This is a genomic window from Arthrobacter sp. NPDC089319 (assembly GCF_040684925.1).
Taxonomy (GTDB): Bacteria; Actinomycetota; Actinomycetes; order Actinomycetales; family Micrococcaceae; genus Crystallibacter.
Genome location: NZ_JBFBGZ010000012.1, coordinates 1 through 56,544, shown reverse-complemented (window position 1 = coordinate 56,544; position 56,544 = coordinate 1). Strand labels below are relative to the sequence as shown.

Sequence of the window (56,544 nt, the reverse complement as noted above, 5' to 3'; positions counted from 1 at the left end):
GGTCTGCGTCGGACGTGCCGGTCCCGCCGGTGGTGACCACCACGTCGCCGCCGCAGCCGGCGATGGCCTCCGCCGTGGTTGCGAAGTCGTCGGGCAGCCGCCGGCTCCCGCCGACTTCGCCGCCGAACCGGGCGATGATGGCCGGCAGGGTGGGGCCGAAAGTATCGCGGACCCGGCCCGGTACGGGGATCCCGGAGGTAACCACCTCGTCGCCGGTGAGCAGCAGCGCCACCCGCGGGACCGCTGCAACGGGAAGCGCATCATGGCCACAGACCGCGGCGACGGCCAGATGCGCCGGGGTCAGCACTGTCCCGGCGGCCACCACGACGGCGCCGGCTGCGGTCTCCTCGCCGGCCGGACGGATGTGGCGCCCGGCTGCCAATTCCCGTTCCTCGGTCCCCGGGCACAGCTCAAGCCGCTGGGCTGCCGCGGTCCCGCATTCGCTGCGCAGCACGCCGTCCGTACCGTCGGGGATCAGGCCACCGGTGACCACCGGGGCGGCCTGGCCCGGCCGCAGCGGGGTGCCGGCCGGCACCAACTGCCACGGCCCGGTACCGGCGATGGCCCAGCCGTCCATGGCGGACGAGGCGTAGTGCGGCACCGGCAGCAGCGCCGGCAGATCGGCGGCCAACGTGCGGCCTGCGCAGGCTGCCAGTTCCACCTGAGCGGCCGGCCGGAGCGCTGCCGCCTGGCCGGCGGCGTAGGCGGCAGCCCGGGCGTCTTCCCAGCGAAGACCGGAGCTCACTCCTGTACTGCGCCGTGGCGGCGCGCAACTTCGTCGGCCACGCGGGAGGCAGCGCGCATGGCCACCTCCGGTGTGGCCTGCCCGGTGGCGGCCGCGAAGCCGGCGGCGTAGCCCACCACGAAGGTGGTCAGCGGCGCGGCGGGACGAACCACGCTGTGCGCGGCCACGCCGGCCAGCCCCAGCACGGCGTCGATATCCACCGGCATGTCCTCGAGTTCCAGCGCCTTCAGCAGTTCGCTGACATACGGGGAGAGCTGTTCGGCCGCTCCGGACACAATGGCCTCCGATCCGCCCGGCACGCGGGCAACTACGACGTTTGTTTCAGGCTACGGCGCGGGCGGGGCAATGCCAAAGCGGTCCGCGTCCTGCCAGGTGTCGACGTCCGAGGTGTGCAGCCCGGCCCGCTCCAACTGGAGTTCTACCGCCGGCAGGCCGGCGAGCAGCCGCCGGACAGGCTGGCCGGCCAGCCCGGGCGCTCCCCCGGCCTGCTGCACCGCCGCCGCCAGGGCCGCGCTGTCCGCACAGCACGCCAGCTGTTGCCGTTTGCCGTCCGCGTCCACCGGGATCCAGAGCTTGGCCTCCGGTGCGCGGGCGGCGCCGCGCAGCAGCAGTTCGGGGAGCCCGGCCAGCAGCGGCATGTCGCAGGCAAAGAGCAGGGTGTACGGCGCCCGGCGCGGGGCACCGCCGTCGTCATCGGCCGCCAGGGCGTGGATCCCGGCCGCGATGCCCGCGGCCGGACCGGAGAACGGCGGGTTTTCCCGGGTCAGCAGAAGGCGGGGCGCTCCGCCGACCGCCGACCGGCGGAAAGCGTCCACTTCCGCCAGCAGCTCATCCGGCCCGACGACGGCGATTCGCCGGGAGCCGCGGACTGCCTCCAGCGTGCGGCGCAGCAGCGTGGACCCGTCGAGTTGCAGCAAGGCCTTGGGACTCCCGCCCAACCGCGAGGAGCGGCCGCCGGCCAGCACGACGGCGTCGACATCGGCAGCCGTCACGCGGCGGTATGGGTGTCGAGGAACTGACTCCAGGCCGGGGCGGGCCGGTCCAGGTCGCGGATGCGCCAGCGGGCGCCGCTGGGCGGACGGGGCGTGAACCGCAGGCTCCAGCCCATGTGGGCGAGGGTGCGGTCGCCCTTGGCGTTGTTGCAGCGCAGGCAGCAAGCCACCAGATTCTCCCAACTGTCCTCGCCTCCGCGCGACCTCGGCCTGACGTGGTCCACTGTGGTGGCCGTCTTGCCGCAATACGCGCAGAGGTGGTTGTCGCGGCGCAGCACCCCGCGGCGGGTCACGGCGGTGTCCTGGTTGTACGGGATCTTAATGTACCGGTTAAGCAGGATCACCGAGGGACGGCCCAGGATATCGTTCGGCCCGACGACGGGATCGCCGTCCTCGGCGATCACGCTGGCCTTGCCGGTGAGCACAAGCAGCAGCGCCCGGCGGAAGGTAACGACCGCCAGCGGTTCGTATCCGGCATTCAGAACGAGTGTGCGCATGCACATTCCTCTAGGAGTGGCCTACCCGACCGGCGCCTCAGTTCCGGTCATGGGACTGGATTTTCTGCACTAACAGTCAAAGAGTATGACGGCCGGTACGTTCTGCGCTAACTTTTTTCGCGGCCGGTGGGCCGCATGGGAGCAGAGCGCCGGATGTTCACCGGCTGTTACCCGGCCGCCGGTAGAGTCGGCCGGAAGTCTACCGTTCGGTGCGAAAACGCCGCCGGCCCCGGTGCACGCTGGGCGTGGACCGGGGCCGGCGGACGGTCCAGTGGACCGGAAAGGACGAAGCCTAGTTGACGCGGATGGCTACGTAGCCCGATCCGACGTCGGCGCTGGCCAGCGCGGTGGTGTAACCGGTCCAGCCGCCGTGGACGGCCTGGCCGTTGCCCACGTAGATGGCGATGTGCGCAACGCCGGCGCCACCGTCGGAGTAGTAAAGCAGGTCACCCGGCTGCGGGGTGGAAACCTGTGTGCCGTAGCTGAGGAACTGCGCCGGGGCGAGGTCGCCCACCGACTTGCCGGCGGCGCGCAGGGCCTTCTCCACCATGGCGGTGCAGTCCTGCGAAATGCCGATCTGGCCGTAGGCGGAAGAGACCAGGGTGGAGGCCACGCCGCTGGCGGAGGCCGGGGCGGCTTCCTTGGCGGGGGCTGCCGCGGGCTTGGCAGCGGCGGCCGGGGCGGCCTTCTGGACGGCGCCCTGTGCTGCGTCGGCAGCCTCCTCGGCAACCGGTGCCACTTCCTGGGCCACGGTTTCGACGACGGGCTCCGGCTTGGGCGCCGGAGTGGACTTGATGTCGGGGCGCGAGAAGGTCAACTGCACGGCGTTGGAAGCCTGCACAGTGTCCACCTGCACGCGGCTGGGGACGGACACGGTGGATGCGGTGCGTTCGATGGTGGCTGACTGCGCGGGGATGCCTGCGGTCAGTGCCAATCCGGAGGCAGCAGCGATAACGGCTGCAGAGCGCCCCATGGATCCGGCATTGGATGAGACGGCTTTGGAAATCGTCTCCAGCGGGTTATTGCGGACGGAAACGGCGCGGTGGCGCCCCGTAGCGGTGTTATTGAACACGTTAAAGGCCTCTCCCAATGCCTGCGAGGTGAGCTGTCGGATTCGGATGGGAGTGCACCCGGCCGTAGTCCTCCTCGGCAAAAGCCTGAGAGTCCTGACGACTTAACCCCAAGGGTTCCTGTACGGAACCCGAATTTGGTTCCCCCGCCTCTGCCCGCGAAGTTTTGCGAACGAACTCCGGCTGGTGGCAGAGCTCGGCAATCCACCCGGAGGTGCCAGCCGTCTGACAGCTGGCACGCGTTAGAGCGTATACGATCCGAGGAGCATTGTCACGTTCTGATCACGGAACGGTGATCTTTAGGTTACGGAGGTTGCCCGGCGCGCACCGAAACGGGCCCACCAACGCCGAATTCCGCCGTCGTGCTGGGCCCTTAATGACCGACGGCGCGCCCCGAAAGGCGCGCCGCGATACAACCCCTAGAGAATAGGGAAAGCGTCAGGAAGGCTCTAGCCGGCCGGACGGATGAACACCGGGCCGGAGCCGATGTAGGCGCTGCCCAGCACGGTGCTGTAGCCGGCCCAACCACCGTGGACCGCCTGTCCGTTGCCAACGTAGATGGCCACGTGGGCCACGCCGGCGCCGCCGTTGGCGTAGTAGATGATGTCGCCCGGCTGCGGCGTGGAAACCTGTGTGCCGTAAGCAAAGAACTGTGCCGGGGCGAGGTCGCCGACCGCGTAGCCGGCTGCGCGCAGTGCGTTCTCGACCAGCGCAGTGCAGTCTTGGGCCACACCGATCTGGCCGTAGGCTGCGGCGACGATGGCCGCGGCGGCTCCGCTGGCGGAGGCTTCGCCCGACTTCTTGGTGGACTTACCCTTGTCCGACGCGGCGTCGTCGCCGGCGGTCGGGTTGATCTCGTTAGATACAGCCTGGACCACTGTCTCCGGTGCCGGCGTGGAAGTGACCCCGGCGCGTTCGAAGGTCAGCTTCACGGCCGCGGAAGCCTGCACGGCTTCCACCTGCACGCGGGCCGGAGCATCGACGCTACGTTCGGCACTGACGGCCTGTGCCGGAATGGCAGCGGTCAGGACCAGGCCGGTAGCGGCGGCGATCACGGCACCTTGGCGTCCAACAGTTCCGGCGTTTGCGGAAACAGCCTTGGAAATAGTCTCAAGCGGGCTGGTGCGGACAGGGGTCGCACGGTGGCGGCCGGCAGTAATGCTCTTGGACACGGTTGTACCTCTCCCAAATGCCTGCGAGGTGAGCTGTCGGGTTCGGATGGGAGTTCATCCGGCCGGTCGGTTTCCGGGCTGGTGGCCCGGTCCTGATCGGCTTTACCCCAAGGACATCCTGCGATGTCCGGGAAGTGGTTCCCCCGCTTCTGCCATGCGATTCGGTGCGAACGAACTTTGGGCGACGGCAGAATTCGGCATTCCGCCCAAAGGTGCCTGGCAGTTGATGCCAGGCACAGGTGAAACCTTATAACAGTTTGGCGTCTGAGTCACATTCCGGTCACGGCGTGTCAGTCAGAGCCAGCCGGTGGGGTCCACCAGCTTGCCGTTGACCATGACTTCGAAGTGTAGGTGGCAGCCGGTTGACGCTCCGGTGGTGCCGCTTTCGCCCAATACCTCGCCGCGGGCCACGGCTGCGCCAACCGCCGTGTCGATGGTGCTCAGGTGGTTGTATGTGGTCTCCAGGCCGTTGCCGTGGTCCACCACAATCCGGTTACCGCCGCCGCCAACCTGGAACCCGGCCTCGACGACGGTGCCGCCGGCCGCGGCTGCGACGGGCGTGCCGCAGGGGGCTCCGTAATCCTGGCCGGTGTGCAGTTCTCCGGCGTAACCGGTGATGGGGCTGACCCGGTAACCGAACGGCGAGGTCTTGATCAGCTCGTCCATCGGCTGCGAGAGGGATCCCTCGCTGCCGATCGCCTTGGCCTTACCGCCGGAGGCGACCATGACCTGCTTCAGCTTGGTGTCCGGGTCGAACTTGCTGGTCAGCCCGGCCCGTTCGAATGTCAAGCGCGCTTCCGTGGCCGCAGAGATGCTGCTGGTTGCCACTGCTTCCTGCGGGGCGTCGGCCGTGGCGCCGGCCGTCGTTGGAAGCATTACGGTCAGCACCATGCCGGAGGCGGCGGCGACAATCGCTGTTTTATGGCCGACGTCGCGGGCGGCCGCTGCTACCGGCGACGGTGCCGGCTGGGCACGACGGCGGCCGGCTGTTGCTGCTGCGCGCGGGCGTGAGTACTCGACCGGGGCGGTTGAACGGCGCCGTCCCGAGGCTTTGTGTCCTGCCAAAATCTATACCTCTCCCAAAGCGCCTGCGAAGTTAGCTGTCGGATTCGAGTCAAGAGAAAACTCGGCCGCACCGCACAGAGCAACAGTGGAACGATTCACCGAGGCTTTGCCCGCTGCGGCTTCACCCCAAGGCAGCGAACAAAACTGCCGCTTGGTGGGTCCTCCGCCCCTGTCTCACGGATGCACTCCCCCGCCGACAGGGTTCGGCTTGCGGAGGGTGCGGGACCGATGTCTCGGTGCCCGGGACAACTATACGGAAAATTACCCCGAAGTAATAAATCCGTTATCTGCGCCGCGTGATTCCGCGGCGCAACGTTTCATTCCATCGAAACAAAGATGTGGGCGGCCACTTCCGGAGGCAGTTCCAGCGCGCCCTCGATGCCCGGGACGCGCACCGAAATGTACTCACCCGCGGTCTCCAACTGCAGTGTGGCACCGGGCTTCAGCCCGCCCTCTTCGAGCTGGATCAGCAGTTCCGGCTCCACTTGGATCGGCTCCGCCAGCCGGACGATGCTGACCTGTTTGTCCGGCGTATAGCTGCCCATGGCCTGCGCCAGGTTGAGCAGGCCGTAGTTGGTTTCCTCGGCCGGCTGGCCGCCGAGCGCTTCCAGCCCCGGAATCGGGTTGCCATACGGGGACACCGTCGGCTTGCCCAGCAGATCGTAGAGCCGCTGTTCCACCCGCTCGCTCATCACGTGTTCCCAGCGGCAGGCCTCGTCATGGACATAGGCCCAGTCCAGGCCGATGACGTCGGAGAGCAAGCGCTCGGCCAACCGGTGCTTGCGCATGACCTCGGTCGCCTTGCGCCGGCCCAGTTCGGTCAGTTCCAGATGCCTGTCGCCGGTGACCACCACTAGTCCGTCCCGCTCCATCCGGCCGATCGTCTGGGAGACGGTGGGGCCGGAATGACGCAACCGCTCGGCAATCCGGGCGCGCAGCGCGACGATATTCTCTTCTTCGAGCTCGAGGATGGTGCGCAGGTACATCTCGGTGGTGTCGATGAGATCAGTCAATTGGTTCTTGCTCCTCGGCGCGCGGTGAAAAGGGCTGCTCCAGCAGCAGGCATGAGGGTGGGGCCCCTCTCCAGCCTAGCTTGTTTTCCCTACACGACCGGCAGTTCCGCCGCCGGTAGACGCGCCGGGGTGCCGCGCAACATTGCCGGTTCCGACTAACGGCGCCTGCCGGCGTTGGGGCAGAATGATACGGGCGTTCAACGGTGAACTGCCATCGAGATCACTGCCACCACGCCAGGAAAGGTATTCATGAGCGATACCCAGTCCATCAGCATTCCCGCCGACCTGCTTCCGAAGGACGGGCGTTTTGGCGCCGGCCCATCCAAGGTCCGCCCGGAACAGGTCGACGCGCTGGTCGCTGCCGGCCGCAACCTGCTGGGAACGTCGCACCGCCAGGCTCCGGTCAAAAACCTGGTGGGCAGCGTCCGAGAGGGACTCCAGGAGTTCTTCAAGGCTCCCGCGGGCTACGAGATCATCATGGGCGTCGGCGGCTCGACGGCATTTTGGGATGTCGCCTCATTCGGCCTGGTCGAGCAGAAGGCACAGCACCTCTCCTTCGGCGAGTTCAGCTCCAAGTTCGCCGCGGCCACCAACAAGGCTCCGTTCCTGGCCGAATCCAGCATCATCACCGCGGAGCCCGGTTCCCGGCCGGAGCCGCGTGCAGAGGCCGGCGTGGACGTGTACGCCTGGGCGCAGAATGAAACGTCCACCGGTGTGGCCGCCCCGGTGCAGCGAGTGGAAGGTGCCGACGACGGCGCCCTGGTTCTCATTGACGCCACCTCCGCTGCCGGTGGGCTGGCCGTAGACGTCACCCAGAGCGACGTCTACTACTTCGCACCGCAGAAGAACTTCGCGTCCGACGGCGGCCTGTGGCTGGGTGTCTTCTCCCCCGCCGCGCTGGAACGCGCGGCCAAGATCGGTGCCACCGGCCGTTGGATTCCGGACTTCCTCAACTTGGAAACCGCGATCGACAATTCGTTGAAGAACCAGACCTACAACACGCCCGCACTGGCCACCCTGGTGACGCTCAATGCGCAGATTCAGTGGCTGAACGGCAACGGCGGCCTGGACTTCGCTTCCGGCCGTACCGCCGATTCGGCCGGGCGGGTGTACCAGTGGGCCGAGGCCTCCGCGCTGGCGACGCCGTATGTGGTCAACCCGGAACACCGCTCGAACGTCATCGCGACCGTCGACTTCGACGAGTCAGTTGATGCCGCAGCGGTGGCCAAGGTGCTGCGCGCCAACGGCGTGGTGGATGTGGAGCCCTACCGCAAGCTTGGCCGCAACCAGCTGCGCATTGCCACCTTCGTCGCCGTCGATCCGGAAGACGTCAGCGCCCTGCTCGCCTGCATCGACTACGTGGTGGAGCGCCTGCAGGACTAGGTCCCGCACCGTAGATCAATAAGGTCCGGCTTCCCGATCGCGGGGAGCCGGACCTTATTCTTTGGATCCGATTCTTTGGTCCGAATTCTTTCGGTCCGAACCTTCTTTTGGTCCGGACCGGCCCCGGCTCAGACCTGCCGGTCCGGCACACCATAGGTGATGCTTAGCTTCCGCCGGGCCGAACGGTCGAAGCGCAGCCGCATGTGGTGCGCGCGCCAGGCCCACAAAATCCCGACGGCGGCGGCGGCCACCCCGGACAGCGCTGCCACCCCGAGGCCCCAGCGCGGGCCGAAGCTGTTGGACACCAAGCCGACCAGCGGAGCGCCGATGGGGGTTCCGCCCATCAGGATGGCCATATACAAGGACATCACGCGTCCGCGCATCATCGGCTCGGTGGTGGTCTGCACATACGCGTTGGCGCTGGTCATGATGGTGATGGCCGCAGCCCCCACCGGCACCAGAGCCAGCCCGAAGAGCCAGACCGTCGGGGCCAGGCCCGCCGCCGTGCAGGCAACACCGAAGGCCACCGAGGCACCGAAAATATAGCGCAACCGAGGCCTGTCCCGGCGCGCGCTGAGCAGCGCCCCGGTGACCGAACCGACTGCCATCACTGAGGAGAGCACGCCGAAGTCACCGGCATGGCCGCCGAATTCGGTGCGCGCCATGGACGCCACGAAAACGGAGAAATTCAGCCCGAATGTACCGATGATGAAAATGGCGGCCAGTACTACCACCAGGTCCGGCCGGTCCTTTACATACCGGAAGCCCTCGATGATCTGGCCACGGCCCTTGGCCACCTTCTGCCGTGGGTGGAGTTCCTGCCTACGGATGGCCAGCAGCGCCGCGATCATTGCCGCGAAGGTGGCGGAGTTGATCAAGAACACCGGGCCGGGGCCGATGGCTACGGTCAGCACGCCCGCAATGGCCGGACCGATCATCCGGGCCAGGTTGAACGAGGTGCTGTTCAGCGCCACCGCGTTGGGCAGGTAGTCGTCGCGGACCAGGTCCGAGACGAACGTCTGCCGCGCCGGCGCATCCACCGCCGTCACCATGCCCAGCGCCAGCGCGAAGGCGTACACATGCCACAGCTGTGCCACGTCGGCCATCACCATCAGGCCCAGCGCCAGGCCCAGCACGGCCATCGAGATCTGGGTGGCCATCAGCAGCTTTTGCCGGTCGAACCGGTCGGCGACCAGCCCGGCCCAGGGTGCCATCAGCAGCTGCGGTCCCATCTGCAGCGCCATCACTATGCCCATGGCGGCGGCGTCCTGCTCGGTGAGGATGTCGTAAACCAGCCAGTCCTGGGCGGTTCGCTGCATCCATGTGCCGACGTTGGAGATCAGCGCGCCGATAAACCAGATCCGGTAATTGAACAGCCGCAGCGAACGAAACATGCTTTACCGCCCCTTCCGGCTGCAGAACCTGCCTCGTCGATCGGATGTTAGGACGTGGCTTGGGTGAAATCCTCGGTCGCGTTGGTTTCGGCTGCGTCTGTCTGGCCTTCGCCAGCCGAAGCATCGGCGGCCGCGCTGGCCGGGGCCGCCTCGTCCGCTGCATTTTCGTCCACGGCTGCACCGACTTCAGCGGTCTCGTCCTGGCTCTCAGCCGCAGGAACTTCTCCCGCGTCCGGTGTAGGAGCCTCCTCGGCGTCGTCCTGCGCCTCGGTTGCCGCAGCCGCCTCAGCCGCCTCAGCCGCTTCTGCTTCGGCCGCAGCCGCCACTTCTTCAGGGCGCACCCGGTCCGCCCACGGCACCCATTCGGGAGCCAGCAGCGAACCCTCGGACGGGAGGAGGCCCACTTCGCAAACCGTAGCCTCCTTGCCGCGCGGGACTCGAGCCAACGTGGAGTACCACTGCCAGCCCGCGTAGCCCGCCAGCTTCGCCTCGAACCGGTGGGTGACCAAGCGGTCGCCGTCGGCGTAGCTGCCGGCGTGTTCACCGATTTGTTCGGCCGGGGCGATCTCCAGCACGCCCTCCCGGGCGCGGTCCACCGCGGCGGCCAGGACTAGGTCAAGCTTGGCGGTGCGGCGCGCAGCCCGCCGCCGGGGCGCGGCCGCAGCCTCGGGCCCACCGGCGACGGGCTGCTCCACGGGCGCAGTTTCAGCGCCGGAGTCGATCAGGTTTTCAGTCATCAAGTCCGCTTAGGCATCCAGGTCGTCGGCCACACGGCGGAGCACCGCAGCAACCTTGGAGGCGTGGGAGCGTTCCGGGTAGCGGCCCTTGCGCAGCCCGTTGGAGATGCCATCCAGCAGCTTGATCAGGTCTTCGGTGATGACGGCCATGTCCTCGGCCGGCTTACGCGTTGCGCGCACCACCGAGGGAGCCGCGTCGAGGATGCGGGCAGACAGCGCGGATGGGCCGCGGCGCCCGTCGGCGATGCCGTACTCCATCCGGGTACCCGCCTTCACGTCCTTGACGCCGGCCGGCAGCGCCGAAGCATGCAAGAACACTTCCTGGCCGTCTTCGCTGGCTAGGAAACCGAAGCCTTTTTCCGTGTCGAACCACTTGACTTTGCCGATGGGCACTTTGCTTACCTCGTTCTGCTTAAATGTCGCGGCGGTACCGCCCGCTGCTGCGTTCTTACCATGTGCCCCGCCAGCAGTACACCGGCCACAGGCGCGGCCGCGGCGTGGCGGGGAAAGTCTGTCTCTAGATTAGCTTGTTCCGCCGCCGGCGGAGTCCGGCGCGCGGCCGTTTCCGCTCCCGGCATGCGGGCGGGATTGGGCCGCGGCACGGCCGGGAGTTAATCTGGTGCCATGTCCGGAACAGTCCCCGCCCAGAATGCGCCCCGCCCCGCCGAGTCGGGTGCACTGCACCGCGTGCTGGTCCTTTCAGCCGTCGTCCTCCTGCTGGCAGGGCTGGGCAGCCTCGGCGTGATTCTGGCCGCCGCCATGACCGGCACCCCGGTGTGGACCGGTTTCATGGGCCTGGCATGGTTCTGCTTCCCTATCGCCTTCGTGCTGATGGTGCTGCTGATGGCCGGCAGCATCCGGCGTCGCCGCAGCAGCTAGCGGCACCACCGCTGCCGGCGAAGGGCGTGTCGGCCGGGCGGCGTCGGCCGCAGCGGTGCGGGGTAACGTTAATCCGGTGTCATCCATCCGCGCCCTGGCCGGCCAGTTGGCCGCCCGCAGCGACGCCGAATTGTGCCGGCTGTTCAGCGCCCGGCCGGACCTCTGCCTGCCGCCCGTACCGGACTTTTCCGCGCTAGCCGCCCGGGCCTGCACCCGGATCAGCCTCCAGCGGGTGCTGGAGAACCTCTCCCGGCCCGAGCTGGAAGTGCTTGAGGCAGTGGTGCTGAGCACCGATGTTGATGCCGGCCGCGCCGCCGACGCCCGCTCCCTGCGTGCCCTGCTGCTGCAGCCGGCGGGCACAGCCGGCCGGCAGGACCTGGACTCTTACCTGGACCGCCTGCGGGGCCTCGCCCTGCTGGTGCGCGTGGAACTTCCCTCATCTGACGCAGGCGCCTCTACAGCCGACGACGGCGGGGACCTCCTGCTGCCCCCGGCCTACCTTCCAGTGGCCAGCCTGGCCGAAGCGCTCGGGCCGTACCCGGCCGGCCTGGGGCGCAGTTATGCCGCCTTGGCCGCCGCCAGCACGGTGGCCGCGGAGCATCTGGTTCACACGGTGCGGCTGCTGCGCGAGTCCGGCTACGAGCTGCCGGCTGAGCTCCCTCTTCTTGAGGGGGACGAAGACGCCGGCACGGCGGCCGCCGCCCTCGACTGCTGGCTGGCCGACCCGCTGACCTGGCCGGCGCTGATGGCGCGGGCACCGGAGCACACCGACGAACTGCTCGGAAAGTTCCGCCGTTCCCCGCTCGGCGCGCTGCCGCACCTGCTGGCCGGCACCGGCCCCCGCGAAGCCACGTCACCGATCGACTGGCTGGCGGCGCACGGACTGCTGGTGCCCATCGACGCGTCGCACGTGGAGCTCCCCTGGCCGGTCGGCCTGGCGGTCCGCGGCGGCGCAGTGGCCGACCCGTGGCACACCCTGCCGCCCGCAACAGCTGCCGCGCAGGTCCGGAATTCACTGCGCGACAATGCGGCCTACTCCGCCGTGGCCGAGACGCTGCGGCTGGTGTCCGAGCTGCTGGACCAGGTCCACCGCGGCCCGGTTGCCACGCTGCGCGCAGGCGGTGTGGGCGTCCGCGAGGTCCGGCGGCTGGCGGATGCCCTGCGGATCGACGCGGACGAAACCAGTTGGCTGCTGGAGCTGGCAGCCGCCGCCGGACTGCTCGTGCTGGACGTCGATACTTCCCGCTGGGTGGTCCACGCCGACGCCATGTTCGCCTCCTTGGCGCGCCAAGACCAGTGGCTGCTGCTCGCATCGGCCTGGCTGCAGCTGGACCGCGCGCCCTCGCTGGTGGGCGGCAGGACGCCGTCGGACACCGCCATTAATGCCCTGGCCGCCGAAGCGTCCCGGCCCGATGCGCCGGCCGTCCGGCGCCGAGTGCTGGAGGCGCTGGAAGAACTGTGCCTGCCGCCGGCTTCCGCAGGCCGGCCCGGCGGACCGGACGTTGAAACGGACCTCATACCGGATGCCAACGCCACCGGCAGCACCCCGGCTCCCTCCCCGGAAGCGGTCACCGGCTACTTGGTCTGGCGCCGGCCGCGGCAGCAGCGCCGGTTTGAACGGCTGGTGCCGGGCATCCTCGCCGAGGCGGCACGCTTGGGCCTGGTGGGGTCCGGCGCGCTGACCGGACTGGGACGCGCACTGGCGCAGGACAGGCTTGCCGACGCCGCCGAGCTGCTGGCCGATCAGCTGCCGGAGCCCCTGGTCGAATTCGTGCTGCAGGCGGACCTGACCGCGGTGGCTCCCGGCTATCTGGCGCCGGACATCGCCGCCGAGCTGTCCCTCCTGTCCACCGCCGAAGGCCAGGGTCCGGCCGCCATCTACCGGTTCTCGGCGGACAGCATCAGGCGTGCGCTGGACGCCGGGCGCGACGCGGCCGGGATCCTCGGCTTCCTGACCCGCCACTCGGCCACCGACGTGCCGCAGCCGCTGCAGTACCTAGTGGAGGACACCGCATCCCGGCACGGTGCGCTGCGGCTCGGTGCGGCCGCCAGCTTCCTGCGCAGCGATGACGAGAACACGCTGACCGACCTGCTCGCCGACCCGCGCACCGGCCGCCTGGGCCTGCGCCGGCTGGCCCCCACGGTGGCGGTTTCGCGCACTGCGGCCCGCGATCTGCTCGCCGCGCTGCGCCAGTATGGCTATGCGCCGGCGCCGGAGGCCGACGACGGCGTGGCGCTGGGCGGTGTGGCCGGCATCGGCGGCGGGCGCGGCAGCGGCGGCGGTTTCGCTGCGGACGGCACCCCGGCGGACGGTGCCGCGACGGCGAAAGCCGGCCCGGCGCCGTCGTCGTTCCCGGTGAAAACCCATCCATGGGAACTCAGCGCCGAGGCGACCGACGCGCAACTCGCCGCGCTGCGGAGCACCGGGATCCCGGCCCGTCCGGCCGTTGAGGCGGGGCCGCTGCTGACGCTGGAGACGCTGCGGACCGCCATCCGGTTGAAGCAGCGGGTGCGGATCGGGATTGTGGATCCGGACGGCAACCACCGGCGGCAGGTCATGCTGCCGCTGTCCGTCAGCGGCGGCAGGCTTCGGGTGTTCGATCCGGACCGCGACAGCGAGCGCACCGTCTCCATCCACCGGGTGATGGACATTGAACTACTGGAGGGCAGCTGAATGGCCGACGGACCCTTGATCGTCCAGAGCGACAAGACCATCCTGCTGGAGGTGGACCATGAGCAGGCGAACGAGGCCCGGCATGCCATCGCAGCGTTCGCGGAGCTGGAGCGGGCGCCGGAGCATATGCATTCCTACCGGATCACGCCGCTGGGACTCTGGAACGCCCGCGCCGCCGGGCTGGATGCCGAACAGGTGCTGGACACGCTGCTGAACTACTCGCGCTTTCCGGTGCCGCACGCGCTGTTGGTGGACATTGAGGAAACCATGTCCCGGTACGGGCGGCTGCGGCTGGAGAAGGACCCGCAGCATGGCCTGGTGCTGCGCACCACCGACTACCCGGTGCTCGAAGAAGTCATGCACGCCAAGAAGATCCAGCCGCTGCTGGGACCGCGGATCGACGGTGAGACCACGGTGGTGCACTCCTCGCAGCGCGGGCAGCTCAAGCAGTTGCTGCTCAAGCTCGGCTGGCCTGCGGAGGACCTGGCCGGCTACGTCGACGGCAGGCCGCATCCGATCGCGCTGGCCGAATCTGCGAAACCGGGCGGCTGGCAGTTGCGGCCGTACCAGCGGCTGGCCGTGGAGAACTTCTGGGCCGGCGGTTCCGGCGTGGTGGTGCTGCCCTGCGGTGCCGGCAAGACGCTGGTGGGCGCGGCTGCCATGGCCACCAGTTCCACCACCACGCTGATCCTGGTCACCAACACCGTCTCCGCGCGGCAGTGGAAAGACGAGCTGGTCCGGCGGACCTCGCTGACCGCCGAGGAGGTAGGTGAATACTCCGGCTCGGTCAAGGAAATCCGGCCGGTCACCATCGCCACCTACCAGGTGCTGACCATGCGCCGCGGAGGACTGTACCCACACCTTGAGCTGCTGGATGCCAACGACTGGGGCCTGATCATTTACGACGAGGTGCACCTTCTGCCGGCCCCGATGTTCCGGATGACGGCGGACCTGCAGGCGCGGCGGCGGCTGGGGCTGACCGCCACCTTGGTGCGCGAGGACGGCCGCGAGGGCGAAGTGTTCTCGCTGATCGGGCCCAAACGCTACGACGCCCCGTGGAAGGACATCGAAGCGCAGGGTTACATCGCTCCGGCCGACTGCGTGGAAGTCCGGGTGGATCTGCCGCGGGACGAGCGGGTGGCGTACGCCATGGCCGACGACGGCGACAAGTACCGGCTGTGCGCGACCTCGCCGACCAAGACACCGGTGGTGGATGCGCTGGTGAAGGCGCACGAGGGCGAACAGCTGCTGGTGATCGGGCAGTACATCGACCAACTGGACGAGATCGCCGAGCACCTGGATGCGCCGGTGATCAAGGGCGGCACCTCGGTCAAGGAACGGCAGCGGCTGTTCGACGCGTTCCGCCGCGGGGAGCTGCAGACGCTGGTTGTCTCCAAGGTGGCCAATTTCTCCATCGACCTGCCCGAAGCCACCGTGGCCATCCAGGTTTCCGGATCGTTCGGTTCCCGGCAGGAGGAAGCCCAGCGGCTGGGCCGGTTGTTGCGGCCCAAGGCGGACGGCCGGTCCGCGCGGTTCTACACCGTGGTGGCGCGGGACACGCTGGACCAGGACTTCGCCGCCAAGCGGCAGCGTTTCCTGGCCGAACAGGGCTACGCCTACACCATCAAGGACGCCAAGGACGTGGTGCAGGGGTAACCACCTCCGCCCTGTCTTCCCCGCGGAGTGCCGGTGTCCCAGCTTGCCGCGGGCGGAAGGACGGCGTCAGTGCGGGCGTACACTCGTGGCATCCTGACCCGTTGGAGGCTGCCATGGACATCGAAGACGACGTCGCCGCCCACTATGACCACCCCGGCCTGGAGGCACTCATCCTGGACGGATTGGCTGCGCTTGGCCATGATCCGGACAACATCGACCCGGACGTGCTGGCGGCGGCGGACCAATTGCACATCGGCGGCACCGACGCCACGCAGTCGGTGGCGGAAGGGGCGGGCCTGCGGGCTGGCATGCGGGTGCTGGACGTCGGCAGCGGGATTGGCGGGCCCGCCCGCTATCTGGCCCACCATCTGGGAGTCACAGTCCACGGTGTGGATCTGACACCCGGGTCAGTGCGGACGGCCGAATCACTCACCCGGCGCTCCGGGTTGGAGGCGCTGGTTCAGTTCAGCGTGGCCAGCGCCCTGGAGCTGCCGTTCGAGGACGGCAGTTTCGATGCGGCGACCATGCTGCACGTAGGCATGAACCTTCCCGACAAGGCGGGCGCCTTCCGCGAGATATACCGTGTGCTGAAGCCGGGCGGCATCTTTGCTCTCTACGACATCATGTCCATGTCCGCGAACGCTCCGCAGTACCCGCTGCCCTGGGCATCGACGCCCGCTTCGTCCTTCCTGGAAGACCGGACCGGATATCTTGCGGCCCTGACGGCGGCCGGCTTCCGGCTGGAGGGCGAACGCAACCGGCACGGTTTCGCCGTCGAGTTCCTGCAGCGGACCCAGGACAAGATGTCCGATTCCGGCGCTCCACCGCTGGGCATGCACCTGCATATGGGCACCGACGCCAAGCTAAAGATCGGGAACCTGGCGGCGGGAGTCCGGCAGGGCGTGCTTGCCCCGGTGGAACTGTTCAGCCGCCGCAGCTGACCGCTGCGCCGTCCCCAGCACAGGTCATGATTGCCTGCAGCATCCATTCAGCAAACTCCCAGAAACCCGGAGCACACTGGGAACGTGAAAAAGTCTGAGCCGGAAGCCAAACTGCTGGTCGTCGACGACGAGCCGAACATCCGTGAACTGCTGTCGACTTCACTTCGGTTCGCCGGCTTCGAGGTAGTTGCTGCCGCCAATGGCCGCGAGGCTTTGGACGCTGCCGAAGAGCATATGCCCGATCTGGCTGTGCTTGACGTCATGCTCCCGGACATGGACGGGTTCACCGTAACCCGTAAGCTCAGGGCCTCCGGCCGGCATTTTCCGGTGGTCTTCCTGACCGCCCGGGACGAGACCGAAGACAAAGTCACCGGCCTGACCGTGGGCGGCGACGACTACGTGACCAAGCCGTTCAGCCTGGACGAAGTGGTGGCCCGGATCCGGGCCGTGCTCCGCCGCACCCGGCCTCTGCTGGAGGACGACGCGGTCATCTCGGTGGATGATTTGGAGCTCGACGACGACGCGCATGAAGTCCGCCGCGGCGGCGAAGTCATCGACCTCTCCCCCACCGAGTTCAAGTTGCTGCGCTACCTGATGCTGAACCCCAACCGGGTGCTGTCCAAGGCGCAGATCCTGGACCATGTCTGGGAGTACGACTTCAACGGCGACGCCTCCATCGTCGAGTCCTACATCTCCTACCTGCGGCGGAAAATCGACACGAATCCGGATACGCCGCCGCTGATCCAGACCAAGCGCGGCGTGGGCTACCTGCTGCGTACGGCCGACCGCCGCTGATCGATGGTCGAACGCTGGAGGTCAGCATCCCTACGGTCGCAACTTGTCCTGATTATGGGTGTGCTCATGGTGGCCACCCTGACGGTCATTTCGGTGCTCACCCTGACCCTGCTGCATGACACGCTGGTGAAACAGCTCGACGCTGACCTGATTAAGAACCGCCAGGCTATCTCCTCCTTCCTGGTCCGCGAGGCGACCAACCCCACCCAAAACCCCTACCCGTCAGAGCGGTACTACGGCGCTTTGCTGTCACGCGACGGCCAGATCAGCATCGATACCAACAACCCCGAGGACCGCCCGGACCTGCCGGCCATTTCACCGGACGAGGCGGCCACCGTTGAAGGCAAAGGTTTCTTCGTTCCGGGGATCGAGCGGGACAGCGACGGCTGGCGGGTGTGGGTGACGCCGCTGCAAAATGGTGCCGGCTCCGTAGCAGTTGCGGTGAGCTACAACGAGGTGAACGAGACCTTCAACAAGGTTTCGGTGAGCACGCTTCTGATCGGTGTCTCGTCGACGGTCGCGGCCATCGGCATCGCCTGGCTGGCGGTGACCCGGTCCTTCCAGCCCCTGAGCCGGGTGGACAGAACAGCCGCAGCCATTGCCGCCGGCGACCTCTCACGCCGCGTCGAGGTGGTCAATCCCGCGTCCGAGGTCGGCCGGCTCGCCAGTTCGTTGAATGCCATGCTCGCCCACATCGAAACGGCCTTCGCCTCCCGTACCGCTTCCGAACAGCGGATGCGCCGTTTCGTCCAGGATGCCTCGCATGAGCTGCGCACCCCGCTGGTCACCATCCGGGGCTTTTCCGAGCTGTACCGGCACGGCGCGCTGCAGTCGCCGGAAGACGTCGGCGCCGCGATGGGCCGAATCGAAAGCGAAGCCAAGCGCATGGGCCAACTGGTGGATGACCTGCTGACGCTGGCCCGGGTGGACGAACAGCGTCCCCTCGAAGCCAAGCAGCTGGACCTCCTTTTGCTCGGCAACGATGCCGCTTTGGACGCGCGGGCCAGCGCGCCGGACCGCGCAATCACCGTGGTGGGGCTCGACGGCGGCTCGCCGCGTCCGGCCCCCATCCTCGGCGACGAGGCCCGGCTGCGCCAGGTAGTGGCCAACCTGGTCACCAACGCCCTGCGCTACACTCCCGAGGGCTCGCCGCTGGAGATCGCCGTCGGCGTCCAGCCGGTGATCGATGACCGGCTGGATTCCGTCCTCGAGATCCGCGACCACGGACCGGGCATCTCCGAGGACGAGGCTGCACGGGTGTTCGAACGCTTCTACCGGGCGGACACCTCACGCCATCGCGAAACCGGCGGGACAGGCTTGGGCCTGGCCATCGTTGCGGCCCTGGTGGCCCAGCACGACGGCACGGTCCGGCTGACGGAAACCCCGGGCGGTGGCGCCACCATGTCCATCCGGATCCCCTACCATCCGCAGGCGGACGAGGACGAGCCCTTCGACCTGGGCTAATCCACAACGCTCCCGACGCGTCGGGTTATCCACATCCGGCGGCCGGAGCCTCGCGGCTGCTTCCGCCGCTGCCTAACCTGAACGGTGTCGGATAGGTACACCAGCAGCGGAGGACACCATGGCCGTATTCCAAGTAGACAGCGAGGCTCTCGCCGCCAAGAGCATGGCGGTGCAGGGCACCATCGGGCGGCTGCAGGCGGAGGTGAACACCATGCAGTCCGGACTGCGCGAGTTGGAGTCGCTCTGGACGGGCGCGGCGGCTGCGAACTTCCAGCAGCTCGTGACGGACTGGCGGGGCACCCAGCTGAAGGTGGAGGAATCCCTGGCCAGCATCAACGCTGCACTGTCCCACGCCTCGCAGCAGTACCTGCAGGCGGAGGAAGCCAACGCCAGGATGTTCCTGGCCTGAACACTGTCCGGCCGGGTCCGGGCGCCGCCGCTCAGCCCTGTTCGGGCGTGCCCTGGTGGAAGCGCAGGCGCCACTGCTGGCCGTCCCGGAGCCAGAGCGAACTGCGCAGGGCGGATCCCTCGCGGCGGACACTGCGGTAGGTCAGCAGGATGCTGTCTTCGCCGAGCCGTTCGACGGCGAAGACCTCCAGCGAGGCATCCAGCTCCGGACTTTCCTGGAGTTCGCTGATCATCGCGTCCCGCGTCCACATCCGGCCGGCTTCGCCGATCTCGGCAAAGTCAGGGTGCAGCAGCACAGCCAGCCGGCCGAAGTCCGCGCGGACCGCGGGGCTGAGCAGTTGCTGTTCCAACCGCACCACCAGCTCTTCCGGCGAGTCCTCGGCCGCCTCGTCGCCGGCGAAGTCTTCCAGTTCGGAGAACAGATCCGGTTCAGGGGTCATTGCCACCGGGTGACGTGTCCCGTTGCGGGCAGCAAGGGGCTCCGCCGCCGGGCGTCCCGCAGGGCTTGTTGCGGCACGGGCTGCGCCGGCCGACCCAGCGCCCAGGACCGCACTGCCCGAGGTGCCCGGTCCGCCCGGGAAGCCCGGACCCGCCGGTGCGCCGGTTCCGTTCTGGAAGGCCACCGCCACGGCGCGGGCCCGTTCGTCGGCGGCCTCATTCAGCGGGTGTCCGGCGTGGCCCTTGACCCATTCGAACTCGTAGCTGCGCCCCTTGATCACGGCGTCGATGTCCTTGAGCAGGTCAACGTTCAGCACCGGTTTCCCGTCGGCCTTTTTCCAGCCGCGCCGTTTCCAGCCCGGCATCCACTTGGTCACGCAGTTGATCACGTACTGGCTGTCGCACAGCACGCGCAAGTGCTCCTGGGACACGTGCGCGGTTGCCCGGAACAGATCCAGCACGGCCATCAGCTCGCCTTGGTTGTTGGTGCCCTGCGGCCAGCCGCCGGCGGCCCAGGCAGTGTCGTCGATGTACCAAGCCCAGCCGGCCGGTCCGGGGTTGCCGAGGGCGGAGCCGTCGGCGGCAGCAGTGATAGTCATGATTTCCATCTTTTCAGATCCGGCCGACAATCCTGGCCCTAGGCTGGGCAGGTGGCAATACTTATCGATCCTCCGCTCTGGCCGGCCCACGGCACGCACTTCTCACACCTCGTCTCGGACAGCTCGCTGGCCGAGCTGCACCGCTTCGCCGCGGCCGCCGGGATCCGCGAGCGGGCCTTCGACCGGGACCATTACGACGTACCGGTCAGCCGCTACCGCGAGCTGGTCGAGTTGGGAGCAGTGGAGGTCAGCGGCGGCGAACTGACCCGCCGGCTGCAGGCCAGCGGGCTGCGGGTTCCCGCCCGGCAGCGCCCGGAAAAACTTCGCCGCGTACTGCTGCGGCGGTGGAACGAATTGCTGCCCGGGCAGGAGGATCTGGGCCGCGACCTGCTGGAGCGCTGGACGGAGCCGCACCGTCACTATCACGGCCCCGGCCATCTGCTGGCGGTCTTGGAAGCGCTGGGTCAACTCGCGCCGCCCGTTGGCGCCGGGCCCCGGCAGCGCACCGTGTGGCTGGCAGCCTGGTTCCACGATGCGGTCTACAACGGCCAAGCCGGCCAGGACGAACAGGAGTCCGCCGAACTGGCCGCAGCCAGCCTGCCGGCCGCGGGCATCAGTGCTGGCGAGACTGCCGAGGTGGTCCGGCTGGTCCTGCTCACGGCGGACCACTCCCCCGACCCGCAGGACGAATCCGGGGCGCTGTTGTGCGATGCCGATCTGGCCGTACTCGGCGGAACGCCGGCGGAGTACCGCAGCTATGTCCGGGCCGTCCGCCAAGACTATGCCGACGTGGCCGACGCCGACTTCGCCGCCGGACGCACCGCCGTCGTCCGCCGACTGCTGGACCTGGACCCGCTGTACCGGACACCTGCGGCGCGGGAAAAGTGGCTGGAGAGTGCCCGGCGCAATCTCACCGCCGAGCTGGACGTCTGGCAGCTTGAGGGCCCGGACTGGCTGCGCGGGAACCGGGGTTAAAGCCGCAAGGCGCGGCTCCCGTGCTGGGAACCGCGCCTCGCGTAAACCGTGGCCTGTTGACCAGGCCGAGGTAGTGGCTGGGAAGCTTAGAAGCCGCCCATGCCGCCCATCTCGTCGCCGCCCGGCATGGCCGGAGCGGCCTTCTCCGGCTTGTCGGCGACAACGGCTTCGGTGGTCAGGAACAGACCGGCGATGGAGGCCGCGTTCTGCAGGGCAGAGCGGGTCACCTTGACCGGGTCGTTGACACCGGCAGCCAGCAGGTCCTCGTACACGCCGGTGGCAGCGTTCAGGCCGTGGCCGTCACCCAGCCCACGGACCTTGTCCGCCACAACGCCCGGCTCCAGGCCGGCGTTGAGGGCGATCTGCTTCAGCGGAGCGTCGATGGCAACCTTGACGATGTTGGCGCCGGTTGCTTCGTCGCCCTCGAGGCTGAGGTTGGCGAATGCCTTGGCGCCGGCCTGGATCAGGGCCACGCCGCCACCGGCGACGATGCCTTCCTCAACGGCAGCCTTCGCGTTGCGGACGGCGTCCTCAATGCGGTGCTTGCGTTCCTTGAGCTCAACCTCGGTTGCGGCACCGGCCTTGATGACTGCCACGCCGCCGGCCAGCTTGGCCAGGCGCTCCTGCAGCTTCTCGCGGTCGTAGTCGGAATCGGAGTTGTCGATCTCGGCACGGATCTGGTTGACGCGGCCGGCGATGGCGTCGGCTTCGCCGGCACCTTCGACGATGGTGGTCTCGTCCTTGGTGACAACCACCTTGCGGGCCTGGCCCAGCAGGTCCAGGGTGGCGTTCTCCAGCTTCAGGCCGACCTCTTCGGCGATGACCTGGCCGCCGGTAAGGATGGCGATGTCGGCCAACATGGCCTTGCGGCGGTCGCCGAAGCCCGGAGCCTTCACAGCCACGGACTTGAAGGTGCCGCGCATCTTGTTCACGATCAGGGTGGCCAGGGCCTCAGCCTCGACGTCCTCGGCGATGATCAGCAGCGGCTTGCCGGACTGCATGACCTTCTCCAGGATGCCAACCAGGTCCTTCACGTTGGAGATCTTGGAGTTGACGATCAGAATGTAGGCATCCTCGAGGACCGTTTCCTGGCGCTCGGCGTCGGTGACGAAATAAGCCGACAGGTAGCCCTTGTCGAAGCGCATGCCCTCGGTGAGCTCCAGCTCCAGGCCGAAGGTGTTGGACTCCTCGACGGTGACGACGCCTTCCTTGCCGACCTTGTCCAGGGCCTCGGCGATCAGCTCACCGATCTGCGGATCTCCGGCGGAGATGGACGCGGTGGCGGCGATCTGTTCCTTGGTCTCGATTTCCTTGGCGGAAGCGATCAGCTCGGCGGTGACGGCGTCAACAGCCTTCTCGATGCCGCGCTTGAGGCTCAGCGGGTCGGCGCCGGCAGCAACGTTGCGCAGGCCTTCCTTGACCAGGGCCTGGGCCAGAACGGTCGCGGTGGTGGTACCGTCACCGGCGACGTCGTCAGTCTTCTTGGCAACTTCCTTGACCAGCTCTGCGCCGATCTTCTCGTACGGGTCGTCCAGTTCGATCTCCTTGGCGATGGAAACACCATCGTTGGTGATCGTGGGAGCGCCCCACTTCTTCTCGAGTACGACGTTGCGGCCACGCGGGCCGAGGGTTACCTTTACGGCGTCGGCGAGGATGTTCAGTCCACGCTCGAGGCCGCGGCGGGCCTCTTCGTCAAATGCAATGATCTTTGCCATAGCGGCTTACGTCCCTTCTGGACAATAGACACTGGACGCAGCTTTTGACGGCTGCTGGCCACCTGCGGTGCCCGCGACGGACGGCTTACGACGACGGCGATTTCGGTACGCCGCGCCGCTCACCTCACATCAGGTGGCGGGTTTCACCCCCCACGGAGACTTCTTAGCAGTCGGCCCGCGAGAGTGCTAAGTCAATAATTAGCACTCGACGGTGTCGAGTGCAACCTGTTGGGCGGCCCGATCGGTCCACTTCGCGGAGGGCGAATCACCCTGACCGACCCCGGGCAAACAATCAGGGTGGACCCCCATGGATACGGCCGGGGCCTCCCGCGTAGATTGGCTGGTAAGAGAAACCATCTGTGAGCAGCCCGGCGACGGGCAAGGTCGGAGAAACCATGACTGAATCAGGCGACGAGAAGAACGCCAGCAACCCCACCGAACCGTTGGGAACGGGAGCCAACCCGACGAGGCCGATCGGCCAGCCGCCGTACGGCGGCCCCGCCGGACAGCCCATTGGCCAGCCGCCGTTCGGTGCCTCGGAACAACGCGCCCCGGGTCAACAGCAAGGCACTCCCGGCCAGCCGCACTTTGGCGCTTCCGGACAGCCATACGCGCAGCAGCCGGGTCAGCCGGGTCAGCCGGGCCAGCCGGGCCAATACGGCCAGCCCGGCCCGCAGTACGGCCGGCCGGGCCAGCCGGGTCAATACGGCCAACCTGGTCAGCCCTACGGCCAGCAGCAGTATTACGGAGCTCCGCAGGGATACTACTACCCGGAGCAGAAGTCGCGGCTGATCGGCGGCCTGCTGGGCATCCTGCTGGGCGGCCTGGGCATCCACCGGTTCTACCTCGGCTACGTCGGCATTGGCGTGCTGCAGATCGTGGTCACTTTCCTGACCTTCGGCGTCGGCGCCGTGTGGGGCTTCATCGAAGGCATCATGATCCTGGTCGGGGCGGAACCGTTCAAGCGCGACGCCCGCGGCGTGCCGCTGAAAGAGTAGCCCGTCCGCGAACGTAACAATGCCACGGCGCAGCGCGACCACTACATGGCGCGGTGGGGCCCACCGCGGCGCGCAGCTGCGGGGTGGGCCCGGCCGGGGCGCAGCATGTTCCGTTCGCCGAGCAGCACGACCATCCGCCGCTCAGCCAGCCGGCGAAAAAGGCGGTGGAGGCACCCAGCCTCCACCGCCGTCGTCGTTAATGTCCTGCTAAGGAGCGACCCGGACCTCTTCGGCCTGCGGACCCTTCTGGCCCTGACCGATCTGGAACTCCACGCGCTGCCCTTCATCCAGGGAACGGTACCCATCCATTTGGATTGCGGACCAGTGGACAAATACGTCGGAATTTTCTTCGTCCACGGTGATGAAGCCGTAGCCCTTTTCCGCATTGAACCATTTGACGGTTCCCAGCGCCATAGTGTTCTCCATACTCAGTAGTTCCGCCTCTGCCACAGACGGTTCAGCGGCAGGGTGGTTTCACCCTATCTACGCATGGAGTAGAAAGTGACCTAAGGCACACTTAATGTTATTGAGGCGTAACCGAAATCCTCAAAACCAGGTGCGGCCGCCTAGCGGTAGCCGGGGCCGAGCGCCACGGTGACGTATTGCGAGACGTCACCGTTTTCCTGCAGGTCGGTAATGCCGAGCAGTTCCCCGAGGGCCTGGGCGTTGGCCTCCTGGCCCGGGTTGTAGAAGATCACCGATCCGGCCAGCGGTGCGCCGCCCCAGTTGTCCACCACGGCGATCGTCCAGCCGTCGTTCTGCACGGTCTGCGAGACCGTGCCGGCCAGCCCTGACACGCCCGCACCGTTGAGGATCATCACCGGATCCTGCTTGTTGACCGCCGTGGCCTCTTCGGTGGGCTCGTCGATTGCTTCTTCGGTGGGCTCCGGCGTGGCCTCGTCAGTCGGCTCCGTGGTGTCTTCCGCCGTGGCGCTTTCGCTTTCCTCCGCCGTTGCCGATGGCGATGCCGAGGCTGTTGCGGCAGGGGTGCTGGTTGCGCCGGCGACCGGGGTGAAGGGCCCTCCGGTCCCCAGCAGCGGCAGCACGAAGAAGGACAAGGCTCCGACCGCCAGCGCCAAGACGGCAGCCAGGATGATCAGGCCCAGGCCGTTGGACTTCGGCGTCGCCATGCGGGCGCGATGCACACCGTGGCGGTCTGAAGTTTCAGGGACCTGGTCGAACTCATCCCGGGGGTACTTGGTCATCGCGGTGCTGCATCCTTGGTGGTGGAGTGTCGGGATCCGGCCTCCCGGGCGGTCCCGGAATCAGGCGTCGGTGCCCAGCCGGCGAGCAGTGCGCGCGCGCTGGCGGGACGTACGTAGTCTACGCAATCTCTTCACCAGCATCGGATCGTGCGCCAGCGCATCCTCGGTGTCGATCAGCGCATTGAGGATCTGGTAGTAGTGCGTGGCGGACATGTCGAACAGTTCGCGGATGGCCTGTTCCTTGGCCCCGGCATACTTCCACCACTGCCGCTCCAGCGCCAGCATCCGCTGGTCGCGCTCGCTCAGCGGGCTGGCGTCGTCAACCTCGGCCTCGAGTGAAAACGCACTGGCCTCGGCCGAACCTGCCACAACACACCTGCTCTTCCTAGTACTTGCCGGCGGCAATCAATACCTCCTCCATGATAAGGGCGAATCACAGGCCTGTCATTCGATCCCCTGCGACTGTCGCTGACTCCCCTTTGGGCGGCCTGATTGCCGGCCGGCGGCCGATATCCGCAAAGATAGAACGGTGAACTACGACGACGGTGCCCTCTTTCCGCTGCCCGCCCACCCGCCTGCCGCGGACTTTGGTGCCCCGTATCCGTTCGCCGCACCGCAGGAACTTGCCGGCGTGATCCACCCCGAGTGGGCCGAGGTGCTGGCGCCGGCCGAACCGATGCTCTGGGACCTTGCCTCCTACCTGGACGGCGAGCGAGCCGCCGGCAAAACCCTGTTGCCCGCGCCGGGGAACGTGTTGCGGGCGTTCCAGCGGCCGCTGTCCAAGGTCAAGGTGCTGATCGTCGGCCAGGACCCCTACCCCACACCGGGGCATTCCATCGGGTTGTCGTTCGCTGTGGAACGGCACGTCCGGCCGCTGCCGCGAAGCCTGGCCAACATCTACAAGGAACTGCAGATGGACCTGGGTTTCCGGCCGCCTCAGCACGGGGACCTGAGCGCCTGGAGCGACCAAGGCGTGCTGCTGCTCAACCGCTGCCTGACCGTTGAAGCAGGCAAGGCCGGCTCGCACCGGAACAAGGGCTGGGAGCAAATCACCGAACTGGCGGTTCGGGCACTGGCCCAGCGCGGCGGCCCGCTGGTGGCACTGCTCTGGGGCCGGGAAGCCCAGCAACTGGCACCCGTGCTGGAACACGTGCCGCGGATCGAGACCGCTCACCCCAGCCCTTTGTCCGCATCCCGCGGGTTCTTCGGCTCAAGGCCTTTCAGCCGGGTCAACGAACTGCTGGCCGCCCAGCACGCCGACCCGGTAGCGTGGGCGCTGCGCTGAGCCCGAGCGGCCCAGCTGGTTGGTCGCGGAGTCCGGGGCGGCGTGGCAGCCTGCCCTGCACTGCTCCCCCGGCGGACTAACTGATACTCGCTCCCACGTTTCGGCGAGGGCATTTGCATCGTCGCAGGTCAGGGGCTTGGAGCGGGCCCAAAACATGGGACGTTAGTCCGATACATGGGAGCGAAGTTAGCCGAGTGGTCGCCAGCGGGCCACCACACGAACGTCCGCCCTCCCTGGAGCTGCAGCGCGCACCGCGCGAATGCCGCCCCTCCTTCTCTGGAACGCCGCCTGCCCGGCCGGATCTTGAAGGTGTGTTTTGCGGGCCGTTCGGCGTTGCCGCAGGTCAGGAGCTTGCGTCACGCCAAAACATGGACAGTTCCTGCTGAACATGGACAGCGCATGCCGAGCGCTGAAGCCAGGCCGCGGAAGGACAGCAGAGGCCAAGCCTTGGTAGACAGCAAAAGCCCCGCCGCCAGCGGGCGGTAGAAGCCCCGCCGCCAGCCGACGGTAGAAGCCCAGCCCCATGAAGAGCGGCCGTTACGCCGCCAAGATGACCTTTACTCATAAATTGGGAATCACTCGGACGTGGGTTAGGTTTCCCTAAGTAGCAGTTTCCCTTTGTCAGGAGTAGTACCCCTATGCAGACGCAACCGGCAGCAGCCCCCGCCCGCCCCGGACGGAGCGGCCGGCCCCCGCGCGTGCAGACCAACCTCCAGGTGACGCGCACTGAGTGGCTTTCGAAGCACATGGTCCGCGTGTATGCCAGCGGAGAGGCCTTCGAATCGTTTGCCGAGAGGTATGCAGCGAAGGCAGCGACAGACCCCTACATCAAGATCTTCTTCCTGGATCCGTCGCTCGACGTGGAACTCCCGGTCAACGTGGCCGAGCTCAAGGAAACGCTGCCGGCCGATAAGCTCCCCGTCACCCGCACCTACACCGTGCGGCGAGTTGACCGCGAGACGCGCGAAGTCGTCGTCGATTTTGTAGTCCATGGCGACGAAGGCTTGGCCGGGCCTTGGGCCGCGCAGGCCAAGCCGGGCGACTGGCTGATGTTCAACGGCCCCGGCGGCGCCTACCGCCCCGATCCCGAGGCCGACTGGTACCTGCTTGCCGGCGACGATTCGGCCCTTCCCGCCATTGCGGCCGCCGTCGAAGCCTTGACTCCGGACGCCCGTGGCCATGCCTTCCTGGAAGTGGACTCCGAGGACGACGTGCAGGAACTGGACGCCCCGGCCGGCTTGCAGATCCACTGGCTGTTCCGCCGCGGACAGACACCCGGGACCGCAACCATGCTGCGTGACGCTATCTCCGCCCTGGAATGGCCCGAGGGCCGGGTGGATGCCTTCGTCCACGGCGAGCGCGGCGAGGTGAAGTCGCTGCGCGACGTCCTGTTCAAGGACCACGGACTGTCCCGCGAGCAGGTCTCGATCTCCGGCTACTGGGCCTACGGCCGGGCCGAAGACGCTTTCCAGGCGGAGAAGCGCACCCCGGAGGGACAGATCTTCCCGGAGAACGAACCAGCCTGATCCGGCGCGCGTCGGGCCAGCGGGCCCGGCTTGGTCCGGCGGCTCCGACCTGCCGGCGTCCGGCACGGCGGCATAAGCATGCGCCGGTTTCGAGAGCGCCCAGACCGGCGTCCTTCCGGCGGCTCCGACCCGCGCTTCCCCCAGCGCCCTACCGGCGCCGGGCCCGCCGGCTTTCGTTCGATCCCAGTCCCTTGGTGAACGGGCGGGCCAAGTTGTCGCCCAGCACCGCGCCGCCGGCGATCGCCAGGATCACCGTCAACGCACCGAACAGCCCCAGAATGCCGTTGAACGGCGCCTCCGAGTTGACGGTCAGTTCGAAGATGGACCGGAACACAGACAGTCCGGGCAGCAGGAAGAGCACCGCAGGGACGGCCACCACCAACTGCGGCGAGCCCATCCGCAGGCCGACAATGCGGCCTAGGAAACCAATCACCACGGCACCGACGGCCGGCGCGATCCGGTCCCCGATTCCTGCCCACAAGACGAAGTCGTAGATCAGCAGACCCACCAGGCCCACGGCGGCGGTGGGCAGCAGCATGTTCAGTTTGGTCTGCTCGGTCATGCAGATGGCCATCGTCGCCACCATGAGCAGGAGCGCCCGCACCACATAGGGGTAGTTCCCCTCGCCTTGCACGAAGACTTCGGGGAGGCTGATGCCGGTCATGGTGCCTCCCACCAGCCCCACCGCGACGCCCGCGGCTATGGCCGCAAAGGTGAAGAAGGCGGAGAGGTAACGCCCGGAAGCGGTGACCGGGAAGCCGTTGATGGCGTCCTGTGTGGCTGAGACCAAGCGTCCGGTGGGCAGCAGGAACAGGATCCCGCCCGCGATCACCAGCGCCGGGCTCAACGGCACGTGCAGTGCCCAGAACACCAGTGCAATCACGGTGGCCAGGCAAGCGCCGATGCCGGTGATGAAGAAGTCCGGCATCCGCCACTTGCTCAGCTTCTTCCCCACCAACCCCATCAACAGGGTGGAGATACTGCCCACCAGGGCTGCGAAAATGCTGCCGCCCAGGAACGCAACGATCGCTCCGGCAAAAACGCCGCCGGCGCCGATGGCCATCCAGCGAGGGAAGGGCTTGGGGCGGGAGGTGATTTCCTGCAGCCGCTCCTTGGCTTCGCTGCGGCCCACTCCGCCGTTGACAATGTCGGTGACCAGTTCGTGCACCAGGGACAGTCCGGCGTAGTTGTTGGTCCAGGAACGCACCACGCGCATCACGGTGATCGGCACAGTGTCCGGTTTGGCGTAGTTGATCAGCACGGACTGGTTCGTGATGTCCACGTCGATGTCGCTGAGGCCGAACGCCGCCGTGACGGCAATGATGCTGGTCTCCACCTCCAGCGCGCCGGCTCCATAGCGGAACATGGTTTCCGCCACATCCAGGGCAAAGTCCAACGTGATCCGCGCGGAGGCATCGATTCCGGCTGCCTGGATCATCGGGTTCGCGTACGGGCTGCCGGCCAGCCGCTCCACAATGCTCATCGGTGCGGTGGGAGGCGCCTCGCCCTGCACCAGCTTGCGCAGCATCCGGCGGGCCGCCGCGTTGGAGCGTGATGCAGCCGCCGAAGCACGCAGCGGCGTGGTTCCGGTCGGAACGGGCTTGACCTGCTTGGCCACCGGCCGGTCCGTCGGGCGCGGCACGGGAGGATGGGTGGGCTGCGGTCCGGCGGCGGAGCCGGTGCGTGCCGGGGCCGTGGAACGGCCGGAACCGGCGTCGGGAACAGGAACGTTTTTCGGCTTGATGATCGGCAGCATTCCCGCCTGCGGAGTCATGGGCGACATGGATTCCTGGTCTGGGTCCTTGTCTTGCACTCCCACTCCGTTCTGCGTCTTCGCTACCGTAACGGCGGCGTTGTTGATCCCGGTTAAATCCTTGCACACTGCTACCGGGAGAACACTCCCGAGGAGGCAGAGAGCCGCGTCACCCCTCGCCGATTTCTCCGCTCACGACGTCGAGGCTGAACTCCCGCGTTCGGCCCACCACCGCGGCACTTCCGGAAGCGGTGTCTACCGGGGCTGCAGTGCAGGTAAAGACCACGGTGAAACGGCCGGCAGCGACGTCGGCGGCGCTCACCGTGTGGACGGGATGGAAGTAGTGTGCCTCCCCACCCGGCCCGAGTTGCTGCGGCGGAAAATCCCCGAGGTTGTCGAACGCGCCGGAAAGTTGAACGCTCAGGTACTCCGGCCCCAAAACCCGCGCCCGTCCGGCGAAAACGAGCATGTCCCCGGCCCGATAGCCCGGCTCCGGCCGTCCTTCGTCCGCACCGACAATCGCCTGCAGCACCATGTCGAAGCGCAACGGATAGTCCCTTGCCACCGGAAGTGGGCCTGTCTCTGGCCGCGACCCACCGGTGCCTTCGTCGGCCTTCCGCGTCACCGCCCCGCGGGGCCAGGCCGCCCGCAGCATCCCCGGATCAGCAGTGGCGAAGGCCAGTTCGCGGCCGCCCTGGCGCTCGTACAGCACGCCAATCCGGCCGTCGGCCAGCCGCACCACGGCCGGACCGCTGGCTCCACTGCCCCAGATAGTGAGTTTGTGCGGCCAGGACTCCCCGTCGTCGCGCGACAGGCTGAGCACCACATTCCGGTTCAGCACGGCATCCTGGCAGTTGGCGGCCAGGATCCAGTGGCTGCTTACCGGTGCGGCCAGTCCGCCCAAGGCTGGCAGCCCGTCGAACCGGATCAGTGAGCCGGCGCTGCCGGGATCGGGCAGTTCCTCGATCGGCTGCAGCGGTCCGTAGCTGTGCCCGCCGTCATCGGATACGGCCGCCCACCGGATGGGCGCGGCGCCAACCTGCAGCACCACTCGGCCGTCGGACAAGCAGGCCACAGCGCCCGGGTCGGGTTCCGACATGACCAGAACCGGGGAGACCGGCGGCGCCTCGAGGGACTCCGTGGCCCCCGGTACCTCCGAGACCGCTGGACCGAGGGCAGACGCATCCAGCGGCTCGCCGACAGTCCAGCTGTCACCGTGGTCGTCGCTGTAACCGGACGCTGCCCTTGGCCCGCCCCCGGCCGTCACGGCGAACTGCACCAGCAGCCGTCCGGCGAAGGGACCGGCATGCAGCCCGGTCCCCGAGCCGGCACCTGCCAGTCCGGTCACGGCATCCGAGGCCAATCGCGGGGTGACTGTCCGATGCTGCCAGGTGGCGCCGTCGTCGTCGGATGACATCAGTTCAAAGCGTCGGTCCTCGGCGGCGGGAGCAAGCCTGTCATCGCTGCCGCCTTTGTCCCGGGCCACGAAAGCCATCAGGATCCGCCCGGTTTGGGCGTCGGACAGCAGCCCGGGCCGGCCGGGCGCCTGCCCGGCTTGGCCCGCCCAGACCACTTGTTGCGGCTCCCAGCTGGCTCCGCCGTCGAAACTGCGGCGCAGCAGCAGGTCGCCGGAGCGACGTGGTCCGGCCTGCCCGTCCAAGCCTGCAAAGGCGGCCATCACGCTGCCGGATGGGGCGACGGCGAGCGCCGGAGCCCGATAGCGGCGGTAGCCCCCCACGCCCCGAACGGCGAGGACCTGTTCCATTCCTCCACCGTACCGGCCATGGTGCCCCGGAGGGCAGAGGCTTCAGGAATCGCCCGGTAACAGCGTGGTTCCGCGACACGCCGGGCTAATCCGGTTGCCCAGCCTAACTATCGGTCAGGATGTGAACTGAAACACATGTTGCAGTTTTGCCTCGCACCCCGTCTCTGAAAGGACGCCCAACGATGAGTTGGTTGGATCGATCGCGTACGATCGCCCCTCCGGGCTTCAACCGCTGGCTGATTCCGCCCGCGGCCCTGGCCGTGCACCTGTGCATTGGACAGGCCTACGCCACCAGCGTGTACAAGAACGCCCTGGTGGCGCACTTCGATGTGAGCTTGACCGAGATCGGCATCATCTTCTCCATTGCCATGGTGATGCTTGGACTGTCCGCCGCCGTCATGGGCACCTGGGTGGACCGCAACGGTCCTCGCATGGCCATGTTCACGTCGGCGCTCTTCTGGAGTTCCGGCTTCCTGGTCGGTTCACTGGGTATCTTCACCGGCCAGCTCTGGCTGGTTTACTTGGGCTACGGCGTGATCGGCGGCATCGGCCTGGGCATCGGCTACATCTCCCCCGTATCCACGCTGATCAAATGGTTCCCCGACCGCCCCGGCCTGGCCACAGGGATGGCGATCATGGGCTTCGGCGGCGGCGCGCTGATCGCCAGCCCGGTCTCCACAGCGCTGCTGCAGTTCTATGACCCCAGCTTCGACGGCACGCCGGGCTGGGTGGCCAGCGGCGACGCGGTCGGCAAGCTCTTCCTGACCCTGGCCGTGGTCTATCTGGCCTACATGCTGTTCGGCGCCTTCACCATCAAGGTTCCGGCAGCCGACTGGAAGCCGGAAGGCTTCGACCCCGCCAAGGTCAAGGCCAAGGCGATGGTCACCACGGCGAACGTCTCGGCGAAGAACGCCATCAAGACCCGTCAGTTCTGGCTGGTGTGGATCGCCCTGTTCTGCAACGTCACGGCGGGCATCGGCATCCTGGAACAGGCCTCACCGATGATCCAGGACTTCTTCCGCCAGTCCGACGGCGTCTCGCTGGTGACGGCGGGCGTTGCCGCCGGATTCGTGGGACTGCTCTCGATTGCGAACATGGGCGGCCGGTTCGTCTGGTCCACCACGTCCGACTATCTGGGCCGCAAGAACAACTACATGCTGTACCTGGGCGTCGGCGCCGTGCTGTACGTGGTGCTGGCCCTGTTCGGCTACTCGTCCACCGGGCTGTACGTGCTGCTGGCGGCCGTCATCATCAGCTTCTACGGCGGCGGCTTCTCCACGGTTCCGGCCTATCTGCGCGACCTGTTCGGCACCTTCCAGGTGGGCGCCATTCACGGCCGGCTGCTCACCGCGTGGTCCGCCGCGGGCATAGCCGGACCGCTGATCGTCAATGCCTTCCTGGACGCCCAGGGCAAGCCTGGCGAACTTACGGCGCAGGCCTACCAGCCGGCGCTGCTGACCATGGTGGGGCTGCTGGTCATCGGTTTCATTGCCAACCTGATGGTCAAGCCGGTGGACAGCAAGTTCCATGAGGCACCGGCCAGAGAAGCTGGCGAAGCCGCGATGGCCGGAAGGGAGGCCTGACATGAAGAAAGCACAAGTAGCCCTCGGCTGGGTACTGGTCGGCATACCGCTGCTCTACGGAATCACCCAGACCCTGATGAAGGTCCCGGCGCTCTTCGGCTGATCCTTCGAACCGCCTGGCCGGCAGCCCCGGTGAAGCGAGACGCAGCTGCAGGCCCGGCTCTCTGGAGCCGGGCCTGCAGCGTTGAGCAGGGCCTGCAACCTTGACACCCGACCGGTCCGCCGTAGCGTTGGAGGTGCCATGGAGTGGTTCAGCGCCGAGGGGTTCGAGCTGGCGCGGCAAGTGCTGCAGCGCGGCATCGCCGCGGTGTTCCTGATTGCCTTCGCCTCCGCGCTGGCCCAGTTTCCCGCCCTGTTGGGCGAACACGGACTCCTCCCGGTTCCACAGCTGCTGGAACGGCGCACGCCGCGCGGCTTCACCCTCTTCCGCTGGGGCTACACCGACGCAAGGCTGCGCGCCGTGGCGGGCACCGGCGTCGTTATTTCAGCACTGCTGGTGGCCGGGCTGCCGCAGTGGGGACCGCCTTGGCTGCCGCTGGCGGCGTTCCTGGCCCTGTGGTTCCTCTACATGTCCATTGTGAACGTGGGCCAGACGTTCTACGGCTTCGGCTGGGAGACGCTGCTGCTGGAGGCGGGTTTTCTTGCCGCCTTCCTGGGCTCGGACCGGGTGGCACCGCCGGCCCCGGTGCTGTGGCTGTTCATCTGGCTGGTATTCCGGCTGGAGTTCGGTGCGGGCATGATCAAGATGCGGGGCGATACCGTCTGGCGCGATCTGACTGCCCTGTACTACCACCACGAGACCCAACCGATGCCGAATCCGGCCAGCTGGTTCTTCCACCACCTGCCCAAACCGCTGCACAAAGTGGAGGTGGCCGGCAACCATTTTGCCCAGCTGGTGGTGCCCTTCTTCCTGTTCTTTCCGCAGCCAGTGGGCAGCATCGCCGCCGCGGTGGTGATCTTCACGCAGCTGTGGCTGGTGGCCTCCGGCAATTTCGCCTGGCTGAACACCCTGACCATCCTGCTGGCCTTCTCCGCGGTGTCCGACAGCGCGGTGCGGGCCATCCTGCCGGTCGGCGACTTCACCCCTCAGTACCAGCCGGAGCCGGTGTGGTTCACCGTGCTGGTGCTCGCGGTCAGCGCCCTGCTGGTGTACCTGAGCTACTGGCCGTTGAAGAACCTGTTCGCCAAGCGCCAGCTGATGAACGCCAGCTTCAATAACTGGCATCTGGCCAATGCGTACGGCGCGTTCGGTTCCATCACCCGGCAACGGTACGAAGTGGTGGTGGAAGGGTCGGCGGACGGCGTCAACTGGCAAGAGTACGGTTTCAAGGGCAAACCCGGAGACCCGCAGCGGATGCCGCGGCAATTCGCGCCGTACCACTTGAGGCTGGACTGGCTGATGTGGTTCCTGGCCTTGGGCTCTCCCGGCGCAAGCTGGTTCATCCCGCTGCTGCGGCGGCTGCTGGAGGCGGACAAGGCCACGCTGAAACTGCTGCGGCACGACCCATTTAACGGAGAACCGCCGCTCCTGGTGCGGGCAACGCTGTACCACTACCGGTTTTCCACCTGGGCGGAAAGGCGGCGGACCGGGCAGTGGTGGATCCGGAACGAGTCGGGCCAGCTGGTGCCCCCGCTCTCCCGGCCGCGCACGGCGGAATAACCGCTGCCTCCCCGCGGTTGCCGCCAGTAACCACAAGATGCATATGCATGCACCATCAACGCAGACGAAAGGCGGCCACAGCGTGGCGCAAACTATCGAACTCGGGCTGGACACCTTCGGGGACGTCACCACCGGGGCGGATGGAACACTCCTGCCGCACGAGCAGGTAATCCGGAACGTCATCGCCGAAGCCAAACTGGCCGACGAGGTGGGCCTGGACTTCATCGGCATCGGCGAACACCACCGCGAGGACTTCGCCGTGTCCGCACCGGACGTGGTGCTCGCCGCGATCGCCGGCCAGACCAGCCGGATCAGGCTCGGCTCCGCCGTCACCGTGCTCAGCTCGGACGATCCGGTCCGCGTCTTCCAGCGCTTCTCCACCCTGGACGCCGCCTCCAACGGCCGTGCCGAAGTCATCCTGGGCCGCGGCTCCTTCACCGAGTCCTTCCCACTGTTCGGCCTGGACCTGGCCGACTACGACGTCCTCTTCGACGAGAAGCTCCAGCTCTTCACCGAACTGCTGAAGGAAGAACCGGTCACCTGGGCCGGCCGCACCCGGCCCCGGCTGGACAACAAGCGGATCTACCCGCCCACGGCCTCCGGCAGCCTGAAGACCTGGATCGCCGTCGGCGGCACGCCGCAGTCGGTGGTCCGCGCCGCCCATTATGGGCTGCCGCTGATGCTGGCCATCATCGGCGGCGCACCGATGAACTTCGCACCCTTCACCGACCTCTACCAGCGCGCGCTGGACCAGTTCGAAAAGCCGGCGCTGCCCATCGGCGCGCATTCGCCCGGCTACGTCGCAGACACGGACGAAGAGGCCCGCGAGGAGATGTGGGTGCCGTATGCCGACATGCAGGAGCGGATCGGCCGCGAGCGCGGCTGGAGCCGGATGACCCGCGGCCAGTTCGAAGCCGAGGCGGGCCCGGACGGCGCCTTGTTCGTCGGCTCGCCGGAGACCGTGGCCACCAAGATCGTCAAGGTGGCCAAGGGCTTGGGCCTCACCCGTTGGGACATGAAATACAGTCTGGGATCCCTCCCGCACGAGAAGCTGATGAAGTCCATCGAGCTCTACGGCACCAAGGTGGCCCCGCTGGTCCGGGAGCAGCTGGCGCAGTAGCGCACGGCAGCTTCGCATAAAGCACGACGCCGGCGGGAGACTTTCGCTAGAAAGCCTCCCGCCGGCGTCGTACGCGTCTGTGTGTTGGGTCAGACCTTTGCGGTCCGGGGCAGGCCGAGTTCCTCCGTGGGCACCTTGTAGGTCTCGCGGGCGGTCAGCGCCGAGACCGAGGCGATGACGGCGATCACGGCGGTGAAGATGCTGGTGGCAACCCAGCCGCCCTCCTGGATTCCGCCGATCGCGGCCACGATGGACGGCGCGAAACCGGCCATCAGGAAGCCGATCTGGGTGCCGATGGCCAAGCCGGAGAACCGGACCCTGGCACTGAACATCTCGGCGTAGAAGGACGGCCAGACGGCGTTGGCCGCGGCATAGGCGCAGGAGAAGACCAGCACGGACAGGGTGAACTGCAGGAGGGTGTTGCCCGATTCCATCGAGAGCAAATAGAACGGCATGATCGCAGCGCTGCCCAGCGCGCCGTAGATGAACACCGGCTTGCGGCCGATCCGGTCGGCGAGCTTCCCGAAGAGCGGCTGGGTAAAGAGAGCGCCGATGTTGCCCGCGACCACCAGCCACAGGGTGATGCCCTCGTCGACGCTGCCTACTTCGGCGCCGTACTTGATCGCCAGGGTGCCGTAGACCGTCGAGACGGCGGCGATGAAGGCGCAGCAGATCACTCGGAGCACGTCGCGCCAGTGGTTCCGGAGCAGGACGCCCACCGGCAGCTTGGCCAGTTCATTGTTCGCCTTGGCTGCTTCGAAAGTCGGGGTTTCGTGCAGCGAGCGGCGGATGAAATAGGTGACAATCACGACGACGGCGGAGAGCCAGAAGGGAATCCTCCAGCCGATGCCGTACTTGATCTCGTCCGGCAGGGCGACCACCGGGATGAAGACCAGGGCGGCAAGGATCTGGCCACCCTGGGTGCCGGTCAGGGTCCAGGAAGTGAAGAAGGAGCGGCGGTTGTCCGGCGCATGCTCCAGTGTGAGCGAACTGGCGCCGGCCTGCTCGCCCGCGGCGGAGAGGCCCTGCATCAGGCGGCAGAAGACCAGGATCGCCGGAGCCCACCAACCGATGGTGTCGAAGTCGGGGATACAGCCGATGATGAAGGTCGCGGCCCCCATCAGGACCAGCGTAAACATCAGCACCTTCTGGCGGCCGATGCGGTCGCCGAAGTGGCCCACGAAGACCGCACCCACCGGGCGGGCGATATACGCGAAGCCGAAGGTCGCCAGCGACATGATTCCGGCCTGGGCGCTTTCATCCGGGAAGAAGACATGCGGGAAGATCAGCGCGGCGGCAGAGCCGAAAATGAAGAAGTCGTAGTACTCGACGGCGCTGCCCATGAAACTAGCGAGCGCCGCCCGCTTTGGCGTCTTGCCGTGATGGGCGAAGGCCTCATCCTCTTGGTGGACGGTGGTCATTGTTGCTCCTTACAACTGCTGTGAGCAACCCCGCCCACATTCTTGTGCGTTATGCGCACGGTTGTGCACTCATCGAACGCAATACAACGTAGCGCACCTCACAGCGGGAGCACAAGATGTACTGACGCCGGGCTTTGCCCAGTGGGCCCTTGTCACCCTGTGCGATATGCGTACAATTGTGCAGTAATCGAACGAAGGGTTTCTTCATGAGCACCGTAGCGGAGTCCTATCTGGTCGGCCTGATCGGTGAAGGCATTACAGCCTCCCTCACTCCCCCGATGCACGAACGCGAGGCGGACCAGCACGGGATCCGTTACCTGTACCGGCCCATTGACCTCTCCGTCATCAACCGGCCGGGCGACCAGGTGGGCCAACTGCTGCACCAGGGCCGCGACCTGGGTTATAACGCATTCAACATCACCCACCCGTGCAAGCAACTGGTGCTGGAGCATCTGGATGACGTCTCCGACGACGCCCGGCGCTTGGGCGCCGTCAACACCGTGGTGATCCGGGACGGAAAGTTCATCGGCCACAACACGGACTTCTCGGGCTTCAGCAGGGGGATGGAACAGGGCCTGCCGGACGCGGAGCTCGGCGCGGTCGTACAGCTGGGCACCGGCGGGGCCGGTTCCGCCGTCGCCTATGCCCTGCTAAAGAAGGGGCTGCAGCGGCTGACGCTGATCGATCTCGACCCCCGCCGGGCCGCAGAACGCCGGGACGCCCTGGCCGCGCTCTTCCCGGAACAGGAAGTGGCGGTCGCGCCCATGGACCAGCTGCCGGACGTGCTCGCGGCCGCCGACGGGGTCCTCAACGCCACCCCGGTCGGCATGCACAGCCACCCGGGCCTGCCGCTGGACCCCGCCCTGCTCCAGCCCCGCCACTGGGTGTCGGACGTGATCTACCGCCCGGTGGAGACCGAGCTGATCGCCGCCGCCACGGCCAGGGGCTGCCGGGTGCTTGACGGCGGCCACATGGCCGTGGGCCAGGCCGTCGATGCCTTCCGCTTCATCACCGGACTGGAACCGGATCCTGCCCGGATGCGCGCACATTTCCTCGAACTCCTCGCCCAAGGCCGGTAACGGCTGCCTTAGCTGCAGGAAAGGTCATTCCTTGCGAACCTCCATCGCCACCGTCTGCCTCAGCGGAACGCTGGAAGAAAAGATGCATGCCTGCGCCAACGCGGGTTTCGACGGCATCGAGATCTTCGAACAGGACCTGCTGGTCTCCCCCTACAGCCCCGGCGAGATCCGTTCGCTGGCGGCCGAGCTGGGCCTCACCCTCGATCTCTACCAGCCGTTCCGGGACTTCGAAGGAGTGCCCGAGGAGCTGCTGGCCGACAACCTCTACCGTGCCGAGGCGAAGTTCCGCCTGATGAACGAACTGGGCATGGACCTGATGCTGCTGTGCAGCAACGTGGCCACCGCCTTCCACAACGACGACGAGCTGGCCGCCGCCCAGCTGCGCCAGCTCGGCGACCTGGCCGCACGCTACGGGATCCGGATTGCCTATGAGGCCCTTGCATGGGGGAAATTCGTCAACGACTTCGAACATGCCATGCGCATTGTTGAGTTGGCTGCCCATCCAAACATCGGCACCTGCCTGGACAGCTTCCATATCCTGTCCCGCGGCTGGGACCCGGCCGGGATCGAGAAAATCCCGGCCGAGAAAATCTTCTTCGTCCAACTGGCCGACGCACCCGAGCTGAGCATGGATATCTTGTCCTGGAGCCGGCATTACCGGGTCTTCCCGGGCGAGGGCGCTTGGGAACTCGACAAGTTCATGGGCCATCTGGTGCGCAGTGGCTACAACGGCCCGGTCTCGCTGGAGATCTTCAACGACGTCTTCCGCCAGGCCGACGAGGAACGCACCGCGGTCGACGCCATGCGTTCGCTGATTTGGCTTGAAGAGCAGACCTCCGTGCATCTGCAGGAGACCGACGGGCCGGACGCGAAGTTCCCGATGGAGCTGGCAACACTGCCCCGGGTCGCCGAGCCGACGGGCTTCAACTTCGCCGAGGTGAAGGCGGAAGACACCGATCAGGTCCAGCAGCTGCTGCGGCAACTGGGTTTCGCCTTTCGTGGCCGGCACCGCACCAAGCCGGTGCAGCTATGGACCCAGGGCCGGGCCCGGATCATCGTCAACGAGCAGCAGGCGCGCGGACTGGAGCCGACCATCGCCGCGCTGGCGTTCGACGTCGAAGACCCGTTGATTGCCGCTTCCCGTGCCCTCCAGCTCAAGGCGGAAGCGGTTCCACGGCAGAGCCAGGCCAACGAAGCCGTGCTGCAGGCCGTCAAGGCCCCCGACTCCACCGAGATCTTCTTGTGTGAGGCAACCGAGGACGGCACCTCAGCCTGGACGGAGGAATTCGTCGGCGACGGTGCCGCGGGGCCGGGGCCGGAGTTGATCACGGGCATTGACCACGTCAACTTGGCGCAGCCATGGCAGCACTTCGACGAGAGCGTGCTGTTCTACGAGAGCACCCTCTCGCTCGCTCCGCGGCCCTCTACCGAAGTGCCCAGTCCCGTCGGCCTGGTGCGCAGCCAAGTCATGCGTACGGACGACGGCAAGGTCCGGCTCGCGCTGAACATCGCGCCGCTGGTGATGGAGCAGCCCGGCCCATCGGCGGCGTCGGCGTACCCGCAGCACATCGCCTTCGCCTGCACGGACGTGGTCACGCTGGCCCGCAATGCCGTGGCCAGCGGGCTGGAGTTCCTGAAGATTCCGGCGAATTACTACGCCGATCTGCAGGCTCGCTTCCGTCTGGATCCGAAGTACTTGGCCACGCTGCAGCAACTGAACCTGCTCTACGACCGCGATCAGGCAGGCGAGTTCGTCCACTTCTACACGGCAACCGCCGGGAGCGTCTTCTTCGAGGTCGTCGAACGCCGTCATGGCTATGACGGCTACGGTGCACCGAATGCACCGGTTCGCCTCTCCGCCCAGTATCGTCTGAGCAAGAACGGCTAGAATCACTGGCATTGCCCGCCGCCGTGGACAATGCCGTCCACGCAAGTCAAGGGGAAAGGAATGGTCATGGAGTTGCAGGAAGACACTGCACCGGCCTACTGGGTCAAGTCTGCCGAAAAGACCCTGGGCGTGCTGTTGGCTTTCAGCTCCGACGAACCGCGCCTGACCATCACCCGCGCCGCGGCCAAGGCCGACCTGAGCCGTGCCGCTGCCCGGCGGTTCCTGCTCACGCTGACCGATCTGGGTTATCTGCGGTCGGACGGGAACACCTTCGAATTGACGCCACGCGCGCTGGATATCGGGGCCTCCTTCCTGTCCAGCCTGACGCTTCCGCAGATTGCGGAACCGCACTTGAAGCAATTGGCGGTAGATCTCGACGAGACCACGTCCTTATGCATTCTGGACGGCACGGACGTGGTCTATATTTCACGTGTGCTGGCACCGCGGATGCTCCGTGTCTCGGTCAACGTCGGGACCCGCTTCCCTGCTTGGGCCACGTCCATGGGCCGCGTGCTGGTGGCGGGGCTGCCGGAAGCGAGCCGCGATGCCTTCTTCGACCGCATCGAAATCACCCAGTTCACCGAGCACACCGTCAGCAGCATCGAGGCGCTGCGCACCGAGGTCGAGCGCACGGCCGAACGCGGCTGGTCCTTGGTCTCCCGTGAGCTGGACGACGGGCTACGTGGGCTTGCCGTCCCGGTCCGGCGCGGCGGCGACCTCATAGCCGCCCTCAATGTATCGCTGCAGACGCACCGCGGACCGGAGGACACGATCACGCAGGCTGTCCTGCCCCGCCTGCAGCAGGCGGCCGAACGGATAGCCGACGATTTCGGCGGCCGCCGGGCTTGAGCCGGGGGCTGTTGTTGCCGACTCCGAGCCCACCTCGGAGCTAATCTTCCCCTGACCGAACCACGTAGCCGCCGCAGGGGTGCCGCGGGGTCCGGTGAACGGTTTACCCTGAATGGGTGCGCGCCTCCATAAAACCATTCATCGCTGTAGTCCTGCTGCTGGCCCTGGCCTTTAGCGGGCTTTCACCGGCCTCGGCCGAAACCCGGACCGCCAAGGATCCGTTCGTGGCCGAAGTGCTCCGGTTGACTAACCTGTACCGCGCGCAGAACGGGTTGTCGCCGGTGGTCTGGAACCAGAATGCAGGCAATGTTGCACAGCAGTGGTCCGAGGAACTAAACACCCGGATCAACAAGAACAAGCTGGACATGGAGAAGATCCACCGGTCCGGTTACGGCAGCAAGGAAATCCCCCGCGGCTTCGACTGGTATACCGAGAACATCGCCATCAATCACTCCGCCCGAAACGTTGTGGACTGGTGGATGGACTCCCCCGCCCACCGCGCCGGCCTGCTCAGTCCCAACGCAACGGACATCGGCATCGGCTACATCAAGACCACGCACAAGGATTGGTACGGGATGACGGTGGCGGTGGCGAACATCGCCGGCTACGCATCCACGAGGGCCAAACTGCCGCCGCACCCGGGCATGGTCAGGGCCAGCTTCCAGCACGGGGACATCGCCGCCGTTGATTCCGGCGGAAACCTTTACGTCTACGACTCGGCCAAGGGCCATGACCTCTACAAGCGCCGTTACGTCGCGAACGGGTTCAAGGGTGTGGCCCAAGTTGAGGTAGCCGATTGGAACGCGGACGGTGTACTGGATGTGGTTGTCCGGTGGAAGTCCGGAAAGCTCACCGCCCACTTCGGGAAGGCGACCGGCGGCCTGCAGAAAGCTGCCACCATCGGCTCCTCCGGCTGGGGCAATTACGACGTCACCGTCACCGCCTGGAAACAGGCCGACACGTATCCAACGCTACTGGCCCGCAACACGGTTAACGGCAAGTTGTACCACTACTCGAACCCCGCTGGGCTCAAGCACGGCAGCCGTAAGTACTTGGGGTCCGGTTGGAAGTCTTTGTCGATCTTCTCCGCCGACGTCGACGGCGACGCGAAGATGGACGTGGTCGCCAAGACGACCAAGGGCCAGCTCAAGCTGTACCGCTCCAATGGCGCCGGGAAGTTTGTCTCCGAGTCCCGGCGGATCATCAGCACCTCAGGCTGGACCGCGATGAAGCACTTGTCGATGATCCAGAACCATCTCGGCGACGGCAAAACCGGGCTGCTGGCCCGGGATAGCCGGGGCAACCTGTATCACTACCCGATCCTGGCCAACAAGCTAGGCAAGCGTGCGGTCATTGGGCTCGGCGGCTGGGAGACCTTGACCATCGGGAGTTGACGCCCGCACGAGGTCCGGGACACCTCGATTAGCCGTGGGCATGCCTGCTCTCATCCGGCGCGTGCACATGGGTATCGCCGACCAGTTCCACCAGCCCTTCGACCGCTGCGGACAAAGACAGATCGGGAGTCCGGGCGATGAAGGGCAGCAGCACGCGGTTCTCCTTCTCGATGTGCAGGGCGAACACACGGGACAACGACGACGCAACGGTGGCAGCCTCGATTCCGGCGGCTCCCCGAAGCTCGTCCAACAGCGCGGCCAACTCCTGGTGGTCGGCGGTCAGCGCATCCACCAGCAGTCGGGCTTCCACCCTTGCTCCGGCCGGACCGTATAGCTGGGCCTCTTCCGCCGCAGCATGCGGCAGCATTTCCCGTTCTCCCCACTCCAGCAGGATGCCGTGCGCGTTGTAGGCGGTATCCTCGTCACCGATGTCGATGGCCCGCGTGAGCTCCGCCGTCGTCGCCTGCACCCGCGCCACCAGTTCGGTGTGATGGCCCACCATCGCCGCCATGGCCGCGTTCTCTGCCTCAACATTGGTCTCGATCACCATCTGCTCCTCGGGTTGAGGTGGCCCGCAGCTCGAAAGGCTGGGTTCGTCCATTGTCGACGTCGACCACGAGCCTGTCGAGGGCCGGTTGCATGCAATGGCCGTGCCCGGATCCATCGGCGCGTTCTCCCTGGACAGTCTGCCGGGCTAGCTAGGAACCCGCCGAACAACCCCAGCCGGGCGATGCCGTCACGTGCCAAAAGGAAACCGACGATGTCCAGCAGGGTGCCTTTCTGCTGAAACAAAAGGAGCGGTCGAACAGACCGCACACACCTAACCTGGTTGACTCAGCCGACGATAGCTAAAGGCAGCGGGGAATGGATGCCCTGCTTCCTGGTCCGATCACGGATTGTTCCCAAAGTGGCGAAAAGTCCGTGGAGGATCATTCCGGCCAACGCACACTGAAATCCGTCCGGAGTCCCGCCGGACATCTGGGGGAATGATGAATACGTTGACTAACCGTCTGGGCCGGCCGCTGGCCGCCATCGCGACAGCCGGGGCCCTCGTATTCGGGGGCTTCTCCGCCGCGACTCCGGTCGAGGCCGCGAGCCCGAAGGCCACGGTGAGCGCTTCCTCGGTGTTGAACACCCTCCCGGTCAAGGGCAAGGCCGCCAAGACCGGTTACTCTCGGGCCAAGTTCGGCAACGGCTGGAAGGACCCCGACCGTAACGGCTGCGACGCGCGCAATGACATCCTCAAGCGCGACCTCACCAAGGACCGTTTCAAGCCCGGCACCCGCAATTGCGTCATCGCTTCCGGGACGCTGAAAGACCCCTACACGGGCAAGACCATCAGACACGTCCGCGGCGGCAACAAGGTGGACATCGACCACGTCGTCGCCCTCGGCCAGGGATGGGTGTCCGGTGCACAGAAGCTCTCCACCACCCAGCGCACCGCGTTCGCCAACGACCCGCTGAACCTGCGCGCCGTGGATGCCTCCGCCAACCGTGCCAAGGGCGACCGGGAGGCCAGCGCCTGGCTACCCAAAAACAAGGCCTTCAGGTGCACTTACGTAGCCACCCAGATCGCGGTAAAGAAAAAATACGCGCTGTCGGTAACCTCTGCCGAAAAAGCTGCGATGAAGCGGGTCCTCGCCTCGTGCCCCGGCCAGAAGGTCGTGAAGGTCACCACCATCAAGCCCGCAGGCAAAGCCTCGACGCCCAAGTCTCCAACCAAGAGCAACACCCCGGCCAAGACTCTCAAGAACGTGACACCGGGCGCCTACTGCGCCACATCGGTCAAGGGACACAAGGGCGTCAGCGCCAAAGGCAAGACCTACACCTGCAAGACTTCGTCCACGGACAGCCGACTGCGCTGGCGGGTCTGACGGCCTGTAAGGGGGTCCCACCGGCCCAGTCCGGAGGGACCTCCTCTTTCAAGAGTCAACGGTCCAGCCTCACCCGCTCCGGGTGGTCTTGTGGGCTGCCCCTTGCCACTTCGGCTCCGTGCGGCGCTTAATGAACCTGTTCTCACCGACCTGTCGATGGAGGCAGCCGTGGCTGAGCAGAGCAGCACTGCTGAACCGGTCCCATTCACCGCCGATGACTTCGCCACGCGGCAGCAACGAGCAGCCCGGGCCGCGCAGGACGCCGGGCTCGCAGGCCTGCTGCTGACGCCGGGGCCGGACCTCCTCTACTTGACCGGCTACGCTCCGGTAGCGATCACCGAGCGCATCACCATGCTGGTCATACCCGCGCACGGTGAGCCGGCCATGATCGTTCCGAAGCTGGAACGGCCCGATGCGGAGAACGCACCCGGCGCGTCCACTTTCCAGCTGCTCGATTGGACTGACGGAAGCGATCCCTACGAGGCGACGGCGAAGCTCCTCGACGCTGCCGGGAGGTACGCTGTATCGGATTCGGCATGGGCCATGCACCTGCTCGGCTTACAGGACCAACTGGCGTCGTCGTACGTGTCGATGACTACAGCGCTCCCCATGCTGCGAGCAATCAAGGACGCCGACGAGGTGCGCCGGCTGGCCGCTGCCGGCGCGGCCGCTGACCGAACATACGAGGAGATCCTCAAAGTCCGGTTCGCTGGCCGGAGTGAGACGGACTTGGGCGCGGACCTGGCCGAGCTACTGCGGCAGTTCGGACATTCGCAGGTCGACTTCACGGTTGTGGGCTCGGGCCCGAACGGAGCAAACCCCCACCATGAGATCGGTGACCGGGTCATTGAGAACGGCGACATGGTGGTCCTCGACTTCGGCGGCCTCAAGCAGGGCTATGGGTCGGACACCACCCGGACCGTTCACGTCGGCGAGCCCACCGAGGAGGAACGCGAGGTGCACGACGTCGTTCGCCGAGCACAACAGGCAGGCTTTGAGGCGGTGCAGCCCGGCATCGAGTGCCAGGAGATCGACCGCGTCCCCCGAGCCGTGATTACCGAAGCCGGTTACGGCGAGTACTTCATCCACCGCACAGGTCACGGCATCGGTCTCACCACGCACGAACCGCCGTACATGGTGGAAGGCGAAACCCACCTCCTCCAGCCCGGCATGTGCTTCTCGATTGAGCCAGGCATCTACCTCCCCGGCCGATTCGGAGTCCGCATCGAGGACATCGTCACGGTCACTCAGGATGGCGGGCGCAGGCTCAACCAGACCCCGCACGAGATGGCGATCGTTTCGTAGCCGTACTCCGTCAGGCTGCATGGCCTCAAGGTTTCCTCGGAGCGCGTTAAGTTCTTGTTGTCATACCTCCCCCTGGAGAATAGATTCTCCGCATGGAGCAACGTCAGCCGCACGCGACGGTGCCGGTGTTCGCACTCGCGCTGGCTGCCGGCGCCGCGGCCTGTTTCGGCGTAGGCGATGCCGTCGGATTCCACAGCCAAGCCGCGGAAGACGTGTTCGTCGTCGGCTGGCTGATGGGCTGGGTGCTTCTCGCCTGGTCCGCGATCGTCGGCGGAGGATATGCCGTTCTGCTCGCCCGGCGGGTACTGTCTCGGCGTGCGGTGTCCAGGGCAGAAGTTGCGCTTGCCGCCGCGTCACTGGCGCTTATCGCGACGGTGCTGGCGACTTACCCGCTGTGGGGAACTGGTTCGGCCGTCGGCGGCTGACTCACTGTCACGGTCAATGAGGATGGCGGGCGCCGACTCGACGAGGCCCCATGTGAGATGGCGATCGTCTCCTAGCGTTAGCTGCGCTGCAGCGTGCACTCCAGCGGTCAAAATCTCGATCACCCCGGTCTTTGGCGATGCCGTCTCTGGGTGCAGGAACGACGAGTAGACGTCAGTTCGACTAGTTCCAGCCCGAAAATTTGTCCGGCCGGCTCAGGGTCGTCGCACGTGGAACGGCGATAAAATAGAGGCACGGTGATGGATCCCGCCGGAGCTTGCAGCTCAAACCGCCGTCTGGCTGATGATTCCTACCTTTCGAGAAAGGTAGGTGAATCATGTCAGAGGCTCCCAGAATCCAGAGTTTCACCTCTCCTTCGGCGTACCGCTCGCTGCCCACATACCGTAGGGTGGCCTTGGCCTGTCTCCGCTCCCTGTTCCCGCAGCAACGGAACTCCTCCGCCCAACAATCCACTATCCGGCGGTCACCCGAGCAGCACTCAGGGGCGCTGTCGGGCGGCGGGACTACCGTAACTGTGCGCAAGCCGGAGGCAGGAATGGCTGTTGAAAATAGTTCAGACGCCCCGCGGCCTGTCACGGGCCCCGTCTTGGTCGGGGTCATACCGGGGCAACGGGCGGCCGTGGTGCAGCGGGCAGCGGTCCTGGCCGCCGAACTTGGAGTGGATTTGGCGTGCGTGCACGTAGACGTCTCCACCTATGAGGAGACCCTGCCGGACGGGTCCCGGGTTCTATTGCCGATCGATCCCGACGGTGACTTCAGCTACGTGGAACGAACCGCCGAAGAGATCCAGGCCAGTGTGTCCGAGGCTCTAACAGACCGCCGGGTGACATGGTCATTCCGAACCTTTGCTGGTGACCCCGCGCGCGCCTTGGCTGATGCCGCAGATGCAATTGGCGCATCAATGATCGTCGTGGGAACGCGCGAACCGGGAATTGTGCACGCCATCGAGGAAGTACTTGTCGGGTCCGTCGCCGTTCATCTGGCCCACCATCAGCACCGGCCTGTGCTGATTGTCCCGCTCGATCCCCGCCCCTTTGAGTAGCGAGTGGAGAAACCTAAGAAACCGCGGCCGCCAATGTGCTTGCTACTCACCGGGGCACGGCAGGACCTGCGGGACTCCACGGCCTTTCCCGCCCCTGTCAGTAGAGTTTCGGCGGGCGTAAACTCAGCCTGTGCCGGCCCTGTCCGCGGGATCCATCCGCCCGGCCTGCAGCCGCATATGGAGGAGCCCGCCATGGTCGTCCTGACCAAAAGCCACGTGACCGATTTGACCCGGGAGCAATATGAAGGACTCGCCGCCGTTCTCACCGACAAGCTCAAGGCTGCTCCCGGATTCATCGCTCACTATGCTTGGGAGCATGAAGACGGAATGAGCGTTGTGGAGATTTGGGATAGCGACGAACAACACGATGCGTGGTTCGAAAACAACGTCAAGCCAAACCTGCCGGTGCAAGTCATCCCGGAGAAGCACGAACTGGTAAACAAGGTGACGGCCTAGGCAGAGTCGTCCCCACCCTGTTTCCCAAAACGGCGCTTGACCGCGGCTATTTCAGCAAGCACGTGCCGCTCATGCCGCCCCGAGCGTGAGAAAACCCCTCCCGACTGGCTGTGCCAAGTCAGAAGGGGCAGCGGAGCCCCCTGCCGGATTCGAACCGGCGACCCCCTGTTTACAAGACAGGTGCTCTGGCCAACTGAGCTAAGGAGGCGAGCTGGCCCGCGGACCAGCGTGCCGGACAAAACCGGCTAGATAAGGTTAGCCCAGGCGGCGGCTCCGCGTGAAACTCGGGAGCCGCCGCCTGCCGCGCCGGGCACCGGCGCGGCGAATGGATTAGGCGCGGGCGTCGATGACGCCCTGGGCGAACTGCTGGAAGTCGTTGTCAGTGTTCGGGTCCCACTTCTTCCCGTCCACGTAGACCGTCGGCGTGCCGCCCACCTGATACTCGGAGAAGGTCTGGTTCACGAACTTGGCCCAGGGACGGAATTCGCCGTCGTCAATGCAGGAGGATACATCGGTGGCTCCGGCGGTTTCGGCAATGCTGGCCAGGGTGGCGTTGTCCAGTCCGGCCCCACCTTCGGCGGGCTGCTGGGCGAACAGCTGCGTCACGTAGTCGTTGAAGACCTCGGGGTTGGAGTCGGCAACACAGGCCACGGCATTGGCAGCACGGGACGAGTAGTTGGTGGTGGACACCCGGTCAAGGAAGGTCGCCACCCGGTACTCGACGGTTGCGTCGCCGGAGGAGGTGAGGTCGGTGAGATACCCGCCGTACTGGCCTTCAAAGCTCTTGCAGACGGGGCAGCCCATGTCCACGTACATCACGATGCTGGCGGGCTCGCCCTTGGGCGCGGCGGCCACACCGCCCGGCACAATCACGTCGCCCTCGGCAGAGGCGGGCGCGGGGATGTTCGCCACATCCACCTGGACGGGATCGGTGTCCGCCAGCCCGTCCTGAGTGACGGTGATGCCGCCGAAGGCGTTGCCGTGAGCCGGCGCAGCACCGGCGTCGGCAATCTGACCGCGCTGGTTGGTGATCACCACCGCGGCAATCACACCAATAATCACCAGTACGGCGACCACCACCCCGCCCTTGACCAGCAGCGAATTGCGCTTTTCCCGCTTCTGCTGTGCCTCGCGCATCTGGCGGGCCTTGTCGCGGGCCGCTGCGGTGCGCTCGGCCTTGGTCGGCTTAGGGCTGTTTTGGTGAGCCATGAATCCTCGCGTCTTGTCAGTCTGCTTCGCCCGGGGCAGGGCACATCAGCACCAGTTTAGTTGCAACTTCAACGTTCGGGCGGCATCAGTGGCCGCGTTCACGTTTGTACTTGTGGGAACGATCCGGGGAAGCCACAGGTTTCCATTCCTTATAAGGTCATCTTCAGGACGACTTCACACAAAGGAGAGTCAATTGGCGAATTCCGCTCAGAACGGCAAGGACGCAGAAGGACGCCAGTATGGTGAGTACGACCTGATCGTCGTCTCCAATCGGCTGCCGGTGGACCACACCATCGACGAGGACGGGCAGGGCGAGTGGCGCCGGTCGCCCGGCGGACTGGTTACGGCGTTGGCGCCGGTGATGGCCAAGACCGAGGGTGCCTGGGTGGGCTGGCCAGGTGTCCCGGACCAGGAAGTAGAGCCGTTCGACCACGACAATATGCATCTGGTGCCGGTGGCCCTCAGCGCCGACGACGTTGAGCTGTATTACGAGGGCTTTTCCAACGCCACGCTCTGGCCGCTCTATCACGACGTGACCGCCGCACCGGAATTCCACCGCACGTGGTGGGAGTGCTACAAGACGGTCAACCGGCGCTTTGCCGAGGCCACGGCAGCAATCGCCGCCGAGGGCGCCACCATCTGGGTGCAGGACTACCAGCTGCAACTGGTTCCCAAGCTGCTGCGCGAGGCAAGGCCGGACCTGCGGATCGGCTTCTTCAACCATATTCCGTTCCCGCCGCTGGAGATCTTCGCCCAGCTCCCGTGGCGCCGGCAGGTGATCGACGGACTGCTCGGCGCCGATCTGCTGGGTTTCCAACGGCCCAGCGACACCAGCAACTTCCTGCGCTGTGTGCGCCGCTTCAGCGGTTTCAATGTGCGTCAGCAGCAGGTGCAAGTGGAAAACAACGACGGCGGTGTCCGCCTCTGCAGGGCCGGCGCCTTCCCGATTTCCATCGACGTGGAGCACATCAGCGAACTGGCCCACCGGCCGGACGTGATTGCCCGGTCGGAACAGATCCGGCACGAACTGGGCGACCCGGACACCGTGCTGCTCGGCGTGGATCGGCTGGACTACACCAAGGGCATCGGGCACCGGATCAAGGCCTACGGCGAGCTGCTCGAGGACGGCAAGGTGGACGTGGAGAACGCGGTGCTGATCCAGGTAGCCTCGCCCAGCCGCGAACGGGTGGAATCCTACCGGCTGCTCCGGGAGGAAATCGAAGGGGCCGTCGGCCGGATCAACGGAACGTTCGACACGCTGGAGAACACCGCCATCCGCTACCTGCACCACAGCTATCCGGTGGAGGAGATGGTGGCGCTCTATCTGGCGGCCGACGTGATGCTGGTGACGGCGTTGCGCGACGGGATGAACCTGGTGGCCAAGGAATACGTTGCCTCCCGCAAGGAAACGGACGGGGCACTGGTCCTCAGCGAGTTCGCCGGTGCCGCCGACCAGCTCAAGCAGGCGATTCTGGTCAACCCGCACGACATCGACGGGCTCAAGGAAGCCATTGTCCGGGCGGTCAACATGCCGCCCGCCGAGGCAAGCCGCCGGATGCGGGCCATGCGCCGGCAGATCCTGCAGAACGACGTGGAGCATTGGTCGCGCTCGTTCCTGAAGGCGCTGGAGAACGCGGGCACCCGTGACTGAGCAGGGCCCCGGCGCCGTCCCGGCGGAACTGCGCGCCGCACTGGAGAATCTGGCCGGAGCGGAGATACTTCTCGTCGCCTTGGATTTCGACGGCGTGCTGGCACCGATCGTGCCGCGGGCCGAGGATGCCCGGCCGCTGCCGGACTCGGCCGCTGCCGTCGCCGCGTTGGCTGACCTGCCGCGGACGTCCACCGCCTTCATCTCCGGCCGGGCGCTGGCCAGCCTGCGCACCGTGGCCGGCCCCGACGCCCGGACCCTGCTGATCGGCTCCCACGGCGGCGAAGTCTTCACCGGCCCGGACAGCCCGCCGCTGGTGTTGGACGAGCCCCAGCAGCAAGCGCTGGCAGCCGCCACCGCCGTCGTTGAAAAGGTTGTGGCCGCCCACCCGGGCACGCGGCTGGAAGCCAAGCCGGCCGGCGTCGTGCTCCATACCCGTACCGCCGCCGATGAAGTTGCGGCGGCAGCCACCGAGCAGGCTAGGACCGCGCTGCAGGAGATCCCCGGGCTGCAGGTCAGCGACGGCAAGCGCGTGCTGGAGACGTCGGTGCTCAGTGCGGACAAGGGCCAGGGCATCGGCCTGCTGCGCACTTTCACCGGCGCCACCGCCGTTTTCTTCGCCGGCGACGACGTCACCGACGAGCACGCCTTCGCCGTCCTTCGGGATACCGACGTCGGCGTCAAGGTGGGGCCGGGCGCCACGGCGGCGCAATACCGGGTGGAGTCGCCGCAGGCGTTCGCCGCCGCGCTGGCTCAACTGGCCGATCTCCGCGCGGCTGCGCTGCGGGTGTAGCGCCGGGCAACTGTACTCCGGGCAGCCGTAGCTCCGCGCCCCGGTGTCGGCTTGAACCGGCAAGCTGGGCAGGCGATGCGGCGACACCGGCTCTCCAGCGGTGCTTCGCTGGGTGCTTTGACAGCCGTGGCATACTAAGGGGCGTGAGCCGCCTCACTCTGTGGGCGCGGCGAGCCGCTTGGAAACTGAATATTCACCCATCACTACGGATCGTCGGGCACGTACCTGCCCGTGAAGGGAAAATCATTATGGCAACGGTAACGTTCGATCATGCCACTCGGCTGTACCCGGGCACCGAGAAGCCCGCGGTGGACAGCCTCAATCTGGAGATTGCCGACGGCGAGTTCCTGGTTCTGGTCGGCCCGTCCGGCTGCGGCAAGTCCACTTCGCTGCGGATGCTGGCCGGCCTCGAAGACGTCAATGCCGGGCGGATCCTGATTGGCGACCGGGACGTGACCGACGTACCGCCCAAGGACCGCGACATCGCGATGGTGTTCCAGAACTACGCGCTCTACCCGCACATGTCCGTGGCCGACAACATGGGCTTCGCCCTGAAGATCGCCGGCGTGTCCAAGGAAGAACGTGCCGAGCGGGTCCGCGAGGCCGCCAAGCTGCTGGATCTGGAAGAGTATCTGGACCGCAAGCCCAAGGCCCTCTCCGGCGGCCAGCGCCAGCGTGTGGCCATGGGCCGGGCGATCGTGCGCAACCCGCAGGTGTTCCTGATGGACGAACCGCTCTCCAACCTTGACGCCAAGCTGCGTGTGCAGACCCGCACCCAGATCGCCTCGCTGACCCGCCGGCTGGGCGTCACCACCGTCTACGTCACCCATGACCAGGTGGAAGCCATGACCATGGGCGACCGCGTTGCCGTGCTCAAGGACGGCGTCCTGCAGCAGGTGGATACCCCGCGCGCCCTCTACGACCGGCCGGCGAACGTATTCGTGGCCGGCTTCATCGGCTCCCCCGCCATGAACCTGCTGGAACTGCCAGTGACCGACGGCGGTGTCCAGTTCGGCGGCATGACCTATCCGGTGCCGCGGGACCTGCTCGGCGAAGCGCACGGCAGCACGGTGACGCTGGGCGTCCGTCCGGAGGACCTGGAGCGGGCCCCGGACAACCACGGCCTTGCGGTGTTCGTGGACGTGGTCGAAGAGCTCGGCGCCGATGCCTACGTTTACGGACACACCGAACTGGACGGCAAGCGTTACGAGATCACCGGTCGCGTCGATGGACGGACGCCGCCGGTAGCCGGCAGCACCGTCTACGTGCGCCCCAAGGAGGGCCACGTGCATCTGTTCGACACACAGACCGGGCTGCGGCTGGGCGAGCATGCACCCGGAACTCCGGAAGCTTCAGTGCAGGACCTCAACGCCCCGGTGGAGGCCGGAAAGACAGCCGACTAGATCCACGCCTAGGATGTAGTCACTATGGCTGCTCACTCCGCCACCGGCGGCCCCGTCCGGGGCACCGCCGACACTGCTCTGTCCGGTGGGGCCGCGGCGATCGCTTCTTTGAGCATCACCGCGGCCACCACCGACGAGCGGCTTCTTGACCTGCCATGGCATTTGGCCCTGGAAGACTGGCCGGCTGAAAATCTGGCGGCGTTGCCGCGAGGCCTGTCCCGGCACGTGGTCCGGTTCGCTCCGCTGGGTGCAGGCGTGGTGGCCATCAAGGAGACCGCCGAAGAGCCGGCGCGGCACGAATACCAGATGCTGCGCAAACTGCAGCGGCTGGGCATTCCTTGTGTGGAACCGGTAGCCGTGATGACCGGGCGAATGCGCACCGATGGATCGGCCCTGCAACCGGTGCTGGTCACCCGGCACCTTCGCTTTTCGCTCCCCTACCGGGCCCTGTTTTCCCAGACCCTGCGCCGGGAGACCCTGACCCGCTTGATCGATGCACAGGCGCTGCTGATGGTCCGCCTGCATCTGGTCGGTTTCTATTGGGGCGACGTCTCACTGTCCAACACGCTCTTCCGCAGGGACGCCGGCGCATTCGCGGCGTACTTGGTGGACGCCGAAACCGGTGAATTGCACCCGCAGCTCTCCGACGGCCAGCGGGAACATGACCTTGAGATAGCCCGGGTGAATATCGCCGGCGAGATGATGGATTTGGTCGAGGGCGGCCTGCTGGAAGACAAAGTGGACCCGGTGGCTACCAGTGAGCGGATCATGGACAGCTACCGAAAGCTCTGGGCGGAGCTGACGGCCGAGGAGTCGTTCGACCTTGGCGAGCGGTGGCGGGTCAACGCCCGCATCCGGCGGCTGAACGATCTCGGGTTCGACGTTGAAGAGTTCTCCATCAAGAGCACAGCCGACGGAACCAGCATCCGTCTCCAGCCCAAAGTGGTGGACGCCGGGCACCACCAGCGCCGTCTGCTCCGGCTCACCGGCCTGGACGTCCAGGAAAACCAGGCCCGGCGGCTGCTCAACGATCTGGATGCCTACCGCGCGGACCATTATTCGGAGCAGAGCGAGGAGGTCAGCGCCCACAGCTGGGTCCGCCACGTCTTTGAACCGATCGTCAAGGCCATCCCGCGCGAGCTGGCGGGAAAGCTGGAACCGGCCGAAGTGGTCCACGAGGTGCTCGAGCATCGTTGGTACGTCTCGGAAGACCAGGACCGGAACGTGCCGCTGGCGGAGGCCGTGCAATCCTATGTCGACTCAGTGTTGCGCCACCGGCGGGACGAGGCGGCCATCATGCTGAATCCGGACGAGCGGACCGCTGCGGCCTTGGACGCAGCCGAAACCGACGAGGGCTGACTCGCCTCAGGCTTGCTGCACCGCCATCTTGCTGAACACCGCCACCAGAAAGTCCGACGACGGCGTGAAGGGCCTCAGGTCCCAGGTGGACAGCCGCAGGTCCGCTGCCAATCCGGCGGCGGAAGCGTCGGAGAAGAACTCGTCGAAGTCGTAGCCCCGGCCGGCCCCGAACCCGGTCACGAGCCGGCCGCCAGGAGCCAGATGGCGGGACAATTTCCGCAACACTTCACCCGCGGTGCCCGGGGCGAGGAACGTCAGCACGTTTCCGGCACTGACGATCACGTCGAACGGCTCGGCGATGCCTTGGGCGGGCAGATCCAGTTCGGCCAGGTCGCCCACCAGCCAGGTGCAGTCCGGATGGTCCTTGCGGGCAGCTTCGATCAACTCGGGATCCACATCGACGCCCACCACGGTGTGACCGCGACGGGCCAGCTCGCCGCCCAGCCGCCCCGGGCCGCATCCGGCGTCGAGGATACGGCTGCCGCGGGGCACCATCGCATCAATCAGCCGGGCTTCACCGTGCAGGTCGGTGCCGGCGGCCCGCATCTGTTCGAAGCGCTGGATGTACCAGGCCGAATGGCCCGGGTTCTGGCGCTTCATTTCTTCCCACAGCGTCTCTTTCCTCATGGCACTAGCCTACGCGCGGGCCAACCGCCTGCCGCCGGCCACAACCCGCAGCCGACCGTCTGGCAATCCAGTGCCTGGTTGCGTCAGCGGCAGCGACTCCGCGGCCGCTCAAGACGTGATCTGCTCCACCACGCTCTCGGGCAAGGCCTTGCCCGGGTTGAGCAGCCGCTGCGGGTCAAACACTTCCTTCAGCCGGCGCTGCAGCTCCAGTACCTCTTCGCTCTGCTCGCGGCCGAGCCACCGCACCTTGAATTGCCCCACCCCGTGCTCGCCAGTGATCGTGCCGCCCAAGGCCAAGGCTACATCGATGGACTCGTCCTGCGCCGCGTTGAGCGCCGGCACCTTCGCCACCTCTCCGGGGCCCACCCAGAAAGTGGGATGCAGGTTGCCGTCCCCGGCGTGGGCCACCACCTTGAGTCCGACGCCGTATCGTTCGGCGATTTCCTGCAATTTGTGGATGTAGTGCACCAGTTGGGATCGGGGCACTGCCACGTCCTCGCCGACCCGGAAATCGTCGTCCACCTCGGCTCCGCGGCTGTGACGACGAAGATCGACCAGCCGGACCGCCTCCGCGGCGTCGGCGGCCTTGATCTCGCCGCCGAGCCCGCTGAGCACTTCCCGGATGATGCCGGCTTCCACCGCGGCCGCATAGCCGTCGGTCTGGATCAGCAGCAGCGCCGCACCCCGACTACGCAAGCTGGAACCGTGCTCCTTGTCTAGCTGGGCCATGGTGTGTCCGTCCAGCAGCTCCATGATCGCGGGCTGCACCCGCGCGCGCCCCACGGCAAGCACGCCAGCCGCGGCAGCGGCTACATCGGGGAAAAACGCGGCCACCGTCTCCACCGCGGCAGGCAGGTAGCGCAATCGAACGGTCGCTCCCACCACTACGCCCAGAGTTCCCTCCGATCCAACAAACAGCGCGGTCAGGTCGTAGCCGGCAACCCCCTTGAAGGTCCTGTGGCCGGTGTGGATCAAGGTTCCGTCCGCCAGCACCACGTCCAGCGCCAGCACGGATTCGCGGGTCACGCCGTACTTAGCGCAACGCAACCCTCCCGCGTTCGTGGCGATATTCCCGCCGATCGTGGAGACACGGTAGCTGGCCGGGTCCGGTGCGTACATCAGCCCGTACTCGGCCACCGCGGCGTTCAGATCGGAGTTAATCACTCCAGGTTCCACGCGGGCGACCTCGTCCTCGGGATGGATTTCCAGAATCCGGTTCATGCGTTCCAGATTCAGCACCAGACACCCTTCGGTGGCATGCGCGCCGCCGGATACTCCCGTCCCGGCGCCCCGGCATACCACTGGCACCCCGGCCGCGTGGGCTGCGCGCATTACCGTCTGCACGTCCTCCACGTCTTGTGCCCGCACGACGGCGATCGGCAGCTGATGGTCGAGCACCGGCCCTTGGTCGAAGGCGCAGGCCGCCAGATCTGCCGGTTCGGTGCTGACGCTACCGGCGGGCAGGTCATGCAGAAGCCCTGCAAGGAAGGAATCGGTCACGGTTTCAAAGCCTCCAGTGGTGGTCCGATGAGGATCTGCTGCCGGCAACAACCGGCAACTGCTATTCGTCTGCCAGGATCAGCCACACAGTGCCGCAGGCAATACGAGAGAACTGACATGCGCCGGGGGTCTGCACACCCGGCTCATGCCGGGCCGCCCATAAATCGGACATAGCGACCAATCACCTCGGGCCACCCCTCGGCATAGACAGACCGCTGCTGCTGGCCGTCGGACATATTTTCCCAGCCAGAGTGGATCAAATGGATTTCAGTGCTGCCGGGGGCAGCTTCTGTAAAGTCGATGCGCAGTTCACCGGATGTCGCAGGGCTCGTGCCCGGATGCCAGGTCAAGCGCACGTAGCTGTTGGGTACCCAGTCCAGGATTTCGCCCCACACGTGAACATCGTCCTCAATGCTGGTTTCAGTCAGGACCTTGTCTTCGAACTCCACGTGGCTGCCTTCGCCGGCCACGCTATGACTGTCGACAGGCCACCACAGGTGGATGAGGTCGGTGAACCCCTCGAACGCTTCCCTGCTGTCCCGTGCGACCGTCACGCGGCATTGCACCGGTTCCGCGCTCTTGGCTGGTTCGGGCTCCCGTGGGGCGTGGGAGAACAAAGACGTGTTCATACGCCCAAGCCTAGTCTGGCATGGGTGGTTTGGGGGTTAACGAAGGGAAGGCCCCGCCGTCGTTGGCGGGGCCTTCCCTTGTAAAGAATGTCCGGCGGTGACCTACTCTCCCACACC

52 protein-coding genes, 1 tRNA gene and 4 riboswitches (1 of these 57 only partly in view) are annotated in these 56,544 nt (G+C 66.7%); of the genes, 28 read left to right on the top strand and 25 right to left on the bottom strand.

Annotated elements, in window-relative coordinates; translation table 11 throughout:
- The 8 genes from AB0N75_RS16135 to AB0N75_RS16100 form a co-directional block, all read right to left on the bottom strand.
- Window positions 1-745: the 5' portion of a molybdopterin molybdotransferase MoeA gene (locus AB0N75_RS16135; protein ID WP_364651946.1), read on the bottom strand. Its footprint begins 422 nt before the window's first position; only the first 745 of its 1,167 coding nucleotides appear in the window; the start codon lies at window positions 743-745; the stop codon falls past the left edge of the window.
- Window positions 742-1,044 carry a DUF6457 domain-containing protein gene (locus AB0N75_RS16130; RefSeq protein ID WP_364651944.1) on the bottom strand — a complete coding sequence of 101 codons (303 nt, stop codon included), beginning with the start codon at window positions 1,042-1,044 and terminating at the stop codon, window positions 742-744. The genes AB0N75_RS16135 and AB0N75_RS16130 overlap by 4 nt, the downstream gene beginning before the upstream one ends.
- 27 nt (window positions 1,045-1,071) lie before the next feature.
- Window positions 1,072-1,737, bottom strand: coding sequence for a nucleotidyltransferase family protein (locus AB0N75_RS16125; RefSeq protein ID WP_364651942.1), 666 nt, complete (start codon window positions 1,735-1,737; stop codon window positions 1,072-1,074).
- Window positions 1,734-2,234, bottom strand: a complete 501-nt coding sequence (locus tag AB0N75_RS16120) for an HNH endonuclease (protein ID WP_364651940.1) — start codon at window positions 2,232-2,234, stop codon at window positions 1,734-1,736. Before AB0N75_RS16120 ends, AB0N75_RS16125 begins: the two co-directional genes overlap by 4 nt.
- Before the next feature lie 292 nt (window positions 2,235-2,526).
- The gene (locus AB0N75_RS16115; RefSeq protein ID WP_364651938.1) at window positions 2,527-3,306 is read right to left on the bottom strand and encodes an NlpC/P60 family protein; all 780 of its coding nucleotides are present in this window, start codon (window positions 3,304-3,306) and stop codon (window positions 2,527-2,529) included.
- 4 nt (window positions 3,307-3,310) lie between these two features.
- Window positions 3,311-3,485: riboswitch (cyclic di-AMP (ydaO/yuaA leader) on the bottom strand.
- A gap of 268 nt (window positions 3,486-3,753) precedes the next feature.
- Window positions 3,754-4,476, bottom strand: coding sequence for an NlpC/P60 family protein (locus AB0N75_RS16110; protein ID WP_364651936.1), 723 nt, complete (start codon window positions 4,474-4,476; stop codon window positions 3,754-3,756).
- A 3-nt stretch (window positions 4,477-4,479) separates the two neighbouring features.
- A riboswitch (cyclic di-AMP (ydaO/yuaA leader) is annotated at window positions 4,480-4,653 on the bottom strand.
- Window positions 4,654-4,770: 117 nt separating this feature from the next.
- Window positions 4,771-5,541: a M23 family metallopeptidase gene (locus tag AB0N75_RS16105; RefSeq protein WP_364651934.1), complete on the bottom strand. Its 771-nt coding sequence runs from the start codon at window positions 5,539-5,541 to the stop codon at window positions 4,771-4,773.
- Window positions 5,542-5,545: 4 nt separating this feature from the next.
- Window positions 5,546-5,760, bottom strand: a riboswitch (cyclic di-AMP (ydaO/yuaA leader).
- Window positions 5,761-5,858: 98 nt separating this feature from the next.
- A complete protein-coding gene (locus tag AB0N75_RS16100; RefSeq protein WP_364651932.1) occupies window positions 5,859-6,554 on the bottom strand; it encodes a metal-dependent transcriptional regulator in 696 nt (231 codons plus the stop codon).
- Window positions 6,555-6,803: 249 nt separating this feature from the next.
- Here AB0N75_RS16100 and serC point away from each other — a divergent pair, with 249 nt between their 5' ends.
- The gene (gene serC / locus AB0N75_RS16095; RefSeq protein ID WP_364651930.1) at window positions 6,804-7,937 is read left to right on the top strand and encodes a phosphoserine transaminase; all 1,134 of its coding nucleotides are present in this window, start codon (window positions 6,804-6,806) and stop codon (window positions 7,935-7,937) included.
- Between the two features lie 128 nt (window positions 7,938-8,065).
- Here the strand turns inward: serC and AB0N75_RS16090 are convergent, their stop codons facing one another.
- From AB0N75_RS16090 to AB0N75_RS16080, 3 genes are read right to left on the bottom strand one after another with little or no spacing between them, the layout of a single operon-like run.
- Window positions 8,066-9,331, bottom strand: coding sequence for an MFS transporter (locus AB0N75_RS16090; protein WP_364651928.1), 1,266 nt, complete (start codon window positions 9,329-9,331; stop codon window positions 8,066-8,068).
- A 47-nt stretch (window positions 9,332-9,378) separates the two neighbouring features.
- A complete protein-coding gene (locus AB0N75_RS16085) occupies window positions 9,379-10,068 on the bottom strand; it encodes a DUF3027 domain-containing protein (protein ID WP_364651926.1) in 690 nt (229 codons plus the stop codon).
- Between the two features lie 9 nt (window positions 10,069-10,077).
- Window positions 10,078-10,461 (bottom strand): cold-shock protein, encoded by a 384-nt coding sequence (locus AB0N75_RS16080; RefSeq protein ID WP_136786865.1) that lies wholly within the window; start codon window positions 10,459-10,461, stop codon window positions 10,078-10,080.
- 231 nt (window positions 10,462-10,692) lie between these two features.
- Here AB0N75_RS16080 and AB0N75_RS16075 point away from each other — a divergent pair, with 231 nt between their 5' ends.
- The 7 genes from AB0N75_RS16075 to AB0N75_RS16045 all read left to right on the top strand — a co-directional run bounded on the left by AB0N75_RS16075 (window position 10,693) and on the right by AB0N75_RS16045 (window position 18,886).
- On the top strand, window positions 10,693-10,947 hold the full coding sequence (locus AB0N75_RS16075; protein WP_364651923.1) for a hypothetical protein: 255 nt from the start codon (window positions 10,693-10,695) through the stop codon (window positions 10,945-10,947).
- A 76-nt stretch (window positions 10,948-11,023) separates the two neighbouring features.
- Window positions 11,024-13,621 (top strand): helicase-associated domain-containing protein, encoded by a 2,598-nt coding sequence (locus tag AB0N75_RS16070; protein WP_364651921.1) that lies wholly within the window; start codon window positions 11,024-11,026, stop codon window positions 13,619-13,621.
- The gene (locus tag AB0N75_RS16065) at window positions 13,622-15,277 is read left to right on the top strand and encodes a DNA repair helicase XPB (protein ID WP_364651919.1); all 1,656 of its coding nucleotides are present in this window, start codon (window positions 13,622-13,624) and stop codon (window positions 15,275-15,277) included. It begins immediately after the preceding gene.
- A 113-nt stretch (window positions 15,278-15,390) separates the two neighbouring features.
- Window positions 15,391-16,218, top strand: coding sequence for a class I SAM-dependent methyltransferase (locus tag AB0N75_RS16060; RefSeq protein WP_364651917.1), 828 nt, complete (start codon window positions 15,391-15,393; stop codon window positions 16,216-16,218).
- 84 nt (window positions 16,219-16,302) lie between these two features.
- The gene (locus tag AB0N75_RS16055; RefSeq protein ID WP_364651915.1) at window positions 16,303-17,013 is read left to right on the top strand and encodes a response regulator transcription factor; all 711 of its coding nucleotides are present in this window, start codon (window positions 16,303-16,305) and stop codon (window positions 17,011-17,013) included.
- A 66-nt stretch (window positions 17,014-17,079) separates the two neighbouring features.
- Window positions 17,080-18,477 (top strand): HAMP domain-containing sensor histidine kinase, encoded by a 1,398-nt coding sequence (locus tag AB0N75_RS16050; RefSeq protein ID WP_364651913.1) that lies wholly within the window; start codon window positions 17,080-17,082, stop codon window positions 18,475-18,477.
- Between the two features lie 118 nt (window positions 18,478-18,595).
- Entirely contained in the window at window positions 18,596-18,886 is a 291-nt protein-coding gene (locus AB0N75_RS16045; protein WP_364651911.1) for a WXG100 family type VII secretion target, read from the top strand.
- 31 nt (window positions 18,887-18,917) lie between these two features.
- Here the strand turns inward: AB0N75_RS16045 and AB0N75_RS16040 are convergent, their stop codons facing one another.
- Window positions 18,918-19,922, bottom strand: coding sequence for a ribonuclease HI family protein (locus AB0N75_RS16040; protein WP_364651909.1), 1,005 nt, complete (start codon window positions 19,920-19,922; stop codon window positions 18,918-18,920).
- A gap of 51 nt (window positions 19,923-19,973) precedes the next feature.
- Here AB0N75_RS16040 and AB0N75_RS16035 point away from each other — a divergent pair, with 51 nt between their 5' ends.
- A complete protein-coding gene (locus AB0N75_RS16035) occupies window positions 19,974-20,897 on the top strand; it encodes a DUF4031 domain-containing protein (RefSeq protein WP_364651907.1) in 924 nt (307 codons plus the stop codon).
- A gap of 86 nt (window positions 20,898-20,983) precedes the next feature.
- Here the strand turns inward: AB0N75_RS16035 and groL are convergent, their stop codons facing one another.
- On the bottom strand, window positions 20,984-22,612 hold the full coding sequence (groL, locus tag AB0N75_RS16030; RefSeq protein ID WP_364651905.1) for a chaperonin GroEL: 1,629 nt from the start codon (window positions 22,610-22,612) through the stop codon (window positions 20,984-20,986).
- Between the two features lie 395 nt (window positions 22,613-23,007).
- Between groL and AB0N75_RS16025 the strand changes: the two genes are divergently transcribed.
- Window positions 23,008-23,610 carry a TM2 domain-containing protein gene (locus AB0N75_RS16025; protein ID WP_364651903.1) on the top strand — a complete coding sequence of 201 codons (603 nt, stop codon included), beginning with the start codon at window positions 23,008-23,010 and terminating at the stop codon, window positions 23,608-23,610.
- A 207-nt stretch (window positions 23,611-23,817) separates the two neighbouring features.
- Here the strand turns inward: AB0N75_RS16025 and AB0N75_RS16020 are convergent, their stop codons facing one another.
- The 3 genes from AB0N75_RS16020 to AB0N75_RS16010 all read right to left on the bottom strand — a co-directional run bounded on the left by AB0N75_RS16020 (window position 23,818) and on the right by AB0N75_RS16010 (window position 25,184).
- A complete protein-coding gene (locus AB0N75_RS16020; protein WP_127515201.1) occupies window positions 23,818-24,024 on the bottom strand; it encodes a cold-shock protein in 207 nt (68 codons plus the stop codon).
- 152 nt (window positions 24,025-24,176) lie between these two features.
- On the bottom strand, window positions 24,177-24,815 hold the full coding sequence (locus AB0N75_RS16015) for a LytR C-terminal domain-containing protein (protein WP_364651901.1): 639 nt from the start codon (window positions 24,813-24,815) through the stop codon (window positions 24,177-24,179).
- 60 nt (window positions 24,816-24,875) lie between these two features.
- A complete protein-coding gene (locus AB0N75_RS16010) occupies window positions 24,876-25,184 on the bottom strand; it encodes a DUF3263 domain-containing protein (protein WP_127515197.1) in 309 nt (102 codons plus the stop codon).
- A 160-nt stretch (window positions 25,185-25,344) separates the two neighbouring features.
- On the opposite strand from AB0N75_RS16010, the gene AB0N75_RS16005 reads away from it, so the two are divergent.
- Entirely contained in the window at window positions 25,345-26,100 is a 756-nt protein-coding gene (locus AB0N75_RS16005; RefSeq protein WP_364651899.1) for a uracil-DNA glycosylase, read from the top strand.
- Between the two features lie 638 nt (window positions 26,101-26,738).
- Entirely contained in the window at window positions 26,739-27,626 is an 888-nt protein-coding gene (locus AB0N75_RS16000) for a siderophore-interacting protein (protein WP_364651897.1), read from the top strand.
- Between the two features lie 148 nt (window positions 27,627-27,774).
- Here AB0N75_RS16000 and AB0N75_RS15995 read toward each other — a convergent pair whose 3' ends face one another.
- Both AB0N75_RS15995 and AB0N75_RS15990 read right to left on the bottom strand, forming a co-directional pair.
- Entirely contained in the window at window positions 27,775-29,409 is a 1,635-nt protein-coding gene (locus AB0N75_RS15995) for a threonine/serine exporter family protein (RefSeq protein ID WP_364651895.1), read from the bottom strand.
- A gap of 139 nt (window positions 29,410-29,548) precedes the next feature.
- Window positions 29,549-31,144 carry a sialidase family protein gene (locus AB0N75_RS15990; protein ID WP_364651893.1) on the bottom strand — a complete coding sequence of 532 codons (1,596 nt, stop codon included), beginning with the start codon at window positions 31,142-31,144 and terminating at the stop codon, window positions 29,549-29,551.
- A 182-nt stretch (window positions 31,145-31,326) separates the two neighbouring features.
- Between AB0N75_RS15990 and AB0N75_RS15985 the strand changes: the two genes are divergently transcribed.
- The 3 genes from AB0N75_RS15985 (at window position 31,327) to AB0N75_RS15975 (ending at window position 35,507) form a co-directional block, all read left to right on the top strand.
- Window positions 31,327-32,727: an OFA family MFS transporter gene (locus tag AB0N75_RS15985; RefSeq protein WP_364651891.1), complete on the top strand. Its 1,401-nt coding sequence runs from the start codon at window positions 31,327-31,329 to the stop codon at window positions 32,725-32,727.
- Between the two features lie 241 nt (window positions 32,728-32,968).
- On the top strand, window positions 32,969-34,387 hold the full coding sequence (locus AB0N75_RS15980) for a lipase maturation factor family protein (RefSeq protein ID WP_364651889.1): 1,419 nt from the start codon (window positions 32,969-32,971) through the stop codon (window positions 34,385-34,387).
- 82 nt (window positions 34,388-34,469) lie between these two features.
- Window positions 34,470-35,507 carry an LLM class flavin-dependent oxidoreductase gene (locus AB0N75_RS15975; protein ID WP_364651887.1) on the top strand — a complete coding sequence of 346 codons (1,038 nt, stop codon included), beginning with the start codon at window positions 34,470-34,472 and terminating at the stop codon, window positions 35,505-35,507.
- An 89-nt stretch (window positions 35,508-35,596) separates the two neighbouring features.
- Here the strand turns inward: AB0N75_RS15975 and AB0N75_RS15970 are convergent, their stop codons facing one another.
- Entirely contained in the window at window positions 35,597-36,928 is a 1,332-nt protein-coding gene (locus AB0N75_RS15970) for an MFS transporter (protein WP_364651885.1), read from the bottom strand.
- A gap of 206 nt (window positions 36,929-37,134) precedes the next feature.
- Here AB0N75_RS15970 and AB0N75_RS15965 point away from each other — a divergent pair, with 206 nt between their 5' ends.
- The 4 genes from AB0N75_RS15965 (at window position 37,135) to AB0N75_RS15950 (ending at window position 42,138) form a co-directional block, all read left to right on the top strand.
- Window positions 37,135-38,007: a shikimate dehydrogenase gene (locus AB0N75_RS15965; RefSeq protein WP_364651883.1), complete on the top strand. Its 873-nt coding sequence runs from the start codon at window positions 37,135-37,137 to the stop codon at window positions 38,005-38,007.
- Between the two features lie 31 nt (window positions 38,008-38,038).
- Window positions 38,039-39,895 carry a TIM barrel protein gene (locus AB0N75_RS15960; protein ID WP_364651881.1) on the top strand — a complete coding sequence of 619 codons (1,857 nt, stop codon included), beginning with the start codon at window positions 38,039-38,041 and terminating at the stop codon, window positions 39,893-39,895.
- A 66-nt stretch (window positions 39,896-39,961) separates the two neighbouring features.
- Complete coding sequence (locus AB0N75_RS15955) at window positions 39,962-40,744, top strand: IclR family transcriptional regulator C-terminal domain-containing protein (protein WP_364651879.1); 783 nt, start codon at window positions 39,962-39,964, stop codon at window positions 40,742-40,744.
- 116 nt (window positions 40,745-40,860) lie between these two features.
- Window positions 40,861-42,138: a CAP domain-containing protein gene (locus AB0N75_RS15950; RefSeq protein WP_364651877.1), complete on the top strand. Its 1,278-nt coding sequence runs from the start codon at window positions 40,861-40,863 to the stop codon at window positions 42,136-42,138.
- A gap of 28 nt (window positions 42,139-42,166) precedes the next feature.
- Here AB0N75_RS15950 and AB0N75_RS15945 read toward each other — a convergent pair whose 3' ends face one another.
- Window positions 42,167-42,688, bottom strand: coding sequence for a hemerythrin domain-containing protein (locus AB0N75_RS15945; RefSeq protein ID WP_364651875.1), 522 nt, complete (start codon window positions 42,686-42,688; stop codon window positions 42,167-42,169).
- Window positions 42,689-43,127: 439 nt separating this feature from the next.
- Between AB0N75_RS15945 and AB0N75_RS15940 the strand changes: the two genes are divergently transcribed.
- The 5 genes from AB0N75_RS15940 (at window position 43,128) to AB0N75_RS15920 (ending at window position 47,259) form a co-directional block, all read left to right on the top strand.
- Window positions 43,128-44,012: an HNH endonuclease family protein gene (locus AB0N75_RS15940; RefSeq protein WP_364651873.1), complete on the top strand. Its 885-nt coding sequence runs from the start codon at window positions 43,128-43,130 to the stop codon at window positions 44,010-44,012.
- A gap of 168 nt (window positions 44,013-44,180) precedes the next feature.
- Window positions 44,181-45,317, top strand: coding sequence for an aminopeptidase P family protein (locus tag AB0N75_RS15935; RefSeq protein WP_364651871.1), 1,137 nt, complete (start codon window positions 44,181-44,183; stop codon window positions 45,315-45,317).
- 92 nt (window positions 45,318-45,409) lie between these two features.
- The gene (locus tag AB0N75_RS15930; protein ID WP_364651870.1) at window positions 45,410-45,742 is read left to right on the top strand and encodes a hypothetical protein; all 333 of its coding nucleotides are present in this window, start codon (window positions 45,410-45,412) and stop codon (window positions 45,740-45,742) included.
- 245 nt (window positions 45,743-45,987) lie between these two features.
- Window positions 45,988-46,060: riboswitch (Fluoride riboswitch) on the top strand.
- A gap of 236 nt (window positions 46,061-46,296) precedes the next feature.
- Window positions 46,297-46,803, top strand: a complete 507-nt coding sequence (locus AB0N75_RS15925; protein ID WP_364651868.1) for a universal stress protein — start codon at window positions 46,297-46,299, stop codon at window positions 46,801-46,803.
- 192 nt (window positions 46,804-46,995) lie between these two features.
- Window positions 46,996-47,259, top strand: coding sequence for an antibiotic biosynthesis monooxygenase (locus AB0N75_RS15920; RefSeq protein ID WP_364651866.1), 264 nt, complete (start codon window positions 46,996-46,998; stop codon window positions 47,257-47,259).
- A gap of 134 nt (window positions 47,260-47,393) precedes the next feature.
- Here the strand turns inward: AB0N75_RS15920 and AB0N75_RS15915 are convergent.
- A tRNA-Thr gene (locus AB0N75_RS15915) sits at window positions 47,394-47,467 on the bottom strand.
- A 122-nt stretch (window positions 47,468-47,589) separates the two neighbouring features.
- The gene (locus AB0N75_RS15910; RefSeq protein WP_364651864.1) at window positions 47,590-48,468 is read right to left on the bottom strand and encodes a thioredoxin domain-containing protein; all 879 of its coding nucleotides are present in this window, start codon (window positions 48,466-48,468) and stop codon (window positions 47,590-47,592) included.
- A gap of 193 nt (window positions 48,469-48,661) precedes the next feature.
- Here AB0N75_RS15910 and otsA point away from each other — a divergent pair, with 193 nt between their 5' ends.
- From otsA to AB0N75_RS15890, 4 genes are all read left to right on the top strand, one after another.
- The gene (otsA, locus tag AB0N75_RS15905) at window positions 48,662-50,119 is read left to right on the top strand and encodes an alpha,alpha-trehalose-phosphate synthase (UDP-forming) (protein ID WP_364651862.1); all 1,458 of its coding nucleotides are present in this window, start codon (window positions 48,662-48,664) and stop codon (window positions 50,117-50,119) included.
- On the top strand, window positions 50,112-50,909 hold the full coding sequence (gene otsB / locus AB0N75_RS15900) for a trehalose-phosphatase (protein WP_364651860.1): 798 nt from the start codon (window positions 50,112-50,114) through the stop codon (window positions 50,907-50,909). Before otsA ends, otsB begins: the two co-directional genes overlap by 8 nt.
- A 248-nt stretch (window positions 50,910-51,157) precedes the next feature.
- Window positions 51,158-52,312, top strand: a complete 1,155-nt coding sequence (gene ugpC, locus AB0N75_RS15895) for a sn-glycerol-3-phosphate ABC transporter ATP-binding protein UgpC (RefSeq protein ID WP_364651858.1) — start codon at window positions 51,158-51,160, stop codon at window positions 52,310-52,312.
- Between the two features lie 24 nt (window positions 52,313-52,336).
- Window positions 52,337-53,671 (top strand): DUF4032 domain-containing protein, encoded by a 1,335-nt coding sequence (locus AB0N75_RS15890; protein WP_364651856.1) that lies wholly within the window; start codon window positions 52,337-52,339, stop codon window positions 53,669-53,671.
- 6 nt (window positions 53,672-53,677) lie between these two features.
- Here the strand turns inward: AB0N75_RS15890 and AB0N75_RS15885 are convergent, their stop codons facing one another.
- The 3 genes from AB0N75_RS15885 to AB0N75_RS15875 form a co-directional block, all read right to left on the bottom strand.
- Window positions 53,678-54,298, bottom strand: a complete 621-nt coding sequence (locus AB0N75_RS15885; protein ID WP_364651854.1) for a class I SAM-dependent methyltransferase — start codon at window positions 54,296-54,298, stop codon at window positions 53,678-53,680.
- Window positions 54,299-54,406: 108 nt separating this feature from the next.
- Entirely contained in the window at window positions 54,407-55,771 is a 1,365-nt protein-coding gene (locus AB0N75_RS15880) for an FAD-binding oxidoreductase (protein WP_364651980.1), read from the bottom strand.
- 170 nt (window positions 55,772-55,941) lie between these two features.
- Window positions 55,942-56,427 (bottom strand): SRPBCC domain-containing protein, encoded by a 486-nt coding sequence (locus tag AB0N75_RS15875; protein ID WP_364651852.1) that lies wholly within the window; start codon window positions 56,425-56,427, stop codon window positions 55,942-55,944.
- Window positions 56,428-56,544: the final 117 nt, after the last annotated feature.

What these genes read in the sequence shown, in the direction of transcription:
- AB0N75_RS15920 (WP_364651866.1), top strand. Translation starts at nt 46,996, where the DNA reads ATGGTCGTCCTGACCAAAAGCCACGTGACCGATTTGACCCGGGAGCAA.
- AB0N75_RS15995 (WP_364651895.1), bottom strand. Translation starts at nt 29,409, where the DNA reads ATGTCGCCCATGACTCCGCAGGCGGGAATGCTGCCGATCATCAAGCCG.
- AB0N75_RS15910 (WP_364651864.1), bottom strand. Translation starts at nt 48,468, where the DNA reads ATGGCTCACCAAAACAGCCCTAAGCCGACCAAGGCCGAGCGCACCGCA.
- AB0N75_RS15965 (WP_364651883.1), top strand. Translation starts at nt 37,135, where the DNA reads ATGAGCACCGTAGCGGAGTCCTATCTGGTCGGCCTGATCGGTGAAGGC.
- AB0N75_RS15985 (WP_364651891.1), top strand. Translation starts at nt 31,327, where the DNA reads ATGAGTTGGTTGGATCGATCGCGTACGATCGCCCCTCCGGGCTTCAAC.
- AB0N75_RS16040 (WP_364651909.1), bottom strand. Translation starts at nt 19,922, where the DNA reads ATGACTATCACTGCTGCCGCCGACGGCTCCGCCCTCGGCAACCCCGGA.
- AB0N75_RS16020 (WP_127515201.1), bottom strand. Translation starts at nt 24,024, where the DNA reads ATGGCGCTGGGAACCGTCAAATGGTTCAATGCGGAAAAGGGCTACGGC.
- AB0N75_RS16000 (WP_364651897.1), top strand. Translation starts at nt 26,739, where the DNA reads ATGCAGACGCAACCGGCAGCAGCCCCCGCCCGCCCCGGACGGAGCGGC.
- AB0N75_RS15980 (WP_364651889.1), top strand. Translation starts at nt 32,969, where the DNA reads ATGGAGTGGTTCAGCGCCGAGGGGTTCGAGCTGGCGCGGCAAGTGCTG.
- AB0N75_RS15885 (WP_364651854.1), bottom strand. Translation starts at nt 54,298, where the DNA reads ATGAGGAAAGAGACGCTGTGGGAAGAAATGAAGCGCCAGAACCCGGGC.
- AB0N75_RS15990 (WP_364651893.1), bottom strand. Translation starts at nt 31,144, where the DNA reads ATGGAACAGGTCCTCGCCGTTCGGGGCGTGGGGGGCTACCGCCGCTAT.
- AB0N75_RS16090 (WP_364651928.1), bottom strand. Translation starts at nt 9,331, where the DNA reads ATGTTTCGTTCGCTGCGGCTGTTCAATTACCGGATCTGGTTTATCGGC.
- AB0N75_RS16065 (WP_364651919.1), top strand. Translation starts at nt 13,622, where the DNA reads ATGGCCGACGGACCCTTGATCGTCCAGAGCGACAAGACCATCCTGCTG.
- AB0N75_RS16015 (WP_364651901.1), bottom strand. Translation starts at nt 24,815, where the DNA reads ATGACCAAGTACCCCCGGGATGAGTTCGACCAGGTCCCTGAAACTTCA.
- AB0N75_RS15945 (WP_364651875.1), bottom strand. Translation starts at nt 42,688, where the DNA reads ATGGTGATCGAGACCAATGTTGAGGCAGAGAACGCGGCCATGGCGGCG.
- AB0N75_RS15955 (WP_364651879.1), top strand. Translation starts at nt 39,962, where the DNA reads ATGGAGTTGCAGGAAGACACTGCACCGGCCTACTGGGTCAAGTCTGCC.
- AB0N75_RS16085 (WP_364651926.1), bottom strand. Translation starts at nt 10,068, where the DNA reads ATGACTGAAAACCTGATCGACTCCGGCGCTGAAACTGCGCCCGTGGAG.
- AB0N75_RS15940 (WP_364651873.1), top strand. Translation starts at nt 43,128, where the DNA reads ATGAATACGTTGACTAACCGTCTGGGCCGGCCGCTGGCCGCCATCGCG.
- AB0N75_RS15890 (WP_364651856.1), top strand. Translation starts at nt 52,337, where the DNA reads ATGGCTGCTCACTCCGCCACCGGCGGCCCCGTCCGGGGCACCGCCGAC.
- AB0N75_RS16025 (WP_364651903.1), top strand. Translation starts at nt 23,008, where the DNA reads ATGACTGAATCAGGCGACGAGAAGAACGCCAGCAACCCCACCGAACCG.
- AB0N75_RS16060 (WP_364651917.1), top strand. Translation starts at nt 15,391, where the DNA reads ATGGACATCGAAGACGACGTCGCCGCCCACTATGACCACCCCGGCCTG.
- AB0N75_RS15970 (WP_364651885.1), bottom strand. Translation starts at nt 36,928, where the DNA reads ATGACCACCGTCCACCAAGAGGATGAGGCCTTCGCCCATCACGGCAAG.
- AB0N75_RS16050 (WP_364651913.1), top strand. Translation starts at nt 17,080, where the DNA reads ATGGTGGCCACCCTGACGGTCATTTCGGTGCTCACCCTGACCCTGCTG.
- groL (WP_364651905.1), bottom strand. Translation starts at nt 22,612, where the DNA reads ATGGCAAAGATCATTGCATTTGACGAAGAGGCCCGCCGCGGCCTCGAG.
- AB0N75_RS15925 (WP_364651868.1), top strand. Translation starts at nt 46,297, where the DNA reads ATGGCTGTTGAAAATAGTTCAGACGCCCCGCGGCCTGTCACGGGCCCC.
- ugpC (WP_364651858.1), top strand. Translation starts at nt 51,158, where the DNA reads ATGGCAACGGTAACGTTCGATCATGCCACTCGGCTGTACCCGGGCACC.
- AB0N75_RS15875 (WP_364651852.1), bottom strand. Translation starts at nt 56,427, where the DNA reads ATGAACACGTCTTTGTTCTCCCACGCCCCACGGGAGCCCGAACCAGCC.
- AB0N75_RS16120 (WP_364651940.1), bottom strand. Translation starts at nt 2,234, where the DNA reads ATGCGCACACTCGTTCTGAATGCCGGATACGAACCGCTGGCGGTCGTT.
- AB0N75_RS15930 (WP_364651870.1), top strand. Translation starts at nt 45,410, where the DNA reads ATGGAGCAACGTCAGCCGCACGCGACGGTGCCGGTGTTCGCACTCGCG.
- AB0N75_RS16075 (WP_364651923.1), top strand. Translation starts at nt 10,693, where the DNA reads ATGTCCGGAACAGTCCCCGCCCAGAATGCGCCCCGCCCCGCCGAGTCG.
- serC (WP_364651930.1), top strand. Translation starts at nt 6,804, where the DNA reads ATGAGCGATACCCAGTCCATCAGCATTCCCGCCGACCTGCTTCCGAAG.
- AB0N75_RS16045 (WP_364651911.1), top strand. Translation starts at nt 18,596, where the DNA reads ATGGCCGTATTCCAAGTAGACAGCGAGGCTCTCGCCGCCAAGAGCATG.